Genomic DNA, 57,671 nt, shown 5'->3' on the forward strand with positions numbered 1-57,671 from the left:
ACATATGTAGGTAGTTAACATTTTTTTCATGGTCGGTCTTATTGTGTTTTTATTGTATTTTAAGTGTGTATAATCAACTCATTTATAGGTTTATAATACCTATTAGTGTGTATATTTATGGTGAAATATTGTGGATGATTGTTTCTTTTAGTTAAAATCAAAAAACTCTTAATATATCCTGAAATCCTTTGTTTATGCTGTTTCTGGGTCGAAAGTTCTATCCGTTTGTTAAAAAAATAATGTCCTGAAAACTTTTTTTTATATTTTTTTTGTAATTATATTTGCTGCACGGAACTAGATTGATTAATAAATCTGAAATTTAATTAAAAACTAATTTTCTATGAAGAAAAAGGCTATTAACCTAGCTCAGACGCCGATTGCGTTTAAGCGGGTTTTGTTTGCATTTCTCTTTTTCTCTGTTTGGGCAGCACCCAATGTTGGAGCTAATCCTTCATTATCAGGCGAAAAAGTAGTTGAAGCACAAGTGTTGCAAGATGGAAAACAGACTGTGATCAAAGGTACTGTTATCGATTCAAATGGCGAAGCGCTTATAGGCGTAAGTGTCAAAGTTATAGGTACTTCAATAGGAACAGCTACTGATTTTGATGGTCGATATACCATAAATGTACCACGTGTAGGTTCTGTACTGGAATTTACATATGTAGGATATACACCTAAGAGGGTAACGGTAGGATCTGAAGCTACTATTGATGTTCTGTTAGAGGATGATTCTCAAATGCTTTCCACAGTAGTTGTTACAGCGCCAATCGGTGTGCAACGCCCTCCTAAAGAAATCGGATATTCTGTTAGTTCTATTTCAGCAAAACAGCTAACGGAGGCGGGTACAACCAACTTTGGATCTGCATTATATGGAAAAGCAGCGGGTGTGAAAATCACAACAGCCCCTGGTGGGGCAACTAGTGCTGTAAATATCCAGATTCGTGGTATAAATTCATTGAATTATGACCAACAACCATTGTACGTAGTGGATGGTGTGATGATTCGTAATGATGGTCAGGCAGCGGGACAGGGAACCAATAATGGGGGATTTGATGGTGACCAACGTATTAGAGGAAACGGATTGTTAGATATTAACCCTCTGGATATAGAAACAATGACCATACTGAAAGGTGCATCGGCATCGGCTCTTTACGGATCGGACGCTGCTAGTGGTGTAGTGGTTATCACAACTAAAAGAGGATCGAAAGGTCAAGGGTTAGGTGTAGAAGTGAACTGGAACGGTATGGTGGAAAACGTAGCTTTCCTTCCTAAATATCAAACAACATATGGTCCTGGTTATGAGCCGTCTATAAATCTGGCTAATGGTGCTACTGTTGACGGTTGGATGTATGATGAAAATTCGAAACTTAATAATGGATATCGTCCTTATTTTAGAGCTTATGCACAATTTGGACCTAAATTTGAAGGACAGCAAGTTTCGTGGTGGGATGGTTCTGTAGGTACTTATAGTGGCAGTGATAACTTTAAGGATTTATTTCAAACAGGATATACATCTAATCTGAATATCGCTTTGGCGAAACAAACAGATAATTTAAATTATCGTTTGTCATATACAAGGTTAGATAATTCGGGAACTCAAAGAAACAGTGGAGTACAGAAAAATACATTTAATTTGAATTCTGTTATTAATCTGGATAAAAATGTGACGCTGGATGTTGTTGCTAACTATATTAATACAAATATCAAAAATAGACCTTATTCTACTTATAATATATTAGGAAGTAATGACGGGATGTTTAGCCGCGCTGAAAAAGTTTCGACACTTCTTAATAATTATAAGACGTCTGAAGGGTATAAATATGTGACATATGGAGCTTCTAAAGGAAATCCTGACGATGCATTCATTTACACCATACGTGCTACTAATACATTGGATTATTTATGGGAAAGATTAAGAAACAGTTATGATGAAACTGAAAATCGTTTAATAACTAGTGCAACCCTTAATTGGAATGTTTTAGATAAATTAAAATTTAGAGGTCGTATTGGTAATGACTTTACTGCTGCAAATATAGAAGGCAGGGGATATACTGAATACAATCAAATTTATAACTCTGATGGTAGTACCGGTCGATATGAGATTACTAAGAATCAGTATTCGATACTTTATGGTGATGCTATGCTTACTTACTCAGATAAAATTACTCCGGATTTTGGATTTACTCTTGCTGGAGGATTTCAGGGTCGTCAGGAAGAATATAAATCACAGTATTCAAGTACTCGAAATGGACTTAATGTAGAGAATTGGTTCTCATTATCCAACTCATATGGATCAGTTGGAACTAACTCCAATACAAGAGAACTGCTTAAGTATGCTTACATTGGTGTTCTGAATTTATCATATAAAGATATGCTATTTTTAGAATCTACTGCCCGTCAGGAATACTCATCTACCCTTCCTGTTGATAATAATCACTATTTCTACTGGTCTACTAACAGTAGTTGGGTATATAGTGATGCATTTAAATTACCTTCATGGATAACTTATGGAAAGGTTAGAGCATCATATGGTATTGTAGGTAACTCTCCTGTAATGTATGCAGCTAATGTGGCCTATACACAAACATCGTTACAAGCCTCTACAGGTTCTGTTCCTGCTTTTACAATGAAGTCTACTTATGGTAATCTGAATTTAACTGCTGAAATGAAACACGAATGGGAATTTGGTTTGGAAAAACGATTCTTTGATGATCGTGTGAGTTTGGATGTAAGCTATTATACCAACAAGGTGAAGGATCAAATAATGAATATAACTGTACCTTTATCAAGTGGTGCTACAGATCAGACTGTGAATGTTGGAGAAATAGGAAGTAAAGGTTTGGAAATTGCAACCAGTGTAACTCCGTTTATTGGAAAATTCCGATGGACTACTCGTCTTAATTGGGCTTTTAATTCTTCCAAGGTAAACTCTTTAGCACCGGGTATTAATGAACTTCAATTTGCTTCATTTGACCAGGGGAGTATTAAGATCTCTTCTGTTGCCGGTGAAACATTAGGTAATATTTATTCGTTTGTTCCTAAGAAAAACGATAAAGGAGAGTTTCTTATTAGTAATGAAGGATTTTATATAATAGATCAGACTAAGTATGAGAAAGTTGGTAATATTATGCCTAAAGTAGTAGGCGGATGGTCGAATACTTTCAATTATAATAATTTCTCATTAGATTTTACAATTGATTACCGATTTGGCGGACAGATAGTATCTCCTCCTACTAAATATGGTACTGCAGCAGGTTTGTATGAAAGTACAATGAAATACAGAGATCCAGAGAATGGTGGGGCATCTTGGAATTATTTGGCGACTAATGGTAAACAGTATTCCCTTACAGACGGTATGGTTATTAATGGAGTGAATGAAAATACCGGTTTGCCTAACAATGTGACTATTTCAGCTGCTGAATTTTATCGTACAACTTATCAATGGGGTGCTGATGGTTGGAATGATGGTATGGTATACGATAATGATTTTATCAAATTCCGTGAGTTAACATTGGGATATGCAGTTCCTGATCTATATGCAAAAAAAATAGGATTATCAGGTCTTCGCCTTTCAGTATTTGGCAGAAACCTATTCTATGTGTGGAGAAGTTTAGAGAATATAGATCCGGAAGCGTCGATTGGAAGTAGATGGTGGTCGCAGGGGATTGATAGTGGTGCTTCACCAGCTTCAAGGACCTTTGGATTTTCAGTAAATGCAAAATTTTAAAACAAGGAAACAATGAAAAAGATATTAATAATAATTACGGTCTTTGCGTCTGCATTATTACTGACGGTTAGCTGTAATCTGGAAGATAAATTTAATGATCCTGAACAAACTACCCAAGGTAGTATTCCAGCATTATTTACTTCCGCGATTAACAATTCCAGAATGCGTTCGGAATATTGGCATGTAAGAACAATATTGGCTGTTGGACAGGGTGTTTATACACAAACAGTAGCTTTCAATAAAAGTTCATCTGTATATCAGTCGAATGATGGTTATTATGGACAATACTGGCGGGATTATTACAGTGCCCAGTTTGGAGGTGCTATGGCTATGTATCGTCAGATGGAAAATGTGAACTCGACACAAAGTACCCCTGCTGAGCAAGTTGCTAATGAAATCTTTTTTCAAGCAATTAAAGTTATACTTTATGATGTTGGTTCACAATTTGTTGATATGTACGGGGATATCCCATTTTCAGAAGCAGGAAGTCTACATTTGACATCCGTGAGTACACCAGCTAAATTTGACAATCAGCAAGAGCTGTATATGAGCTTCATTGAGGAATTGGATAAGACGGCCACTTATTTTTCTACTGCACAAGGAACTACAATGTTTCAGAGACAAGATATTCTATTGGCAGGAGATGTGAAGAAATGGCAGAAATATGCAAATTCAATACGATTAAGACTTTTAATCCATATATCTTATGTTAATGAGGATTATGCTAAAAGTGAGATTCTGAAAATGCTCAATGATCCGGCTAAGTATCCTTTAGTGGATGGAGATAATGTTGCTAATTATAATCCTGCTACAACAGATATACTGAATACTCCTCTTAAGGATTATACGAATTCGTTAGTTATGGCTTTGAGTGATGGATTATCATATGTTGCTCCTGATTTTATGCTGAATAAATTGATGGTTCCGACTGAGGACATCAGATTGGATGTTATGTTCGATAAAAATGCTAAAAATAAGGTGCAAAATATAGGTTATTCAGGGGCGCCAATTACTTTAACAAACGAACAGCTAACTCAGTATAGTAATACTTTCTCATGTTGGGATTCTACAACAATTTGGCAAAATAGTAATATTCCGGGGATCAGAATTACAGCTTCTGAGGTCAACTTTATTAAAGCTGAAGCTCAACAACGTTGGGGTGATGCGGCTAAAGCTAAATCTGCTTATGAAACAGCTGTAAAACAATCTGTGTCATTCTATTATTATTTAAATAGTATAGCAAGTAGTACTTCTGGTGGCGGATTCAGACTAGAAGTTAAACCTTCCGATGCTCTTATAGATAAATTTGTCACAGAACGCATTGCGTATGCAGGAACTGCAGACAAGAAATTAGAATTGATAGGAACTCAAAAATGGTTACACTTTGGATTTTTACAAGGTATCGAATGTTGGACTGAATATAGACGAACTAAATATCCGGTATTATTACCTTTCCCCTCAGATGGTATGACTAATGGTTTTGAAACACCGCCTACCCGCATTGTTTATCCTTCGGATGAAACAAATTACAATCCTAATTATGCGGATGTACAAGCAAAAAATACTCGTACTACTAAGATATTCTGGGATGTGAAATAATATTCCGTAAGGTAAACTATTTAGAAAAAGGAGCTATTCTTTACGAATAGCTCCTTTTAGTTTATTATCTTAAGTACTTAGCCATTTCTACAATCTGAGATACTGTTTTCAATGGATTGGGATTGTCTAAAATAAATTGCACATAAAAACCTCTGATATAGCCATTAGGTAGTTCTGTATACCCTTGAGGAGCCGATTCTGTAAGAATTATCTTTTTTATCTCTGTCTGTTCCTGATTGATATATAGTCTATAGCCAAGTTCTGCAGTTGTGAGTTTACGGCACCAACGTACAGGCATCCAATGCCATGTTTTCTGTGAAATTCCTTCCGGGTAATCATGTATAGCAACTCTTCCATCCCATGTTTGAAACAAGGTAGCTTCAATAAAACCATAAAAATCACCGGTTAATGCATTAAAAGATTCAGTATCGGTACCCTCATGATTGTGTTTTAGCTCAAATACTTGAGGCCCATTGAAACGTGCTCCTCCGGGCATTAGATTGAATCCGTATTTATTGGTATTATTAGGTCCGAACCAATAAGTTAATCCGGGAATAGCAACAGGGTTATCTCCTGCCTGAACCGTTAGAGAATGCCTCACATCTTGTTCTGTACCATTTCCACACATTGCGAATAATTGACGGAAATCATTAGTTGATGCTGCACTCCATCCACTAGTTAGTACTTTCTCTTTTCCTTCGTAAATAACACACTTGCCTCTATCTTCCAGATATTCGAAACGATTCCTATCATAATAAGGACCACAATACTTCTCAATATCGGCAATACTCACATTTTTGAGTGATTGTGGATCAAGTCTGTATCTTGTAAGCACAAGTTCTATGTCGGCTTTGGTAAAAGGCTGACCGGCGTAATGATTTATATTGCTATTCATCCATAAGTATTCCCCAATCCTTACAGCCTTGTAGTCTACAGACTTATTGATAAAGTTATCGAAGAAAACAAGAGGGATAGTGGGTACTTTTTCGACTGTTGGCGGGGTTGGTTCCGTTGGTGTTACTGGTTCTAAATTGTCATCATCACTACAGGACATAAAAACGAATAGGATGAGTAAGAGCTTTCCAAATTTCATTATAATATTGTTATTAGTATTAGCTTTTGGTATGTATTTACAAAGATAAGGAATCTTTACAGAATCTAAAATGTTAGGTTAAATAATGACTATTTTAATGCTAAATAAAAATCTTATGTTGAAAAATGTAGCTTTATAGATGATAACCTATCTATATGGTTAAGTGTTAATAATTAGTATAATAAAATCGGATGAAATCTTGTAGTTCCATCCGATTCATATCAGTATTAAATCCTGAATCTTTATTTTTTTTCTTTGAGAAGATCTCTGATCTCAGCCAGTAAAACTTCTTCTTTGGAAGGAGCAGGAGGCGCTGCAGGAACTTCATCTTTCTTATTTTGAAGACTATTCATTCCTCTAATAACAAAAAATATGGCAGTCGATATAATTATAAAGTTGATTACCATCTGTATAAAGTTGCCATAATTGAGACTAACGGCAGGTATTACTGTTCCGGCTGCATCTACGGATGCTTCTTTAATGACCAGCTTTAAATCTGTAAAGTTAACACCGTTAAGAAGTACTCCGATTGGAGGCATAATAACATCATTCACAAGTGAGTTTACTATTTGCCCGAATGCTCCACCGACTATAACCCCTACGGCCATATCGACTACATTGCCCCTCATCATGAATGCTTTTAGCTCTTTTACAATTGCCATATCTATATATTTTATTAGTTATACTTTCTTCTTTATAAGTGTCGATTCTATAACGCTGGCCGGTAATTAATTGTTTAATACTATTTCGATTTTCTTTTCTCCGTTTTCTATATAGGTCTTGAAATACGCTTGGTCTTTGCCCATCTTTTTGATCAGATAATAATTATTCAAATAGTCAGGATGAAATTTTTGAATATTGTTACTGAAAAACAGAGATACTGTTTGTATACTTATACTTATAGGATCCAGAGGTACATTGGGTTTATAATTACCATTGCTCTTTAGATATTGTAGCATAATATCCCTGTCGGCACTAACCAGAAGATAGTCTTTATAAAATGCAAGATAGACAGATGAATCGTGATGAAAAATATCCCTGCCCATTTGCTCGGATGTCATGTAGATATGCTGATTTCCTAAGACTCTGTCTCTGGTACTGAATCTTCTTTGTATGTAATTTACTTCAAGTTTATTGAGATGATTATATATGTCGAAACGATCGTCTTTATGTTTGAGTGCGTAAATAGGGGATGCTTGATCTTCATTTAAAATAAATCCATATGACGGTGCGTCAAATAGGCAAATAAGCGAGCTTGAAATACTTGCTGCATTGGTGTCTACCTGATAAGATATTAAAGAATCGGGGAATATTGAATAGTCGATGGCTATACTATCGTTATCGGTAATTGCTTGATTAGGCCAGTTATTCGAAAAAGGAATACTGGTAAAGCCTTCAAGTTCGATGAGATTATGTTCAAGATCAATATTGAACGAGGTGAAGAACGTCTTATTATTGAAATAAAGGTTTGCCGGATAACTTGTCTTTATTTGTTTCGCTATTTCGGTCGCAGATTTATTACTGAATATATTATTAGACGAATCGGTATCAACAAAATGCTCTAGAAGTGTGTAGTTATATCCTCCGATAAAAAATCCCTGATAAAACATACACGAAAAAAAACGGTTATTATCAGCAGGATAGAAAAATAGTTTAGCATCCTTATATGTTCTGGTTTTAGGAGCAAAAGCAGGATATAAATTAATATTCAGTAAGGTTTTTATTCTTGATTCTTGTTCGCTGGTAATTTTGCTTATTATATAGATGTCTTCTTTCTGCTCGGCTATTAATATTGGATAGGTAAGAGAACTTTCGATTGTTTGAATTACATTTTCAAGTTCAGGAAAGAAGGGCGTGAATACTTTAGTGTTTTTCTCTTTATTGATTTGCAGTATGCCTGTAACCTCTGCCGGGATATGTGTATATAGATCTGTCTCAAATACTCCTTTATCGTGGCTGAGCTTCTGAAACATAATTATCCCTGTCGTTATAATTACAACAACCAACAAAGATAAAAGACCTATTTTTACACCGGATTTTATATGCATATGCAAAATAAAGTATCAGACTTATTTGTTACTTAAATTAAGTAGTCAATAATTATTTTATTGTACTTAATCAGCTAGTTACAAAGATATAGTAATATTTCTTTAAATTTAACACCTATAGATAACAAAAAGGTACTTAAAATAGTTTCGCGATTACATATCTTTGTTGGTCTAAGGTTACAAATCTATTACTATCATTGTAGCATATCTATAGTAAAGGGTATATTGTTGCCTCTGAATGATAATCTTTTATGTTATTTTGCCTTACGTGAGAGGCAAAAAGGTTTAAAGCTTATAAATGAACTAAATTAAGATGGGTATTTTGATACGGAAAGAGCTGCTTTCGATATTATGTTCGGGTATAGGATTGTTTTTTGCACTGATATTTTTAGTTGCAAGTGGAAGTATGCTGTGGTTTTTTGAGGGAAATTTCAATATAATGGATACAGGCTATGCTACTTTAGAGAAATTTTTTAGTCTTTCGTCTATTCTCTTTGTTCTGCTAATTCCTGCATTGACCATGCGCCTTATTGCTGAAGAGAAACGTAATCGAACGCTTGATATGCTTCGTTCCCGTCCCATTAGTATATCTGCTATTATTGGTAGTAAATGGCTTGCTTCCTTACTATTTGTAGTATTAGTTCTACTTCCGACTTTTATATATGTTTATACTCTGTATGTTTTGGGCAGTCCCGTCGGAAATCTAGACTTAGTAGTTATAATGATTTCTTATTTGTCGCTAATTGGTTTAGGAGGCGTTTTTATAGCTGTCGGGATATTTGCTTCATCACTTTCTCAGAATCAGATCATAGCATTTGTAGTAGCCTTATTTATCAATTTTGTGATTTATTTTGGCTTCGATCTATTAAGTGCTCTTTTTGATGCAGGAGCTACCAGAGTTTTTGTTGCGTCCTGCGGTTTGTCATATCATTTGTCAGAGGTGCAACGCGGCGTTATCAGCATGAATAATGTGTTGGCATTCTTCAATTATATATTTATCATCTATTTGACGACTCTGTGCGTATTGAGCCTGAAAAACAAAAAGACAAATAAAAGATTGATTGTATATGGGTTCGGTATTTTAGTTTTGAATGTTGTGATGCTGTTTTTACCAAATTCCCGGTTTGATTTTACAGCAGATAAAAGATATACAATCAGCGATTATTCGAAGGCATTAGTCGGTTCTCTTGCTGAGAGTGAATCTTCGCAGGTAAAAATCAATGTGTATTTAGAGGGTAATCTTAACTTTGGTTTTCAGCGTTTGAGAAATGCTACTAATCAGTTTCTCGGCGATTTGAATAGGTATGCAGGTTATAAAATGGAAATCTCATTTATAAACCCTGCTACATTGAATGTATCGAGAGAAGAATTGCCTGATTATATGGCGCATCGTGAAATGCCACCGATTATGCTCAATGAAGTTGATCGTGATGGAAAAGTCAGCAAGCAGTTGATTTATCCGTATGCAGAGGTGATTGTGGATGGCGATACATTGCAAGTCTCTTTGTTGAAGAATATAAAAGGCAATACGGCAGAAGAAAATTTGACAGCTTCAATTGTGAATCTCGAATTTCAGTTTGTCGATGCTTTACGTCTTTTAATGAGAAACGAACCTCAGGCTATTGCTTTTATAGAAGGGCATGGAGAATTACCGAGAGCTTATGTCTATGATGCCGAGGAAGCTTTAGCTAAATACTTTTTTGTAAACAGAGGCGAAATAGGTGTTGATCCCTCTATTCTTGATAACTTCAGAGTCGTAATTATTGCAGGGCCTACCAAAAGATATTCCGAAGCGGAGAAGTACATTCTCGATCAGTATTTAATGAAAGGCGGACGCATTCTCTGGTTGATAGATGGTGCATATGTGTCTTTAGAAGATTTGGCCAATAAAGGGCAATCGGCAAGTATGAGGAATGAAACGGGATTAGATGATTTGTTGTTTACTTACGGTGTGCGGATTGAATCTAATTTCGTTCAGGATGCTCAGTCTACTCAAATATTGGTTCAGAACGATTCAGAGGCACAACCTGTAACTATTCCCTGGTATTATTCGCCGTTGTTACTTCCTTCTTTAGATAATATAATTACAAAAGATATAACAGAGGTAAAGGCTGCCTTTGTGAGCAGTGTTGATGTATTGAATAAATCGAAGTCAGTTTCAAAGAATATTCTTCTTACCACATCACAACATAGTCGTATTGTTCCTGTTCCCGAGATGATAACCTTCGATGTGGAACATATTCAATCCGATGTGCATTATTTTAATGAATCTTTTCTGTCTGTTGGAGTCTCATTGAAAGGTACTTTTCAATCGGCTTTTAATAACAGGCTTGTTCCCGATAGTGTAAGCCTGCAAGGATATAAAACCCGTTTAGAGAGTGCTGATGCTAAAATGATAGTCGTAGGCTCATCAGACATCATAAGGAATGAAGTAATAGGGCAGGGCGATAATACAGAGGTTTTGCCGATGGGGTATGATCGTATTTCGGGACGTAGATATGGGAATAAAGATTTTATAGTAAATGCAGTCAATTGGCTTGCTAATGATGATGGCTGGATGGAGCTTCGTTCGAAGACTCAGGTACTAAATTTGTTGGATAAGAAACTTATTTATGAGCATAGAAACAAATATGCTGTATTAAACATTCTTTTTCCTGTGTGTTTTATTGGATTGCTTATTGGCGGTGTGATCCTGCGCCGTCGTTATAAATATATCCGTTAAATATGATAATAAAGAAGAGGCAGAATCTTGATGCTGCCTCTTCTAAAATATATAGATAAGTAACCTTATTTAAATACTAATACACGTTTATCCAGCGGCGAAAATTCTTTTTCTCCCGGTTCTGCTGTTGGTGTACCAAAAGGCATTTGAGAAACAAGCTTCCAATTAGGATCAAGCTTCCATGTTTTGGCAACCTCTGCATCTATCAATGGATTGTAGTGTTGTAGTGATGCTCCAAATCCTGCATCTTCCAACATGTTCCATATTGTAAATTGGTGCATAGCCGATGTGTGTTCTGACCACTTAGGGAAGTTTTCACTGTATGAAGGGAATGCTTTTTGTAAACCTTCCACTACAGCTTGGTCTTCGAAGTATAACACTGTACCATATCCGGCAGCAAAACAATTGTCTATTTTGTCTTCTGTGGCTTTAAAATTATTTTCCGGTACTATTTTTCTCAATGTTTCTTTTACGATGCTCCATAATTTACGATGGTTGTCACCTAGTAAGAGAACTACTCTTGTCGATTGAGAATTAAAAGATGATGGTACATGGAGTACCGCATATTCTACAATTTCTTGTATTTCTTTGTCTGAAATTGGAGATACATTACTTATTGAATAATAAGTTCTACGATGTTTAATTGTTTCTTTAAAATTACGAGCCATAATTCTTTATAATTTAGTTCATGTAAAATAACAGTTTGTCACTCTGGTTTGTTGTTGTGATAGTTTTTTTTAAGAAACTCCTAATAGGTATTTCTATATATTCACAGAATAATTATCTGTGAAAATGCGTATCTGTAAATGTAGCGAAAATATATGTAATGTTAAGTGAATGAAAGTACTTAATAATACATATATTTTTAAAGTAAATAAGAAAATGTAAACAGATTTATACCTGCCTGAAGCAACAAAAAGGTTTGAGATCTTAATGTTGAAAAACCGATTTTAAATAGGAACTAAAAAAATAAGAGCCCCTTCTAGAGGCTCTTATTTTATATGGTAAAGTGAAGTTTAATAAATTAGTTATTTTTTCACCCAAACCTTAGTAATATCACCTACTAATAATTGGTGATAGTTTTTGGCACTTTTATAAGCTTTGTTCAGAAATTCTTTATCCTCTGGCTCTATAACATCAGCAGGGTTAATAGTTGTTTGTTGAAGTACTTTACATTCTATTACCAAGAAAGCTTCTTTATAGGTTATATTGCCCGATGGGGTATCTACTTTGGTCAGCTTAAGCTCTTTCATCTTGTCTGAGTCTCTGCCTGTTTTACTACCCAAGAAAAGTACTTGATCTTTATACGTTTCGTCAAAAAACGAGAATGTATAGGTTCCGTTCTTTTTTATCAGTTCCAATGTATAGCGACTTGCATTAAGTGTACACCATGCAACTTGTTTTTCATACAATCTGCCCCATCCGCCCCAACTGGCTGTCATAGAATTATACAGGCTGTCTTTTCCGGCAGTAATCACAGAGTAATTCACCTCCAATAATTTGAATATATTCTGATCAATCTCTTTAGCATCTATTGATTTGAATAATTCATCGAAACTTTTACCCGATACATCTGCTGCAGGTGTAGTAGCTACTGTGGTGCTATCGTTGATTTGTTTATCTGTAGTTTGTTCCTTTGTTGCGTTGTTACATGATGATAACAGGGCAACGCTTACTAATAATAAAAAGATCTTTTTCATATGTTGTTTATTTGTATATAAGTTCATCGAAACCTTATTGAGCCTCCAGCTTCTTAATTTGTACTTCGGCTTCCTCGGTTAGTTTTTTTGCATTCTTTTTAGCTTCGGAGACTAATTTATCTGCTGCGGTTTGGGCTGCAAGTTTAGCAATAGCTCCTTTGGGCTCGGCTGCCGATACTAGTTGCTGGCCTCTTTTCTGAGATTCCTCTACAAGTTTGTCTCCCGCAGTTTTAGCTTCTTCACGAAGTTTTTGAATTTGTTTTGTTTTCTCTTCTCCCACTTTTGCTGTTACCTCTTCTTGTTTGTCATTGGCGCTTCCTCCTAGTAATTTGCCTACAGCATCACCGCCGAGCAAATTGCCTATGAGGCTTTTAGCATCTACACCGATTTTAGGATCTGAAAATGTCCCGCCGATTGTTATAGGGATATTACTCAGGTAGGCATTAGCCATCGATTTGGGTAAGGTGATCGAACCTTTATAGTTGATCGTTTGATCCAGTCCTGTTGTTCCTTCCAGATTGAGTTTTCCTCCATCGCCTATGCCTACAGTGAATGGTTTGGTATTTATTTTACCTTCATTTATCGTAAACGGAATACTTACATCTTTGGCTGAGAACGATTTGAGTGCATCTGTCTTTAAGCTCGAAGATAATTTATTCAGAGCTTCAACGCCTTCTACTTGCACATCATTGGCTTGTAGTACTCCACTGGCAGTAAGCCCGCTTAGCATTTTCAGTAGGTTGTCTCCCATAGATGCATTCATGTTCATATTCATCGAATAGTTTCCTAATACTTTATCAAATACGGGAGCAAATTTCTGAATAGTTTCTACTGATTTAAATGTTTCAGCAAAAGAAGCTTTGCTGATATTGGCATTAAGTGTAACCTTTGGATTTTTCGGATCGCCGGCTGTGCTGTACGAACCTGTAACTTTAGCTGTTCCTCCTAAAGCATTTGCTGTAACATCTTGCATGGTTATAGTCCCATCCTTTACAGCGATAGATCCTTTGAGATTGGTAATATTTACCTTCTCGTAAACCACTTGCTTCATATCTGCATTAAGAGCAAAATTGAGATTGGTAGGCACTACAAAGTTATCAGATGATTGACTTGCAGCCGATGGCGTTGTTTCTGAAGTACTTGTACTTTCTGTTGTGGCAGCAGTTGAACTTTCACCCATAAAATCGTTCAGGTTGAAATAGTTCGATTTCAAGTTTAGTTGACCTTTTAAGGTTTGGTTCTTCAAGGCATAAGCAATAAAGTTTTCCAGACGACCTGTTGCCGAAATATCATTCTTACCGATTTTCACATCTAATGACGATAAGTTTACATATTGTGGTGTGAATCCTAATTCTGCATTATTTATAACTACGTCTTGCATATCGCCTGACCTATAGGTCATATTGTTCAACTTTAGCGATCCACTGGCATCTACATTTTGGTATTGCTCTTTTTCTATTGCCGACATACGTGTTGCAATATTGAGATCAGCAGTCAATTTTCCGTTTAGTTCTATTCCTTTGTCTAAAGGATAGACTTCTTTAATCATTGCTAAATCAATTATACCTTTCAAATGAGCTTTAAGACTGGCATCACTCATCGGTGTCTGGATATTCAGACTTGCTGAAAATGGATTGCCTGCCATCGAAAAATTAAATTTACTAATGTCGATAACCGTATTATCAAATGAACCACCCTTATTGCTGATACGCATATCTACATTGATATTATCAACTGATTTAGGTAACGATGGATATTGAAACATGGCATTATTAATCAATAGCTTAAAGTCAAAGGCAGGATATTGTTCTCCTTGCATTAACCCTTTTACAAATCCGTCAAGAGAGGCTCTCCCCGATGTTTTAATGTCCTTGAAGTCTTCGGTGTACATTGCAGGGAGAATAGACAATATATCCTTAAATTGCGTATCAGGAGCCTTTAGTTTGAGGTCAAAATCCTTGCCGTCTTCACCTACCATAGCTACCGATCCGTCAATTGAAGCTTTTACATCATTTAATTGTATATCACTTTCAACGAATGTAAACTTAACCTTATCCATATCAGCATCAATAGTTGCATTGGCTGTTCCTTTAATTTTAGACAAGTAAGGTATGCCATCCATTATGAAGGATACTTCTCCGATGTTTGATTTTGTTTTCAGTGTAGTTTTTTCCGCACTAAAATCGCCGGATACTTCACCGCTCCAATTGGTCAGGATGACTTTCATGTTGGATTGCTGATCGTCGTAGGTTACCTGACAATTATCGAGAGATACTTTTTGCAACTTCAATTTGAAAGAGGAACCGCTTCCTGTTTCAGTATCGCTTGTTATTGGAACTACTTCTGCCGAATCTACTTTTACAATATCCCAGTTGGTACGCCCATCGGTGAGAACCTTGGCATAAACTGTAGCACCATTCATATTAATTTTCGAAACTTCATAATTGCCTTTCAATACCTGAATGATATTTAAAGTAACGTCTGCCGATTTGGCTTTTAATAAAGTGTCTCCGGCAAAATCGCCAACTCCACTTATCGACATATCTTCGAGAGACAGTGTTATATTGGGGAAATTAGAGAAAATACTGACTCCAAAATCATTAATATGAAGTTCTGCATTCAGGCTACTACTTGCTGCATTAATTACCGCATCTTTGATCTTATCTTTAATTAAAAATGGGATTGAAATTAGTATAGCCAAGAGGACTATAAAAACTCCACCTCCTATTATGAGACCTTTTTTTACACCTTTTTTCATTTGTCTTTGCTAGTTTAATGCTTTAAATTAAGTAATTCTGTTTAAATTTCCAGATATAATATAAAATATGGGTTTCCTTACTTTAATATTCGGTGCTAAAGTTAAATCTTTAGTCTGCCATAACAGTAAGGATAACTGTTAATGTATATAAATGCTTATAGAAATAACATTTTTAGTTTATTTAGAGATGGGTGGATTTTTGTTAAATTTGTTCACGTATTTTTAATAACAATGATTTAATTTATGAAAACAAAACTGCTCTTCTTTCTTTTCTTCTTTCTCGGAGGTATTTACGCTTTTGGCCAAAACTATCCTAATATAGTGAATCACAGCTTCAATGGAATTCCGGCTTATGGCGTTAAAATTAGAACTAATCTGCCTTTTCAAAATTCTTCTCAAATGCCTACAATAAAAATTGAAGGGTATAATTATGCAGCTAATACTTCAGCAGTTTCAACAATTAATCTAAATATTGCATGGTATATTTATAATAATGAATTTTATGTTCCTACGGCATCTAGCTTTGGTGGTACCGCACCAAATGTCTGGCTTAGTAACGAAAATGGTAAGGTTGTTATTTTTTTAGGTCAGAAGATTTATTATCAGAGATTTACGGTGAGTGCTTTTGCTCAAGGTATGGGCGAAAAGGCTGAGTATTTTCAAGGGTGGACAGTTACTGACGCCGCCTTAAGTGGTACTAGTCAAAAGCAAGTTCCTTATAAAAATGTATTTGCAGGTAAAGTCGGTATTGGAACTGAAACACCACAATCGGAACTAGATGTAAATGGAGGTATCAAAGCAGGGCAAATAAATCTGGATAATGAAATGGTAATAGGGAAACAAATGCCGGATAGAAAAAATACTAACAGATTATCATTAGTTCCAGTTAATCATACGGGTGGAACATGGTTGTTTTCTTCAAGAGATACTCCCACGAATGCTTTTTTAGATATCTCATATGGTGCTAATAAGCTTATTACATTGCAACATAATTTTAAAGTTGGAATTCTTACAGATAATCCGCAGTATCCTTTAGATGTTGCAGGAACTATTCGTGCTACAGAAGTTAGAGTGGAAATTACTCAAGGCTCTGATTTTGTTTTCGAAGAAGATTATAATTTAAAACCACTCTCTGAAGTAGAAGCTTTTGTAAAAGAAAACAAGCATTTACCCGAAATTCCATCTGAAAAGCAAATGCAAAAAGACGGGCTTAATATGAATGAGTTTCAAATAAAACTTTTACAAAAAATAGAGGAGTTGACTTTGTATACAATAAATCAAGAGAAGCGGTTGAATGAACAACAATCCCTGATAGAACTCCAAAATAAAAGAATAGAGCACTTGGAGAATAGGTAAATAACTGTCTATATAACAAAAAGAGAGATCAACTGATCTCTCTTTTTGTTATGCTCTGGTTTTCATTTCTTCGAGTTCCATTGTGATAAGTTCCCATGTACTCATCTCATTCTCTATGTCTTTTGTCATTTTCCCGTGTTTTTCAAATAGTGCAGGATCGCTTGATCCTTCGGGAGTGGCGAGAGTTTCTTCCAAAGAAGCTTTCTCCAGTTCCATCCGTTCTATTTTTTGCTCAATATCCGATATTTGCCTTTCAAGACGTTTGATGAGACGGTTCAGTTCCTTCCGTTCTTCATAAGAAAGCTTATTTTCTGATGGGGTAGGAGTTGTCGTTGTCGTAGTTGCCTCAACAGCTTTGGCGGCAGATGCTTCAACCTTAGCAGCCGAAACTGCTTCGAGTTCTTGTAGAGTATCCATTTTTTTCTTTTGAAGAAATTCGTAAATACCGTACAAATGTTCTTTTACCTGTTGGTTTCCGAATTCGTATACCTTGTCTACAAGCCCATCTAAAAATTCACGGTCGTGCGATACAACTATAACCGTACCGTCAAATTCCTTGATGGCATCTTTCAGGACATCTTTCGACCGCATATCCAAGTGATTGGTCGGCTCATCCAGAATCAGAAGATTAACAGGTTCTAATAATAGGCGGATCATTGCTAAACGGCTTCGTTCACCTCCCGAAAGTACTTTTACTTTTTTGTCGGATGCTTCTCCTCCAAACATGAACGCTCCCAGTATATCACGTATTCTGGTGCGTATATCGCCTGTTGCTACATAATCGATAGTTTCAAATACAGTACGGCTTTCGTCGAGTAATGAAGCCTGATTTTGTGCGAAATATCCTATTTTTACATTATGCCCTAATTCTAATTTTCCTTTGAAATCGGTCTCGCCCATGATACATTTTACCAAGGTCGATTTACCTTCTCCGTTCTTTCCTACAAAGGCTACTTTATCGCCTCGGTTGATGGTGAAAGTGGCATCTTTAAAAATCAGATGATCTCCATAGCTTTTTTCTAAGCCATCAGCAATAACGGGATATGAACCTGATCGTGGCGCAGGGGGGAATTTTAAGCGAAGACTCGAATTGTCTTCTTCGTCCACTTCCAAACGGTCGATCTTATCTAATTGCTTGATTCTCGATTGCACTTGTACTGCTTTGGTTGCTTTATATCGGAATCGCTCTATAAAGTCTTCTGTTTCCTGTATTTGTTTTTGTTGATTTTCGTAGGCTCTGATCTGTTGTTCGCGGCGCTCTTTTCTCAACTCTACATATTTGGTATAATGAACTTTATAATCGTGTATTTTCCCTAACGAAATTTCTATGGTACGTGTAGTTACTGCGTCCAGAAAAGCCCTGTCGTGAGAAACCAGAATAACTGCATTGGCATGTGTGGAAAGAAAATTCTCCAGCCACTGTATAGATTCTATATCGAGGTGGTTGGTTGGCTCATCGAGTAACAATACATCAGGACGACGAAGCAATAGCTTGGTTAATTCGATGCGCATACGCCAGCCTCCACTGAATTCGTTGGTAGGGCGTTCGAAATCCGTACGTTTAAAACCCAATCCAATCAGTGTTTTTTCTACTTCTGCAAGGAAATTGCCACCTCCCGACATTAAGAATTGTTCGTTAAGGTAAGAAGACCTGTCTATCAGATTATGATATTCTTTAGATTCATAATCAGTACGAGTGGCAAGTTGTTCATTAACTTCTTCTAATTCAATCTCTAATTGCTGAATATGATCGAAAGCCAAAGACGCTTCCTCCAGAACTGTATTTCCATCGTTCAGTTGCATATGCTGTGGCAAATAGCCAATGGTAAGTTCCTTAGGATATGAAACGTTTCCTTGTGTGGGTTGTTGTAATCCCGCAAATATTTTGAGCATAGTCGATTTACCGGCTCCATTTTTGCCGACAAGTGCTATTCTGTCTTTTTTGTTTACTACAAACGATATATTATCGAAAAGAGGACGGCCTCCAAATTCTACTGTTAGTCCTTCTATTGAAATCACTTTTTCTAAATTTTATTTGCAAAAGTACAAATTTTAAGGTCGCAGACCTATTTGTTGCTTTTTTTCTCAAAAATCATCTGTTTATTTGAGATTCTTTTTGCAATTTGTTCTATATGTGTATTGTCTGTGCCACAGCACCCTCCTACAATATTAAGGTTAATGAACTCATTTAATTTAATAATTTCGTTGGCAAGCTCAATACTATCGGAACATTTTAAGTCGGCGGAGTTATCTAATTCCTCAGGCGAAAGGGGAGATGTATTTGCCTGTATTCCACCGAAGCGTTCTTTTACGAGTGGGGTTTGATTAAATTCTTTTTCTAATGCCGAATATAAAATCTTAGGATGTACACAATTAGCCATATAACAAACGGGCTTTTGTTGTGTTGATTTATCTATTAGCATAATAGCATCGTGGATGGAAGTCCCGTCTATTAAACACCCGTTTTCTAGAATCATAAAACTTATAATATATGGTAAATGGGTTTCCTCTAAAGCTTTTGCCATTCCGATAGCTTCGGATAGTGCCGGCATAATGGCTGCAAACAAAAAATCGACTTTCGATTCATGGAATAAGTTGGCTTGCCACGAATGAAATTTCTTGGCTTTTTCAATAGATAGCATATCTTTAGCTTGATAGGCATCTCCTTTGCATCCCATAAGTCCTCCTGTAAACATGGTTGTTGAGCTACTTGCTTTAATCGATCTTAAGAAGGAAACATTTTCGGAGATGATATCTTCGCTGTATTTCGACTGATTAACACGTTCTTTATTAGCTCGTCGGGTAGGTGTGGTAGCAATAAAAGGGAGATTATGTTTTTCAGCAATAGCTATGTACTCATTCCATAGATACGTTAAAGCTTGACGACCTTCGTTGGTATAAATGAGGCTTGCCATCGCTACATCAGCATCAAAAGATAGATTATATTCGCGTTTCAATCGTTCTCCCAATGCACCTTCCATTAAAAGAGGAGATTTATTTGTATAGCATGTTAAGAAATCCATATGGCTGAAAAGTATTTATTATTATTTTTACATTTGCAGAAGTTCAATTTATATACTTATATTTCTTAATGAAAAAAGTTTTAGTAATTCTTTTTATAGCAAGCTTGCTTATAAGCTGCAAATCATCATCTAAAGCGTGTGGTTGTCCTTATGGAAGTATCCATACACCATCAGCCGAATATTTGGCTCAGAAATAATAGTTTTGAGGCTTTAATGTGCTGATGTTTTAGACCAAACATTTATAATAACTACTCCTGCTACAATAAGTGCCAATCCGATAATAGCCGGAAGGTCGGGTACTTGTTTAAAAGCGAAAATTCCTATTATGGTTATAAAAACAATACCTATCGCAGACCAAAGCGCATAGGCTATTCCTACGGGTAAAGTTCTAAGGGTTAAACTCAGAAAGTAAAATGCAGCAATGTAACATACTACGGTGACAACGCTGGGGATGAGCTTGGTAAATTGTTCGGACATTTTTAGTGAGGATGTTGCTACTATCTCAAATGCGATAGCCATTAATAGGAATATGTAATGCTTCATTGTTATTAACTTTAGAGTGCAAAAATACTCGAAAAAGACGGTTTTGAGAAAATAAAGATTCAATTTCAATGTTTTTTTCTTGCAACCGGTTTGATAGATTTCTTCTGTTTTCCGCAAAATTGATAGATAATAACCGTTTTGTGTTTTTAATTATTATTACCTTTGATTTTTGAAAGTTTTTAGGGTGATTTTATAACATATATTATATATACATTTTGTTCTATGAAAACGTACACAAATGTCAAAGATTTAGGGGATTTAAATGCTGCTATTCAGGAAGCATTAGAAGTTAAAAAAAACAGATTCGGATATAAACATCTGGGTGAAAATAAAACCCTTTTGATGGTTTTTTTCAACTCTAGCTTGCGTACACGTTTGAGTACACAAAAGGCTGGAATGAATCTTGGTATGAATACAATGGTACTGGATATAAATCAAGGAGCATGGAAGCTGGAAACCGAAAGAGGTGTTATAATGGATGGTGACAAGACCGAACATTTGTTGGAAGCAATTCCAGTGATGGGCTGTTATTGCGACATTATAGGAGTACGTGCTTTTGCTCAATTCGAGAACAAGCAGGACGATTATGAGGAAAAGATATTGAATCAGTTTATCAAATATTCGGGACGCCCTGTTTTCAGTATGGAAGCAGCCACAGGACATCCTTTGCAGGCTTTTGCCGATTTGATAACTATTGAAGAATATAAAAAGACTGCACGTCCTAAAGTTGTATTGACTTGGGCACCTCACCCAAAAGCATTACCACAGGCTGTACCCAATTCTTTTGCTGATTTTATGAATGAGGCTGATGTTGATTTTGTGATTACTCATCCCGAAGGATACGAATTAGACCCCAAGTTTGTGCGTGGTGCGAAAGTTGAGTATGATCAGGATAAAGCTTTGGCTGGCGCCGACTTTGTATATGCAAAGAACTGGGCTGCTTATACAGATCCTAACTATGGACAGATATTAAGTAAAGACAGGGCATGGACAGTATCCACCGAGAAAATGGCTTTAACTAATAACGCCTACTTTATGCATTGTTTGCCTGTACGTCGTAATATGATTGTTACTGATGATGTTATCGAAAGTCCACAATCAATAGTAGTTCAAGAAGCAGCCAATCGTGAAATCTCAGCGCAGACCGTTATTAAACGTATGTTAGAAAGTTTATAAAGACTGTTTTAAGAATAAATATTAAATATAATAAAGATGAATAGATTGTATTATTATTTACCGGTAGCTATTCTGGCCGCAGCAACTACGGTTGGTTGTAAACAGAAAGCTAACGCAGAAGAGGTGGTGCTTATGGTAGAAGGATTAAAGATTGAGAATTTGGATACTACAGCTAATCCCGGTAGTAATTTCTATCGTTTCGCAACAGGCGGATGGTCTGATGCCAATCCTATACCCGACGAATACTCTCGTTATGGTTCGTTTGATCAGTTGAGAGAAAATAATCAGAAGCAAATAAAAGATTTGATTATTGAACTGGGTAAAACTGAAAATAAGCAGGGATCTACCGCTCAAAAGATCGGAGATTTGTATAAGCTGGGTATGGATAGCGTGAAGTTGAATACCGATGGTGGAACTCCTGTTCTGGAGCAGTTAGCAACTATTAATGCAGCTTCTACGGTAGAAGATATTATTGTTCTTTCGGGCAAAATCAGACACTATACATCAGCTCCGTTCTTTGGCTTTTATGTGGGAGCCGATGATATGAATAGCTCGATGAACATAGCTCATATCTACCAAAGTGGTTTGGGATTGGGCGAACGTGAGTATTACTTGGCTACCGATCCAACATCGAAGTCTTTACGTGAAGGTTATATTAAACTGATGGAAACTCAGTTTAAACATGCAGGTTATACAGAGGCTGATGCTAAGGCGGCCGCCACAGCTGTCATGAAAATAGAAACAGCATTGGCTAAATCTCATTTCGAGAAGGAAAAAACACGTGTTCCCGAACTTAACTATCATAAAATGCAGGTTAGTAGCCTTAATGATTCGATAGCTAAATTTAAATGGGATGAATTTTTTACAGCTGTAGGTGCAAAAGATTTGAAGGAATTGAATGTTTCTCAAAAAGAGCCTATTATTGCGGCTGTAAAACTGATCCAATCTACACCTGTAAAAGATTCTAAAGCATATCTTTCGTGGTGTTTAATTAATGCTGCTTCTAAATATCTGGATGATGAGTTTGTAAATGCGAATTTTGAATTCTATGGTAAAGAAATGAGCGGAAGTAAAGTAATACAACCCCGTTGGAAAAGAACTGTAAATACAATAAACGAATCTCTTGGAGAAGAAGTAGGGCAATTGTATGTTGAAAAATATTTTCCTCCAAAGGCTAAAGAACGTATGCTCGATCTTGTGAAGAACCTTAAAGAATCGTTGAGCGAACGTATCAACAATTTGGAATGGATGAGTAAAGAAACTAAAGCTAAGGCTCAGGAAAAACTGGGAACGTTTATCGTGAAGATTGGTTACCCTGACAAATGGAGAGATGTTTCGGCTTTAGATATTAAAGATGATAACTACTGGGCAAATATAGTCCGTGCATCTAATTTCGAGTTCGATTTTATGTTAAGTAAGTTAGGTAAACCTGTTGACCGTTCAGAGTGGTTAATGTCGCCTCAAACAGTGAATGCTTATTATAATCCTACTACGAACGAAATTTGTTTCCCTGCAGGTATCTTACAACCTCCATTCTTTTATATGGATGCTGATGATGCTGTTAACTATGGTGCGATTGGTGTGGTTATTGGTCACGAAATGACTCATGGTTTTGATGATCAGGGTCGTAAATATGATAAGAACGGTAATATGACCGACTGGTGGACTCCCGAAGATGCCAAGAAATTTGAGGAGAGAGCCAAAGTCTTGGCAGATCATTTCAGTAATATTGTAGTGTTAGACGATTTACATGCTAATGGACAGTTTACTTTAGGTGAAAATATTGCCGATCAAGGAGGCATACAAGTTTCTTATTATGCCTTTATGAAAACCAAACAAGGGCAGTCAGGCGAAAAGATTGACGGATTTACTCCTCAACAACGTTTCTTCCTAGCCTATGCCAATCTATGGGCGGGTAATATCAGAGATGCTGAAATCAGACGCTTAACTAAAATAGACCCTCATGCTTTAGGTAAATGGCGTGTAGATGGTGCTTTGCCTCATGTGGAAGCTTGGTATAAAGCGTTTAATATTACAGATAAAGATTCTCTTTATTTGCCTCTTGAAAAGCGTTCTTCTATTTGGTAATAGTATAATTTATTCAATATATAAGTATCTCCCATGAGTTAATTTTCATGGGAGATTTTTTTTGCTCTTAATAACTCAAATAGACTCATTTCTGAAAAAATAACATTTTTTTTGCTAGAAATTCAATAAGTATTTTTAGATTTGTAGGCTATGTTTTTGGAAATATATAGCGTCAGTACACACTAATTGATTAATAATAACCATTTTATATATTTATGAAGAAATTGCTATTTTCAATGTTTTTAATCGGTATGTTGGGGCTTCAAGTATCTTATGCTCAGAATAAAAATTCTGCAGATCCTACAATTCAGTCCAAGATAGAAAAGTTAAAAGCACAGGAAGCTAAGGAGATTGAGAAATCAAAAACAAAAGCTTTAAAAAATTCGGAAAAGGCACATAGAGATGCAGATAAGCGAGCTCAGAAAGAAGCCGACAGAATAAGAAAAGAAGGTGAGAAAAGAGCTGCAAAATATCATGATGATTCAGAAAAAGAGATAGCTAGCCTAAGAAGAAAAACGGCAAGTAAAATAGCTGCTTTGTGACCATCGGATTAACTTCCTATTAGTGAAGTTTAAAACAATATATAAAAGGATTGACTATTTTAGTCAATCCTTTTTTTGTAGACTGAAGTTTCTAGTGATTGACTTTCAGTTCTCGAAAAAAAAAATTATATTTGTAATAATAGCTTTCCTTATTATATAGATAAAATATATTGTATTTCTTAAAAGAATACTATATAAAGGGCAGTCACCTATTTATTGTCGCATTTCGAATAAAGGCATCAGGCTTGATATCGTTTATGTAATATTAATAAATAACGAGATATCTTACAAAACCGTTTGACATAAGTATTATATGCCAAAATATATTAAAATAAAGAAAGGTCTGAATATTCCGATAGAAGGTAGTGCACCTGAAGTTTTTATGGGTCATATAAAGCCATCTATCCTCCGAATTATACCTGAAGATTTTCCCGGTCTTATTCCTAAAGTAGATGTTAAAGTTGGAGATCACGTGAAGGCAGGTACACCTTTAATGCACGATAAAAGGAATGATCAATTAGTATTTGTATCCCCTGTGAGTGGTATCGTGGTATCGATCACACGAGGCGAAAAACGAAAACTTCTGGATATCACTATAGAAGCAGATAAAGAGATTCAACAGGAAGTTTTGGATACTGCTCTGATAGAGGATAATACAGCAGATGGAATAAGAACGAAACTATTGAAAGCCGGACTTTGGCCTTTTATCAAGCAACGTCCCTATGATATAATTGCAGACCCCAATGTCTCTCCCCGTGATATATTTATTACCGGATTTTCTTCTGCCCCCTTGGCTCCTTCATATGATTTTATAATAGAAAACGAACTTCAGGCTTTCCAAAAAGGTATTGAAGCTTTGTCTGAACTGACTTCCGGAACAATGTATATGGGAATTAGTCCCGGTACTAAATCGGTAGCTTTACTTGATGCGAAGAATGTTGAGATTTGTGAATTTGAAGGACCTCATCCTGCCGGAAATACCGGAGTCCAAATCAATGCAATAAAACCTGTAAATAAAGGTGAAACAGTCTGGACTATTACCGCACCCGATGTGTTGATAATTGGTCGTTTTCTACTAAAGGGATATGTTGATTTTACTCGTCTTGTGGCATACACAGGTTCGGAAACTGTAAAGAAAGGATATTATTCTGTAGTAATTGGTTCCAAACTCGATCGGCTATTTGAAGCTAATGTTACAAGAGGTGATAACTTGCGTTATATATCGGGTAATGTGTTAACAGGTACGCAGATTGATAAGGAGGGATCGCTTCGTTTTTATGATTCACAAATTACAGTGATTCCCGAGGGGGATGATAAGCACGATTTTGTGGGTTGGGCTTCTGTCGGATTAAATAAAAAATACAGTGCAGGAGGTACTTACTTATCTAAGTTAGTGAGTTTATTGAAGCCTGATAAGAAATATCGTTTAGATGCCCGTTTGATGGGCGGTCGTCGTGCCATAATTATGTCTAATGAGTATGATAAAGTATTCCCGATGGATATTCTTCCGGAGCAACTGATAAAGGCTACAATAACATACAATGTAGATAAGATGGAACAACTTGGTATATATGAAGTTGCTCCCGAAGATTTTGCATTGTGCGAATTTGTTGATACTTCAAAACTCGAAATCCAGAAGGAGATTAGAGAAGGACTTCTCAAATTGAAGAAAGAAATGGAATGAAGTTTTTATGTTTCATATTAAGAGTCTATTTAAATTTTACCGAACTATTTTTATTATGGAATGCTGTCATTGTTCTTTGCTACTTTTTTAAGCTCTTTTGAGCCTCTTTTTCACTTATTCCTCTTGATTCAGCCCGCTGAATCTGCTAGTAATAAGTGAAAAATAGATCTCAAAATAAGTCTTGAAAAAAGAAAGCAATAAAATTTAAACAGACTCTAAGTAATTCGAACTATTTAATGCGATGATTTATCAGCACAACTATCTCCGGTTATTATGTTTGCCAAAGGAATAAAAAGGTCTGCGACCTTAGTTGAAAGTTTTATAAAAAATAGATATAACATTGAAGTCACTAAGAAATCAACTGGATAATAGAATAAAACCTCATTTCGAAAAAGGTGGTAAGTTCGAAAAATTGCATTCATTATATGATGCAGTAGATACATTTTTGTATGTACCGAATACTACCTCTAAAAGTGGAGTGCATATACATGATGCCTCTGATACGAAGCGAACCATGTCATTGGTTATTCTGGCTTTAATTCCTGCGTTATTGTTCGGAATGTATAATGTCGGTTACCAACATTATCAGGCAATAGGCGAAGTTCCTGTTTTCTGGAACTGTTTTCTGTTCGGTTTATTGGCAATTCTACCTAAAATAGTTGTGTCATATGTGGTAGGATTGGGTATTGAGATTATTATAGCACAGATTAAAGGACACGAAGTACAGGAGGGGTTTCTGGTGTCGGGTATGTTGATTCCTATGATCGTACCTGTTGATCTTCCTCTATGGATGCTTGCCGTTGCTACAGCTTTTGCCGTTGTATTTGCTAAAGAAGTTTTTGGAGGAACAGGTTATAATATATTTAATGTAGCCTTGGTAGCAAGGGCATTTTTGTTTTTTGCATACCCATCTAAAATGACAGGAGAACATGTATTCGTTCGTGCTGAAAATAGCTTTGGAGTGGGAGATGCAAATATGGTGGATGGTATTACACAAACGGTAGACGCTTTTTCGGGAGCTACTCCCTTATCACAAATAGAAACTGCCACAGGAAACAGTGTCACATTGGTTGACGTTACGGGGCATGTACTTACTTATTGGGATATGTTTTTGGGGCTTATTCCCGGATCGATAGGTGAAACATCCAAATTAGCCATTCTGATAGGCGCAATTATTATGATCTTATTTGGCGTTGCCAGCTGGAAAACAATGGTGTCAGTTTTTATTGGAGGAATGGCAACAGCTCTTCTTATTAATCAGTTTGCTGTAAATGCGGTGATGCAGATAACTCCTTTGGAACATATTCTGTTGGGAGGCTTTGCTTTTGGTGCTGTTTTTATGGCTACCGATCCTGTTACGTCTGCTCGCACCGAATCAGGAAAATGGGTCTATGGATTCCTTATCGGAGTGATAGCTGTTTTGATCCGTGTCTTTAATCCCGGTTATCCGGAAGGGATGATGTTGGCTATACTATTTATGAATGCTTTTGCTCCTCTGATCGATTATGTGGTAGTCGGGAAAAATATTAAACGCAGAATGAGGCGGGCAACTCAAAAAAATGATAAAAGTGTATGAATAGAGACAGTAATAAATATACGATACTATTTGCAAGCGTGATGGTTATTCTTGTAGCTGTTGTTCTTTCGATAGTTCACGTATCATTAAAAGGTATTCAGCAGAAGAATGCCGATGTTGATAAAATGTCGCAAATATTACGTTCTATTAATATAAATACAAAAGGAACCGAATCTGAACGAAAGTTCAAAGAACTGATTCCGGATATGTATATGATTGATTTGGATGGAAATATTATCCCGGATTCTCAGCAAGATGCATTTAATGCCGATTTGAAAGTTGAGATGGACAAGCCTCGAAATGAACGCAGGTATCCTGTATATGTGGCAAGCTTAGATGGTAAAATCTTATACATATTGGCTTTAAGAGGTTCAGGATTGTGGGGTGCTATGTGGGGATATATTGCCGTACATGAAGATGGTAATACAGTGTATGGTGCCGACTTCGATCATGAATCTGAGACTCCCGGATTGGGGGCTGAAGTTGCTCACGACTGGTTTAGTGACGAATTTGTAGGTAAAGAGCTTTATAAAGGCGGTGTATTTAAATCAATAGCAATTGTAAAACCCGGTAAAAGTGTTTCGGACAGAGATTATGTCGATGGTATATCAGGTGGAACAATTACCAGTCATGGTATAGATAATATGCTCTATAATACATTGGAAGGTTATAGTAAGTTTTTGGAAAATTTAAAGAAGAACTAGAATGAGTCAGCTATTATCAGATAAAACAAGGGCTATATTATTAGGCCCTTTAAATAAGAAAAATCCAATTCTGGTACAGGTATTAGGAGTTTGCTCTACATTGGCTGTGACTACCAAGCTGGAGGCTTCGATAATGATGGGTGTTTGTGTAACTATTGTGGTTGCTTTTGCTAATTTATTCTTGTCCCTATTACGTAACCTTATTCCCGATAAGATTCGCATAATAGTGCAAATGGTTATAGCAGCAGCTTTGGTGACATTAGTGAGTGAATTGCTTAAAGCGTATGCATTTGACGTAAATAAACAATTATCGGTATTTATAAGCCTTATTCTTACCAATTGTATTTTGATGGGGCGTTTAGAAGCTTTTGCTTTAGGTAACGGACCTGTTGCTTCATTTTTAGATGGTATTGGTAATGGTTTAGGGTATGCCGTAGTATTGTTTATAGTTGGATTTATCCGGGAATTATTAGGATCGGGAACGTTGCTGGGATTCGAGATTATACCTCAATCATTCTATAATATAGGCTATATGGATAATGGGTTTATGATATTACCTCCTATGGCTTTAATAGTTGTTGCTGTATTGATCTGGATACAACGATCTCGCAATAAAGATTTACAGGAAGGCTAAACTAGATACAGTCTGAATAGAAGGTTTGAAACCTTAAATATGATTATCAGAAAAAAAGAACTGAACGATTATGCAAGAGGCTATTAATATATTTATTCGATCTATTTTTATTGAGAATATGATATTCGCATACTTTTTAGGTATGTGTACATTTCTCGCTATCTCAAAGAATGTAAAAACAGCTATAGGACTTGGTATTGCAGTAATATTTCTACTGACAATAACTGTTCCCATTAATTATTTGTTGGAAAATTATTTACTGAAACCGGGTGCTTTGCAATGGTTGGGTGATAGTTTCAAAGATGTTGACTTGAGTATGTTGACATTACTGGTCTTTATTGCAGTATTGGCATCGGTTACACAAATATTAGCTCTGCTTATCGAGAAATATAGTCCGTCCTTATACGCAACTTTAGGAATATTTCTACCTCTGTTGGCTGTAAATTGTGCCATATTTGGAGGATCTCTATTTATGCAGCAGAAAGAATTTCCCAATATCGGTTATGCTACCGTATACGGTTTAGGATCGGGTGTCGGTTGGTTTTTGGCTATCGTAGGCTTAGCTGCTATACGGGAAAGGCTCGAATATTCGGATATTCCGAAACCTTTGAGGGGTTTAGGAATCACTTTCATTATAACAGCACTGATGGGAATAGCTTTTATGAGTTTCTCGGGTATCAAACTTTAAGTTCTTAGACTTTTACATAATTTACTTAACGATATGAAACTAATTAAATACAATGACGGGATAGTTTCTTTTAAATTGCCAGCCAATTGGAAAGAAGAATATTACGATGACGGAAATGCTGCTTTTTACAGAGAAGATTCCGATTCGGGAACATTAAGGTTGAGTGTTCTGTCTACTGAATTAAAAGAGGAGTATAACGAAAGTGTAAAACTGTCGTCCGACTCGGGTATGTACGTCGAGGAAGGTTTTCCATTGGAAGAAGATGTTAAACTGACAAATGAAGGGGGCGATGATATTCTGGTTTATTCTTGGGAGGTAATAGTCCCAGTAGATTCAAAAGGGCGAAGAATTATTTTGTTCTCATATACCATACCTGCTTTTAAAGAGGGAGATCCGGAAACTAGTCTGGAGTTAAATTTTATACGAAATACAATTCTTGAAGCTAGTTATTCAAAAGAAGGAAATTGAATAATAAATGAGGTATCAGACCTTAAAAGATAAAAGTGAAAATTTATGATGTTTTTGATGTCTTCAAGTATGTTGACAGTAATCTCTAGTGTAGTTGCATTTTTGATTCTGACTTTACTTTTTGTTATTGCCATTCTTTATTCTAAGGCGAAGTTACTTCCTTCGGGAAATGTCAGTGTATTGGTAAACGGAGAGAAAGAGTTTAAGAGTCCAATCGGTACATCAGTACTTAGTGCTTTGCAATCGCAGCAAATTTATTTGTCTTCGGCTTGCGGAGGTGGAGGTACATGTGGTGAATGCCGATGTAGAGTGATAGAGGGTGGAGGAGAAATACTCCCTACCGAGGTGGGCTTTTTTTCTCGGAAACAGCAAAAAGAGCATTGGCGATTAGGTTGCCAAACAAAGATAAAAGCTGATATGCAAGTTGAAATACCTGCTGAAGTTTTCGGAGTGAAAGAGTGGGAGTGTGAGGTAGTATCTAATAATAATGTAGCCTCTTTCATCAAAGAATTTGTAGTAAGATTGCCTGAAGGCGAACATCTTGATTTTAAACCGGGTTCATATATTCAAATTAATATACCTAAGTATAAGTTTAGTTTTACTGAATTTATTATTGAAGATCGCTTTAAATCTGAATGGGATAAATTTAAGATGTGGGATTTGGGAATAGTCAATACCGAAGAGACCATGCGGGCTTATTCGATGGCTAACTATCCGGCAGAAGGTGATATTGTAATGCTTAATATTCGTATAGCCACTCCGCCTTTCGATCGGTCTATAGGTGGCTGGAAACAAGGAATAAAACCGGGTATAGGATCTTCCTATATTTTCGGACTTAAACCGGGTGATAAAGTGAGTGTATCGGGGCCTTATGGCGATTTTCATATTCTGGATACTAAAAACGAGATGCTGTATATAGGTGGAGGTGCGGGTATGGCACCACTTCGTTCGCAGTTGCTACATTTATTTAATACACTCAAAACTACTGATAGGCAAATATCGTATTGGTATGGTGCCCGTTCAAAGAATGAGATTTTCTATGAAGAAGATTTCCGTCAAATAGAAAAAGAATACCCAAACTTTACTTTCAATATAGCTCTTTCCGAACCTTTACCTGAAGATAACTGGACAGGCTACATAGGATTTATACATCAGGTAATATACGATAACTATCTGAAAGACCATGATGCTCCGGAGGATATCGAATACTACATGTGTGGACCGGGACCAATGGCTAATTCGGTCAAGAAGATGTTAGACGATTTGGGTGTTCCTCCTGAGATGTTGTTGTTTGATGACTTCGGTTGAAAAATATATATATATTCTATTTTATCAAAAAGATCGCAGATGTCATTATGATATCTGTGATCTTTTTGTTTACAAACATGTTTAATAGCATGTTTACTAATATTTGTATCATAATGATATTTTTAGTCCGAAATATTGCTTAAATTTGAATTATGATAATGAAATAAACAATTAATCATTAAAAAAAATATCATTATGAAAGTAAATGTTTTTACTTCAGTTGTTGTTGCTCTGCTTTTGTTTGCAACTAATTCTAGCGTGGTAAAGGCAGATTCGGATGCAGTATTGTATCATAATGTTGAAAAAACAGAAAATGTAGTTTCAACTACTTATTTTAAAGGAGATGTCAAGAACAATAATCTTGTACCTTTCAAAAAGAAAGTAAACACATTAAATGAACAAGGGGCATTCGTGTCTAAGATTACTTATATATGGAATGAATCGAGTAAGAATTGGACTCCTTCCAATATGATGGTTTACACATACGATGGTACTAAGGTAATGAGTGTAGCTCGTTATGCTTGGAACGAAAGTGCTAAAGCATGGGGTAATCCTGAAAAGGCATCTTATAGCTATAATGAAGATGGAACTTCAGTACAATAAGCGATCTTTTCACAAATTCCAGATACATAAGTAGTAATGTTGAAAGAGTAAATGTCTTTACAGATATTTACTCTTTCTTTTTATTGATCTTAATATAATCATTCTGTATTAAAAAAGATTCCTGATCGAGGTGGAAACGAATAACATGGATGATGTCTTCTTCTTTATATTCTGATATTTCGCTTGTCAGATCATCAATAGAATAATCTTTTTCACAGATGAGTTTTTTTATCTTATCAGAAATATCATTGAATTTATAATTACTGATTCCTGTATCGGATTTTGCGAGACATACGTCACAGTGTCCGCAATCGGAGCTCTTTTTTTCTCCAAAATATGTTAGTAGCATCCTGCTACGGCATATATCGTTTCTTTCAGCATAATCGGTTATGGCTATAATTCGTTTTTCGAATCTCTTTCTCCTTACTTCGTAGACACTTTGGGGAATTACAAAATATTTTATGGAAATCCTGGGCTGTTTATAAATTATGAAAGGAGTTTTCTTGAAAGGTATATATTCTATTATCCGTTTTTTAGCCAGTATTTTTAGCATGTGGTATACTTCGGTTCTGCTCTTTTGAAGATGGAAGGCTATTGTTGCTTCATTTATAGTAACATAGTCTGCGAATATGCCGGTATACAGTCTTAATACTATGCTTATAAGATGCTCGTATTCTTTAGTGAATTCGTATTTATATAGTTCGTCTCTATAAATGGTGAAAATTATTCTCGACTGGTTGTCTGTATCATCAGTATATTCGATATATCCTGATAATTCGATAATCTTCAGCGCATTGTGTGTGGGTATAAGAGGGTACTTGTATGTAGAGCAGAATTTTTGTAAGCTGAAATCATAAGTCGAATTATGTCCGAAACCTTCAGCTATCTGAAAGAAATAGGCTAATGACTCATATACTGCAATGACGAAGTCACGTTCGGGGAATTCATCGCTAATACGTTTCTTTAATTTAGTACTGTCTGTTTTTGAATATAGGATAACTGCATAGGCCTTTTTTTCGTCTCTGCCTGCCCGCCCTGCTTCCTGATAATATTCTTCTATTGAATTAGGTAAGTCTGTATGAACCACTACTCGCACATCAGGCTTGTCAATCCCCATTCCGAAAGCATTTGTAGATACAATAATTCGACATTCGTTATCTTTCCATGCATTTTGCTTGCGTGTTTTATCATCGCTGCTTAATCCTGCATGATAAAAATCGGCTGAAAGCCCGTGCTGTATCAATTCGGTTGCAATTTCCTTTGTCTTTAATCGACTGCGCACATATACTATAGCGCTACCTTGAATCTTTGACAAGATCCTGACTAAAGATTCGGTTTTATTATCACTTTCCCGAACGATGTAGGAGAGATTTTTTCTTTCGAAACTTTTTCTGAAGACATTTTTTTCTTTAAATCCCAGAATGTTTTGAATATCATCTGTCACCTCAAGAGTAGCGGTTGCGGTAAGTGCCAGTACGGGGACATTGGGGAGCTCCTTCCTTATATCGGCGATATTCATGTAAGAAGGACGGAAGTCGTACCCCCATTGCGATATACAATGAGATTCGTCAATAGCCAGAAGGCACACATTCATACTTCGAAGCTTAGCCTGAAATAATTGTGTACCGAGGCGTTCGGGTGAAATGTAGAGAAATTTGTAATCTCCCAAGATGGCATTATCCAGAGTAATCAATATCTCATTGTGAGACATTCCTGAGTAAATAGACAATGCTCTTATGCCTTTTTCTTTCAGATTGTCAACCTGATCTTTCATCAGGGCAATAAGGGGGGTGATTACAAGGCAGATACCGTCCATAGCCAAAGCCGGAACCTGAAAAGTGATAGACTTTCCGCCTCCGGTAGGCATTAGACCTAGAGTGTCTTTCCCTGAAAAGACAGATTTGATAATATCTTCCTGTAAAGGTCTGAATTCTGAATATCTCCAGTATTCATGAAGTATTTTATGAAAAATATTCAATTCTGTTTTCAGAATATTTTAGAGGTTCGACATTGAACGCACTAATAACTTTGCTTTATTGTTTTCCTTTTCTAAAGCCTTAATGATTTTTTTGTCATTAAACTCTGAAAAGTGATAAGGGTAAAGGTATACAGGCGATACTTTTTGAGCAGCATCTATAAACATATCGTCGGTCATTGTATAAGGCGTATTTTTAGGAAGGAAAGCGATGTACGCACCTTTCAGTTGTTCCATCTCCGGAATGTTTTCTGTATCTCCTGCTATATATACTTTTTCGCTTCCTAAAGTTAATACATAACCATTGCCTCTTCCTTTTGGATGATAATATTCGCCATTATCTTTTTTATTTTCAATATTATATGCGGGAACGGCTTGGATATCAATTTTTTCGAAAATTGTTTTATCTCCATTGTTAAGAACTTCACCATAACCGATTGAGTCTGCACATACTTTTGATACTATAAAACGGGTTTTAGCTTGTCTTATCTGCTCAATAGCTCCTAAATCCAAATGGTCGGAATGTTCGTGAGTCAATAGAATTAAATCAGCTTTAGGTAACTTCGAATAATCTGCAACTTTTGAATATGGATCTACGTGTATTATTTTTCCATTAATTTCAAGCATGAGAGATGCATGTCCCACTAAAGTAACATTCAGTTCTCCCAATTTGGTGATGTAACTATCGGATGTCAACGGTTGTGATGGGGATTCTTTCATATCACTATTATCGCTGGAAGCGCTATTGTTAATAACCTCTACTTTTCTATCACTATTGCAAGCAGTTCCGATAGATAGTAGAGCTGCTGCCGTAAAAAACACAATTAAACCTCTCATATATTGACTATCATTTTTGTAAATAAGTAATATTAAATATGTATTACTTTAGATTATAATTAAAACTATCTCTTGTTTTTATTCCTAAATCAATTTTAAGGTCTTAGACCTTAAAATTGTCCTTTATCAATATCCTTTATGTATAATTGAGTGTTAGTTTTTCCGTTATGAATGTTTTCTTCCAATGTATAGCAAATGTCATAGAGACCTTTTTTGATCATACTAAAACTATTGCTTTGCCTGAAAGCGATGCCATGCATGGGAGTGTTGAGTGACGAATCTACCATGTCTAATTTGATATGGAGAGAATCTTTACCTACTAATTTGCTGTTTCCATAATCAGCAACGTCTTTTGAGACAAAGATCGGATTAAGATTTTCCGGGCCGAACGGTGCAAATTTATCCAAATCGGAAACAAATTTATTATTGATATCGATAAAATTTAATTCAGCATTAATATCAATCTGAGGACGCATCATTTCAGGAGCAATAAGTTCTACAGACATTGCTTCGAAACGGCGTCTGAATTCAGATAAATTTTCTTCCTTCAACGAAAGCCCTGCTGCATAGGTATGCCCTCCAAAGTTTTCGAGTATATCTTTACATGCCTCAATGGCTTTATATACATCAAAGCCCATAACTGATCTGGCAGAGCCTGTAACTAAGTTGTTCGATTTAGTCAGAACAACTGCCGGGCGGTAATATTTCTCGGTAAGCCTCGATGCTACGATTCCTATTACACCTTTGTGCCAATCTTTATTGAATATAACTATGCTGTTAATCTTAGTTATATCAAGTTCCGATTCTATAAAGTTGATCGCTTCTTCTGTAATACGCTTATCCAGTTCGCGGCGATTTGCATTATAATGGTCTATATTTTCACTCTTTAGTTTTGCATCGAGTGCTGTATTCGATAAAAGCAGATCAACCGCTTCCTTTCCGTTCATCATGCGCCCCGAGGCATTAATACGAGGACCTATTTTAAATACAATATCACTTACGGTGATCGATTTGTCATTTAGTCCGCAAATATCGATGATGCCTTGTAATCCCATACTGGGACTGGAGTTGAGTTGCTTTAATCCGTAATAAGTCAGGATTCGGTTTTCACCTGTAAGGGGTACAATATCAGATGCTACGCTTACAGCAACTAAATCGAGAAGGTCGAGTAACTCCGAAAAGTCAATTTTGTTATTCTGAGCTAAAGCTTGTGCCAACTTAAAACCGACTCCACAGCCTGATAAATGTTCGTAAGGGTAGATCGAGTCTACTCGTTTTGCATCTACAACAGCTACAGCATCGGGCAATGTTTCATCAGGCATGTGATGGTCACAGATGATGAAATCAATCCCTTTACTTTTTGCATATTTTACTTTTTCGATGGCTTTTATACCACAATCAAGAGCAATAATCAGTTTTACATCTGTTTCGGCTGCATAATCTATTCCCTGCTCCGATATTCCGTATCCTTCATCATATCTGTCGGGGATATAATAATCGAGATTGGTTGTAAACTTTCTTAAGAACTTGTAGACTAATGCCACTGCTGTGGTTCCGTCTACATCATAATCACCGTATACCAAAATGCGTTCTTTCTGTCCTAAAGCATTCTCGATTCTATCGATAGCTTTATCCATATCGGGCAAGAGAAAAGGATCGTGAAGATCTTTTAAACTTGGATGGAAGAATTTTTGAGCTTGCTCAACGGAGTTGATCCCGCGTTGAATAAGTAGTTGACACAGAGCCGGATGCATACCCAACTGAGTTGATAGCTCATCTCTTATTTCTGTCTCTTTTGGTGTAAGTGGTTTGTAATTCCATTTGTAAATCATTATATATTGTTTTTTTCTTTTCTCTGTCGGGGTAGAAGCTTTGTTATGCCTCTAATGCTCTTTGTATCAGTGATTATTTATATATAATATTATAGCTGACACATTTAGGTATATCTCGTAAAGATACTATTTATATATAACACTGAATAGTGATTTTGTGTTTTTGTTGTTGAAAAAAAAATGAGAATTCCAAGATTTATTGATTAATAATTCTTTATAAGGCTGCAAACCTTATTGTAATTTTGCGGGCTGAAAAAACAGAGATAGCTCTAATTATAGTCTAAGGTAATAACCTACGTAAGGTTACCTGTACGGATCAGAAATCAGCTACAATTTTAAAATTTAGTTGGCGTCCCGTTAAGTAATTGGGTACTGCAAATTGCTGGTTAAATACATTGGTAATCCAGTAGTATGAATTTGTATTGCTTATTGCAAAGAGGTTAAATATATCAGCACCAAACCAAATGTTTTTGAATGATCCTAAAAATGTGTTGTTGTTTCTTATTTTAAAATCCTCCCCTAAGGCTTGCCATGCAAAGCCGATATCGACTCTGCGATAGGCCGGAGTTCGGAAGAATCCTTTTTCGAAAAATTCGGCATTAGGCGATGCTTGTGGTAGTCCTTGAGATAAGTGACCTCTGAGGTTCATTGTCAGGCGTTCTATTCCGGGGAAATAGTCTTGAAAAAACAAGGATATATTATAACCCTGATCGGTAGGCAGTGGTGCTTTTATACCGTTTACGGTTTGTTGGGTTTTCATTAAAGAGAAGCTTATCCAACTATCCGAGCCTTTTACAAACTCGCCGAATAGTTTCATGTCCCATCCCATTGCATATCCTGTTCCCGAGTTTTCTCCCGAATATCTGATCTTGACGTTATCAACGGTATATGGAACCAAGTCGGATAATTTCTTATAATACACTTCGCTTGTAAATTTAAAAGGGCGATCCATTGTTTTGAATTTATAATCGCCTCCTACTATGAAGTGTATTGATTTCTGAGATTTTATGTCTTTATTGAGAACAACCACTGAGTTTTGCCCTGTGGTTACTATCTTCTGATATTCGCGATAGAAAGGTGCCTGATAATAAATACCTGTCGCAAAACGTAAAGTAATATCTCTCTTGGTGTCGGGTATCAGTGCTATGGATGCACGGGGACTAATAATAGTTTCGTCATTAAACGTCCAATGGCTGGCTCTTATACCTGCATTGATATATATAATATTATCTCCCGAAGTGAATTGATAGGTATCCTGTAAAAATCCGGCATATCGGTTGCTGTTTATTATATTATCCGATCTCAGATTGGAATATACACTTACTTTGTCTCCAAGGTTGGGTAGGGAGTGACCTGCCGAATCGCGAACACTCCATTCTTTTATCTGATCGTCTATTTTTTCTTGTTGAATAGTTATTCCCCAACGTAGAGCGTGTTTTCCAAATTTAAATGAGCCAAGATGGCGGATATTCGATACATCTATATTCAGATTGTTGCGTGCATGTTCCAAATACGAACCGACACCTAATAGGTTACCGTTTTCACCTTCCATTCCGTTGGACGAAAGACCAAGATCAGTTAGTCTATATTCTCCGCTTATATCATAACGTTCGTATTCTCTTGAAGCGAAAGCCGATCCCATAAATTCTATTTCGAGATTATCGGTTAGCTTACCTTTCATACTCAATGCCCCGAAGTAAGTCAGGAATTTATCATTCTCCTGACCATCAAAATAAACAGTGAAGTTTTTTGCATTGGCAGCCGAGCCAAATCGTGTCTGACGGCTTTGAGGTATAAATTTATAGACGTTGCTGGATACATTGCCTAAAAAGCTGACTTCCCATTTCGGAGATAATCCGAGAGTCATATAAGTTTGTGCATCTACAAATGTGGGATCGTATTCTGCGCTTGTATCTAAAGTGCCGAGTAAGGCCCGTGTTGTTTTGTATCTGAATCCGGTTATCTGGGTAAAGCGTCCGCTGGAACTTCCGACATAAGCATTTGCACCCAATAAACTCCCTGCAACAGAAGCTTCGAAGGTTTGTGGTCTTTTGTATGTAATATCAAGGGCAGAAGCCATCCTGTCACCATAGGCAGCTTCGAAACCTCCTGTTGAGAATTTTACTTCTTTAGCCATGTTCGGATTTATGAAACTAAGTCCTTCCTGTTGCCCCGAACGGATCAGGAGCGGTCTGTAGATTTCTATTCCGTTTACATATACAATATTTTCATCATAATTACCCCCGCGAACCGAGTACTGAGAACTCATCTCATTTGTATTGCTTACGCCCGGTCCTAAAGCGAGTATAGACTCGATACTTCCTCCTGTGGGATCGGCCAATAGATTAGTCTTTCCTATTTCTATTTTTCCCATAGTAGTTGTTTGGCCTTTTTCTCCAAGGATAGTTACCTCTTCTAATACGGTTTCCCGCATCATCATATTGAGAGTCATGTTTCCGATGACTTTAGCAATCTGTTTTTTCGATGTTTGATAGCCTACCCTCGAAAATACAATGATAATGGAGTCTCCCATCGGTACGGATATCTGGTACTTCCCCTGATTGTTAGTGAAAACACCCAATGAAGAGCCTTGCAGCGATACACTGACAAAATCTACAGGGCTATTGTCGAAATTGGTAACAGTACCACTTATCTTAGCCTGCTGAGCTGATAGATTGAAAGTGAATAGAAGAAAAGCTAAGATTGTGTATATCGGATGTTTAATCATATTCTGCTTGGAATGAATTTCTGGAAATCTCTGTGAAAATAGATTCAATAATGCTCAAAGTTAATTTATATTTTAGAATTTATACAAGGACGAAGGAGCAGATTACCTGTTGTGGATGAAAAAGTTTATTTTATTAATACTTTCTTATCAAAATTATCTATTGGCAATATGCTTGTGTATCTTGTTTTTAAGTGTAATCGGATAATGCCTTCTTAACATTCTGTTGACAATTTTATGGATAAAAAAGAATGGAATGTGATAATAAGCTATAACTTTGTATCCATTCAACTGACCGGAAAACGAAATGTGGAATTATCAAAAGTAAATTGACAACTATCTATAATAAGATATGGCAAAAGTAAAAGGAACAGTAGTGGTCGACGTCGAACGATGTAAAGGCTGCGATCTCTGTGTTGTATCCTGTCCTTGTGACGTGCTTGAATTGCAGGCTCGCGAGGTAAACGAAAAAGGATATCATTACGTATTTATGAAAAATGAGGATGCATGCATCGGATGTGCCAATTGTGGCTATGTTTGTCCTGATGGATGTTTAACCGTATATAGACAAAAAGGCTAATTTCTTAGGAATATTAGTCTTTTGTAGTATATTAACTTACTCCAATTAAAAGTTATGTCAGAAGAAATATATTTGATGAAGGGCAACGAGGCAATCGCCCATGCTGCAATTCGCATAGGAGTTGATGGCTACTTCGGCTATCCTATTACTCCCCAATCGGAAATTATAGAAACATTGATGGCCGAAGCTCCCTGGACAACAACCGGTATGGTTGTAATGCAGGCTGAGAGCGAAACCGCCTCTATCAATATGGTATATGGAGGTGCAGGCTGCGGTAAAATGGTGATGACATCATCGTCAAGTACAGGTATGAGCCTTATGCAGGAAGGTGTTTCTTTCCTTGCAGGAGGTAATTTGCCTTGCCTGCTTATTAATGTAATGCGTGGTGGTCCCGGTCTGGGAACTATTCAACCATCTCAATCTGATTATTTTCAGACTGTAAAGGGTGGGGGACATGGCGATTATAAAATGATAACTCTTGCTCCGGCATCGGTTCAGGAAATGGCCGATTTTGTAGATCTGGGGTTTGAACTTGCGTTTAAATATTCGACACCTGCTACCATACTTGCAGATGGTGTAATCGGACAAATGATGGAAAAAGTAAAACTTCCAGAATTTAGAAGAAGACGTACAGAGAAAGAAATACGCGAACAATGTCCTTGGGCAACGTTGGGCAAACCTGCCGATCGTAAACCCAATGTTATTACGACCCTTCAGTTGGATTCTGCCGTGATGGAAAAATGTAATTTAGATTTGCAGGCAAAATATAAAGAAATTGAAGCCAATGAAATAAGATATCAGGAGATAGATTGTGAGGATATAGATTATCTTATAGTAGCCTTTGGGTCGGCTGCCCGTATCAGTCAAAAAGCGATTGAACTGGCTAGAGCAGAAGGTATAAAGGTGGGAGTATTAAGACCGATAACACTGTGGCCTTTCCCAACGAAGATTATTAAGGAATATGCTTCGAAGGTAAAAGGGATATTGACTGTAGAAATGAATGCCGGACAAATGGTTGAAGATGTACGTTTATCTGTAAACGGGCAAGTTCCGGTTGAACACTTCGGACGTTTGGGGGGAATTATTCCTACACCTAATGAAGTAGTTGTTGCTTTAAAAGAAAAAATGGGTTGTTAGTTTTAAATCGCAACCCCTTATTAATGTACTTAAGGATATAAATAGAATGAGCACCAGTATAATAGATCCAAAGAATTTGGTATATGCCAAACCCGTATTGATGAACGAAACCCAGATGCATTATTGCCCGGGTTGTTCGCATGGTGTTGTCCATAAATTGGTTGCAGAAGTAATCGATGAAATGGGCTTGAAAGAAATAACTATAGGTATAGCTCCTGTGGGCTGTGCTGTATTTGCATATGATTATTTAGATATCGACTGGCAGGAGGCTGCACATGGTAGGGCTCCGGCTTTGGCTACTGCGGTAAAACGCTTAAATCCTGATAAGATGGTATTTACATATCAAGGCGATGGAGACTTAGCTGCCATTGGTACTGCCGAAACTATTCATGCTGCCAACCGTGGCGAAAATATTGCTATTATTTTTATAAATAATGGTATATATGGTATGACCGGCGGACAAATGGCTCCGACTACTTTGATGAATATGAAAACTTCGACTACGCCCAATGGTCGTGATACCCATGAAAATGGATATCCATTGAAGATTACCGATTTATTGGCTCAATTGCCGGGTGTTTGTCTGGCTACACGACACAGTGTACATACAGCTGGTGCCGTGAAAAAAGCGAAAAGAATGATTGCTAAAGCTTTCCAGAATTCGTTGGACGGCAAAGGTACTTCTATTGTAGAAATAGTTTCTACTTGCAGTGCCGGTTGGAAAATGAGTCCTGCAGGAGCAAATGACTGGATGGTAGAAAATATGTTTCCTGTATATCCTATGGGTGACATAAAAAATATCTGATCTGAGACCTTGAATAAGTAACTGAAAGTATTTAATGACCTGTTTTATAAATATAACTAGCTTTGGCTTTTATACTTACCAAAGCAATAAAAAGGTCTGAGACCTTAAGAAGAAAATAAATAATGGTAAACGAAATTATTATAGCCGGATTCGGTGGACAAGGCGTATTATCGATGGGTAAGATTTTAGCTTACTCAGGTTTAATGGAAGGAAAAGAGGTTTCGTGGTTTCCGTCATATGGTCCCGAACAACGTGGAGGAACAGCAAATGTAACTGTCATATTGAGTGACAATACTATCAGTTCGCCTATTGTTAGTGAATATGATATTGCAATAATATTGAACCAGCCATCACTCGATAAATTCGAATCTCAGGTTAAGCCGGGAGGTATTTTGCTTTATGATCCCGAAGGTATTCCACGTGCGCCCAAAAGAACCGATATCTCGGTCTATAAAATAGAAGCTATGGCTACGGCCTCCGAGCTTAAAAATCAGAAAGCATTCAATATGTTTGTTTTGGGTGGATTGCTTAAAGTGTGTCCTATAGTTACATTAGAGCATGTAATGATGGGCTTAAAAAAATCTCTTCCCGAAAGGCACCACAGCATGCTACCCATGAACGAACAAGCTATTTTGAAGGGAATGGAAATTGTAGAAGAAATGAATAAATCTGCTTCATAATATCAAAATCAATAAAGCGGCTCATTTGAAATAAAAAAATACCCGGGTTGTATGTTGCAAACATATTACTTGGGTATTTAATTTGAAAAATATTGTTAATTTTGTCGATAACAAAAATAGTAATTCTACCTTATCAAAACTGGATATATGGAAATAAAGCATTTTAATACGATTATTATAGGAGGTGGTCCGGCAGGCATTACGTGTGGCTATATATTGACAAAAAATAGCAAGGAATGCCTCATCATTGATAGAGCAGAATTTCCACGTGAAAAATTGTGCGGGGGAGGACTTACGCCTAAAGCCCATAAGATAGTTAAATCTATTTTTGGAGAAATAACGTACGATTATCATGCGGTTAATAATTTTGAGGTATATTCGGATAATAAGTATTTGTGTACTTACCGCTTATATACCGAAACAAGAACAGTAAGCAGAAAAGAATTTGATTATGTATTATACAAAGAATATATTAATATTGGAGGTAAAATACAGCAGGGAAAACCAACCGTAATAGAGGAGAAAGAGGGTAAGGTATACATTACTCTTGCCGATGGGCAGCTTTTTTCGTGCGACTATCTTGTTGGTGCAGACGGAGCCAATAGTTTTGTACGTAACTATTTACACCCTAATCGATCGAAAGGAATTATATGTTTAGAAACAGCTACTGATGATAAATCTATCGAAAACATACAAGTTTTTTTTCCAAAAGAGTTTGTAGGAGGATTTGCCTATATTTTCCCAAATAAAGATGGGTGTGTAGTCGGATGCGGATATGAAAATCTGGATGTAAATGTATTTCGAAAATATTTGAAAGATAATAATATAGTAAGCAATCAGCGAATTAGGGGAGCGTATATTCCGATGTTCGATAAAATAGATTACCCTTTCAAAGATAATATAATACTGATAGGAGATGCCGGAGGCTATGCCGATTCTATATCGGGAGAAGGTCTATATTATGCCTTCAAAACAGGCGAAAATGCGGCTATATCTATAATCAATAACAGTTCTTTTGAGATTCAGAATAGAGACGTGATCAAAAAAATACTCAAGACAACGAAATGCTCAAATCTGTTTTATAACAAATTAGTAAACAGCTTATTCTTATTTCTCTTTAAGAAAGGGTTTCAACATCGTAGAATCGAAAAATTGTTGAATCGCTATCTCGGTTTTTAACTTTACGGAGAAGAAGCTTTTATTCGGGCAAAAAAACATTAAATAGGTCGGGGACTTTAAAACGATAAAAAATAAGTATCTTTGCACCAAATAAGATAGATCTTAATAATTTATGGGAAATTTAGTAGCGATTGTTGGACGTCCAAATGTAGGAAAATCAACACTTTTCAATCGTCTGATACAAACTCGTCAGGCTATTGTTGATGAGACTTCGGGGACAACTCGCGACAGACAATACGGTAAAACAGAGTGGGGAGGACTAGAGTTCTCTGTGGTTGATACCGGTGGATGGGTTGTAAACTCGGATGATATTTTTGAGGAAGAAATCAATAAGCAAGTGAAAATTGCGATACAAGAAGCAGATGTAATTCTGTTTGTAGTAGATGTAATGAATGGTGTTACTGATCTGGATTTGGGCGTGGCTCATATCTTGCGTAGAGCAAAAGGTAAACCTGTTATTTTAGTAACAAATAAGGCTGACAATTTTAATGTTCACCCGCTTTCTGCTGAGTTTTACTCATTAGGATTGGGTGATCCAATAAATATTTCGGCAATAAACGGCGCCGGAACTGGTGATCTGCTTGATTTAGTTATCAGTAAGTTTACGAAGAAAGACGATCAGGTATTCGATACTTATGAGGATACTATACCTCGTATTGCAGTAGTAGGTCGCCCTAATGCCGGAAAATCATCGTTCGTAAATGCTTTGATTGACGAAGAGCGTAATATTGTAACCGATATTGCCGGTACAACACGTGATTCGGTATATACTCGTTTCGATAAGTTCAATATGGACTTTTATCTGGTTGATACAGCAGGTATTCGCAAGAAAGGAAAAGTTACGGAAGACTTGGAGTATTATTCGGTAATCCGTTCTATTAAAGCAATCGAAAATTCGGATGTTTGCGTTTTGATGCTTGATGCTACACAAGGTATCGAAAGTCAGGACTTGAATATATTCTCTATTATTCAAAAGAATAGGAAGGGATTAGTTGTATGTGTGAATAAATGGGATTTAGTAGAAAATAAAGAGCAGATTGTTGTTAAGACATTCGAAAATACAATTCGTGAAAGATTAGCTCCTTTTACTGATTTTCCTATTGTATTTGCTTCCGCATCAACAAAACAGCGTATTCTTAAGGTTTTAGAAATGGCTAAAGAGGTTTATACTCATAAAAAAGTTAGAATACCTACTCATAAGCTGAATGAGGTGATGTTGCCTATCATAGAGCGTACACCGCCTCCCTCAAATAAAGGGAAATATGTTAAGATTAAATACATTACCCAATTACCCAATACGCAGGTTCCTACGTTTGTGTTCTTCTGTAATTTACCTCAGTGGATTAAAGACCCATATAAACGCTTCTTGGAGAATCGTATTCGAGAGCATTGGAATTTGTCAGGTACACAAATCAATATTATTATTAGAGAGAAATAAGGGTTATACTCTCTCTCTTTCTGATATTTAATAGAATATAAAAGGAAAACCGATCTGTAAGATCGGTTTTCCTTTTATATATGATATGCTACTGATGATTTCCTCTTATTTTTCAAGAGTGTTATATGCTTCCAATGCTTTTTCCAGAACTGTTAAGGCATTACCTAAATCTTCTTTATTTAGAACATAAGCCATTCTGACTTCATTTTTACCTAATCCGGGTGTTGTATAAAAGCCCGAAGCAGGAGCCATAAAAATAGTTTGACCTTCGTATTCGAAATCGGATAGGCACCATTCACAGAACTTATCGGCATCATCTACAGGTAGTTTTACCACTGTATAGAAAGCCCCCATAGGTATCGGAGAATAAACTCCGGGAATCATGTTTAATCTGTCAATTAAGAATTTGCGGCGTTCGACATATTCCTCGTACGTATCACGTAAATAATCGGGATCTGCATCCAAAGAAGCTTCTGCAACTATTTGTCCGATAAGTGGTGGACTTAAACGTGCTTGGCAGAATTTCATTACTGCCTTTAGAAGTTCCTTGTTTTTGCTTATAAGGGCACCTATACGTATGCCGCACTCGCTATATCGTTTCGACACAGAGTCGATAAGCACTACATTCTCTTCAATACCTACCAAGTGACAAGCCGAAACATAGGGAGACCCTGTATATATGAATTCGCGATAAACCTCGTCCGAAAACAAATATAAATCATATTTTTGGATAAGTTTCTTTATCTGGTTCATCTCAGCTCTCGAATATAAGTAGCCGGTTGGATTATTAGGATTGCATATCATAATCCCTTTAGTTCGCTCATTGATAAGTTCCTCAAATTTTTCAATTGGAGGTAGAGCGAAACCTTCTTCAATAGTTGAAGATACAGGTCTTATTATGGCGCCTGCAGAGACCGCAAAAGCCATGTAATTGGCATAGGCGGGTTCAGGTACAATAATCTCATCACCGGGATTTAAACAGGCTAGGAAGGCGAAGAGAACGGCTTCTGATCCTCCGGTAGTTATAATAATCTCGTCAGCCGATACATTTATATTGTATTTGGCATAGTAGCCCACTAATTTCTCGCGATAAGAGCGGTAACCATCACTAGGACTATATTCGAGAATGGTTCTGTCAATATTCTTTAGTGCGTCTAAACCTGCTTGAGGTGTAGGTAAATCGGGTTGACCGATATTAAGATGATAAACTTTCAGCCCTCTTGCTTTAGCTGAGTCTGATAAGGGTGCCAACTTCCTGATAGGGGAGCTGGGCATTTGTATTCCACGTTCCGAAATTTTAGGCATATTGTCTTAAAATGATTCGATGAAGATAGTAAATATTTGTTATATTATAATTCATTAGATTTAGAAAATGGTATTTAATTATAGATTTTGATCCTACTATATTTATTGGTCAAAAATGTAATTATGTTTGAGGTAATATATGCTGCTACAATAGTAACAGCTATGGCTAAAATATTTAGAATTAATCCATTCATTTTCGTATGATATGTAAGTAAAAACAAAATCTTTTCATGGTATAGATAAATAGTGAGGCTATATGTTCCCCAGAATGTAAGTATGGAGGAAAAGATATATGTTGGAAGTATATCGAAAACTTTGGTTAGTAATAAACACAAAGGAAGTGTTGTTAGTATTAGTGGATACCAAATAAATCCATATGCCGTATATTTGAAATAATCTCCCACATTATGTAATTGGCAAATAATGAATATTATTCCTACTAATAAAGATAGGTAAAGATAATAGACGGTGAGAGGGGATATTCTCTTCTTATTAATAATTAGATATCCCACGCATAATCCCATCAAAAAAGATGGAATTCTTGCTGTAAATATTTGTAGATAGCTGAAATCTGTGTTAGTTATTAATATCGAAATAATAATTGATATTAAACTTATTATGATTGAAGCTGTTATGATTCTCTTTTGAAAATATTTTAAAAAAACAGGAGTTAGGATATATAAAAAAACGATTGCAGATATAAACCAAGGAGACGTAAGAGTATCCCCCTTTCCTACCCAAAATCCTAGTGTAGTTATACTATAAAATAGATATGAGATCTCGTATTTATATAGATATATAGCAATTGAAGTAAAGATTATTGCTATTAATATGTGAGTTGGAAATATTCGTAATAATCTCTTTTTATAAAAAGAGATAGTCGAGGGGTTTTGTTGCCATGAAAAAAAAAGACCAATTCCGGAAACCATGAAAAAAATTTCAACACCCGCATACCCCAACCATTTAATTTCCGAAATAATAGGTATGTAGAAGACAAGTGACATATGATAAAAAGTAATCCATAATATAGCAAAGCCCATAAGCTGGGTTCTATATTTACTTAACACGGAGAGGTCGTACATCTATATTTTATTTAAAATTTACTTCTAAGCTCATGTCTTTTTATTAGTGCAGCTAATAATTATAATTACACACTTTGAATTATATTGAGTTGTGTCTTTATTTGGCTTTATAATAGTCGTAGGCAGCTTTAGATATTTGAGCTATTATTGTTGCATTTGTCTTATCATCTTCTATTGAATTTACGATAAAGACTGCGATTGAAAATTGTTTACCATTGGGTAGTTCTATAAAACCTAAATCATTATCGGCAGCTTTAAGACCCTGTGCGTTGCGAAATGAAGTCCCTGTTTTGTGCCCTACTACAGTATTTGGAGGAAGCAAAGCTTTTATTTTATCCTGCCCCGTAGATGTATCAATAAGTGATTCCCATAAGAAGTTTTTATATTTCGGTGGGAACCAGTCGTCCTGTTGCCTAAATTTTTCGAGAAGCTCAACCGCAGAATAAGGAGTAGTCCAGTTGGCATATTGTTTACTATGATCATCATGCATTTCCTTTTCTGTTGCAGTAATCGCGATTTGCATAATGCCCAGGCTCTTTATATATTTTTCGACATAATCGGTACCTCCTAAAAAGCTAAATAATATATCGCAGGCATTATTATCACTTTGAGATACGCTATATTGTAGCAATTCTTTAATTGGCATGTAAAAGTTACCTTCGGGTCTTGCATCCCTTAGCGGACTATGGGTGTCAGGTTGTAATGCTGATTTACTTATATATATTTGTTGATCTAAAGGTAAATTTCGTCTGTTCAGATTATCTAATACCGCTAGGGCTTGATGAAATTTGTATACACTCATTGTAGGGTAACGATACTGATTATTTACAGTCAATGTATCTTTACCATTAAAGATGATAGCGACTCCAACAGTTGCATTCTTATTTTCGATAATTGATCCAATATTTTTTCTAAGCTCATAGCCTTGAGCACAGACCGAAAGTGTAGCCCAAAGGAAACATCCCAAAATGAGGAAACGATTCATTTTCATTAAAATTGATTTTAGTGTGAGAATAGCTACTATCGCTAAGAGTTAGGTCTGCAACCTTATTATTTACAAATATAATAAATATACTGGTATTTCTATTTGTTTTCTAGCTTGTGTGTCCAGCATTAAAACAGAAAAGGTGCAACTTTCGTTACACCTTCTCGTATATAGAATTGTATAAATTCTTATTTGCCTTCGCCTGAAAGTTTATCTCTCAAAGCAGCAAGTTCTTCGATATCACCTAAAGTAGTTTTTTCAGCAGCAGTAGATGTCATTTGAGGAGCATCGTCTTTTTTAGCTGATTTTCTAGGAGCTCTTTTTTCAGAAGCTTCTCTATTTTCACCACCACCTTTTTCGTCTTCATAAACTTTGCTATGAGAAACGATGATTCTCTTAGAATCTTTATTGAATTCGATAACTTTGAACTCTAGTTTGTCTTCAACCTGAGCTTGTGTTCCGTCTTCTTTCACTAAGTGTTTTGGAGTTGCAAAACCTTCAACACCGTAAGGAAGAGAGATAACAGCACCTTTGTCAACAAGTTCAACAACTGTACCTTCGTGTACTGATCCTACTGTAAAGATAGTTTCGAATACATCCCAAGGATTTTCTTCCAATTGTTTGTGACCTAGGCTCAAACGACGGTTGTCTTTGTCTATTTCAAGTACTTGAACTTGGATATCAGCACCGATTTGAGTTATTTCGCTTGGGTGTTTGATTTTCTTAGTCCAAGAAAGATCTGAAATGTGGATTAGACCATCAACGCCTTCTTCTATTTCAGCAAATACTCCGAAGTTAGTGAAGTTACGTACTTTAGCAGTATGTTGGCTTCCAACCGGATATTTTTCTTCGATATTTTCCCATGGATCTGGTTTCAATTGTTTGATACCCAGAGACATTTTGCGTTCGTCACGATCAAGAGTAAGAACAACGGCTTCTACTTCGTCACCCACTTTCATAAAGTCTTGAGCGCTGCGTAGGTGTTGTGTCCAGCTCATTTCTGATACGTGGATAAGACCTTCTACTCCTGTAGTGATTTCGATGAATGCACCATAGTCAGCCATAACAACAACTCTACCTTTCACTTTGTCACCAACTTTCAAGTCAGCGCTAAGAGCATCCCATGGATGAGGAGTAAGTTGTTTTAGACCAAGAGCGATACGTTTTTTGTCATCATCGAAGTCAAGGATAACCACGTTGATTTTTTCATCCAATTTAACCACTTCTTCCGGATGTTGTACACGTCCCCAAGAAAGGTCAGTAATGTGGATAAGACCATCTACACCGCCAAGGTCGATAAATACACCATAAGAAGTGATGTTTTTAACAGTACCTTCTAGCACTTGTCCTTTTTCCAGTTTCGAGATGATGTCTTTCTTTTGTTGTTCAAGTTCAGCCTCGATAAGAGCTTTGTGAGATACAACAACGTTTTTGAATTCGTGGTTGATTTTAACCACTTTGAATTCCATAGTTTTATCTACGAATACATCATAGTCACGGATTGGCTTAACATCGATTTGAGATCCCGGAAGGAACGCCTCGATACCAAATACGTCTACAATCATACCGCCCTTAGTACGGCATTTGATGTATCCTTTGATAATTTCGTCTTTTTCAAGAGCTTCGTTAACACGTTCCCAAGAGCGAGAAGCGCGTGCTTTTTTGTGAGAAAGGATAAGCTGTCCTTTTTTGTCTTCTTGGCTTTCGATGTATACTTCTACTTCGTCACCCACTTTTAAATCGGGGTTGTAACGAAATTCGTTCATCGAAACAATACCGTCAGATTTGTAACCAATATTCACAACCACTTCGCGTTTGTTCATAGAGCTTACTTTACCCATAACCACTTCTTTATCATTGATTCTGCTCAACGACTGGTCATAAGTTTTTTCTAAATCTTCTTTGCTTCTTTCTGAGAAAGTTTCACCGATCTCATAAGCATTCCAATCGAAATCTTCAATTGGACTTACATTTTTTAAGTTATCAGACATTTGTTACTGTTCGATCCTTTAGGATCATTTTATTAATAAATTAGACATTATGTTGTTTAAAAAACGGTGCAAAGGTATTGTTTTTCAAAGAATAAATCAAATGTATTGCTTATTATTTTTTGAGAAATGTTGAGCTTAAGTGATTTAAGTCAGATCATATATTTATTTATGCTGATCTGTGATTGAAATAGTTACACAATAGGGTGACAATAGTTACAAAAAGTATTCAATAAAGTGACAAAGGCGACTTCTGAGTGTTACTTTTTCGAAATAGTTAACGATCTATTAATCAGTGTTTAATGATTCAAAAGGTTACAAAAGTAACAAAAGTGACACTTTTTGATTGCTTTATTTTCTCTTGTTTGCTGTTTCTTAATTCGGTCTTAATTCGGGCAGACACATGCCAGTCTCTACTGCATCTGTTGATTGCCCACTGCCTTACTGATAGATAAAACGAATTGAATAACAGAATCTTATTGTACAACAATTTCGATAATTGAATCTATATCGTCAAACTGAACATTTAATAAATCGAAAGTAACATTTCCTGTTTTTTTATCCACCGTCCAATTTAATTTAGAATCTATATTAACCCATCGTGCTGATTTAATTTTTTGAGGGATATTTATTGTAAACTTATTGCCGTCTTGTTCAAATAAGTGGATATAATGTGTTTTTCCTTTTTGGGTAGTTGCTCCCCACGATTGAGGTTTTATGACTCCTCCCTGCGTTCCGTAGATAGTTTGACCAAACTTTTTAGTCCAGATACCTACCTCCTGTAAGCACTTTACCGATTCGGGTTGTATCTCTCCATTAGGCATGGGACCTACATTCAATAATAGGTTGGCTCCATATCCGGCAGCTTTTACTAAGTAATGTATTATTGCGGTGGTCGATTTGAAGTTTGTATCTGTAATACTATATCCCCACGTGTTATTCATTGTCTCGCACGTTTCCATAGGGATATGTTTGGATGCTGTTTGCCCTTCGCTGAATCCTGTTTTGTTTTCTCCCGGTAAATCTTTTTCGAATGCCTGATAGTCTTCCCCCTTTAAAGGCTCTTTGTGATGATTATTCGATATCATACAATTGGGTTGAAGTGTGTGGATCAGGTTGTAAATTTCAGGATAATGCCAATCTACTTTGGATGTTGCATGTGTATGGCTGCCATTGGGGTGCTGATCCCAGTCTCCATCAAACCAGATACCTGCGATATCTCCATAATTTGTCAATAGTTCGGTTAACTGAGCTTTCATGAAGTTGATATACGAATTCCAGTCACCTCTTTCTGTGCGACCACAGCCTTGTCCTGTACCTCCTGTCCAATATTGATAATCGGTTCTTGACCAATCGATAAGTGAATAGTATAATACTAATTTAATTCCTTCTTTATGACATTCGTCAGCTAATTCTTTAACAATATCTCTGCCAAAATGAGGGGTATTCATTATATTCCAGTCCGATTGCTTTGTATTCCAATTGCTGAATCCGTCGTGATGGCGTGAAGTGAATGTTATGTATTTCATTCCTGCATCTTTAGCGATTTTTACCCAAGTTTTAGCATCAAAATCTTGTGGATTAAAGAATTTTTGAAGCTTTTTATATTCTTGTACTTTTATGGGGCGGTTTTGCATTACCCATTCGCCATCTCCTAATACACTATACGGACCAAAATGGACAAATAAACCAAATCGGGCTTCGTCTAGCCATGCATGGTTGGGGTTGGGAGTCTGGCTTTGCATTTTAGTAAAAGATAAAGTCATAATGAATACAAGTAAGATTGCTTTTTTCATAGTATTTTTTTTAAATATTGATTCTTCAATAATTTTTAGCCTTAATATAATGTACAGCAAGGTTCTTCAACTTTTAGTTTACGTCCTTCAATTTGTATCGTTATATGTTTGATGCCTGTATGATCGGCTAAAGCTTCGAGTGCCTGCTCCAATATAAGATCTCTGTCTGAATCGTTTTTTACTCTAAGATGTACAGTTAGTGATGGGAATTCCTGAGTAATCATCCATATATGTAAATCGTGCACGTCTTCTACATCGGGTATTGCAGATAAAATATCAACTACTTCATGCGTGTGGATATTCGAAGGTTTACTTTCCATCAAAATATTAACAGAATCTTTTAAAATATGCCATCCACTGTAAAGAACAATAATTGAGACAATCATACTGGCGATAGGGTCGGCTATATTCCATCCGAAAAGTAGAATTAATAATGCTGCAATAATCGCACCTACTGAACCTAGTAAATCACCCAAGACATGTAGAAATGCACTTCTTACGTTTAGGTTTTCTTTAGTTTCGCCTCTCGATAATATCCATGCGACAACAATATTGATAAGTAGACCGATAATTGCTATAATCATCATGCCCTTTCCAATTACTTGGGGTGGGGAGGAGAGGCGTACTATGGCTTCATATAATATGTAAGCGGATAAAGCGACAAGAGCAATTCCATTAAGTAAGGCGGCTAGTATTTCGAAGCGTTTGTAACCATATGTTTTCTCTATCGTTGCTGCTTTCTGCCCGAATATGATCGCTGCCAGACTAAGCCCTAAGGCTACAGAATCGCTAAGCATATGACCTGCATCCGATAACAGTGCCAAACTATTGGTGAGGATGCCTCCGATGAATTCGACAAACATAAATCCTGCAATAAGCAGGAAACTAAAGGTAAGAGCTCTCTTGTTTGTGGTGTGACTGTGCGAATGAGAATGTCCACCATGAGCATGATTATGTGACATATCTGATATAGATTTAGTAAAGTAAATATTTACTGCTTTCATTATTCAGCCTAGCATGAGTAAAGCCGAACTTTACAGTATTACTAAGACCTATAATTGAATGATATACAAAGAAAGCAAGGATTGTTTTGATATCAAACAATCCTTGCTTTAATTTTTTGAGTTTAAGGTTAAAGACTGATGTCTTTATCTTAACTGTTTATTTCTTAGTCGTTCATTGAAATCAAGAACTCCTCATTGTTGATTGTTTTCTTCAATCTCTTATCAAGGAACTGCATTGCTTCCACCGAATTCATATCCGATAAGAAGTTGCGAAGTACCCACATACGGTTAAGTGTATCGGGATCAAGTAACAGATCGTCACGACGTGTACTTGATGAGATAATGTCAACAGCAGGAAATACGCGTTTGTTAGATAATTTACGATCCAATTGAAGTTCCATGTTACCTGTACCTTTAAATTCTTCGAAGATAACATCATCCATCTTAGAACCGGTTTCAGTAAGAGCCGTAGCAATTATGGTTAGAGAGCCACCGTTTTCGATGTTACGGGCTGCTCCGAAGAAACGTTTCGGTTTATGTAATGCATTTGCGTCAACCCCACCTGTAAGTACTTTACCTGATGCCGGTTGAACTGTATTGTAAGCACGGGCCAAACGGGTGATAGAGTCTAATAAAATGACTACATCATGACCGCATTCAACCATACGTTTTGCCTTGTTCAGTACAATTTCCGCAATTTTTACGTGGCGGTCTGCCGGCTCATCGAAAGTAGATGCAATAACTTCAGCATTTACACTTCTTTCCATGTCGGTAACCTCCTCAGGACGTTCATCTATCAATAATACAATCATGTATACTTCAGGATGGTTGGTCGCTATGGCGTTTGCTATATCTTTAAGTAATGATGTTTTACCTGTTTTAGGCTGAGCAACAATAAGACCACGTTGTCCTTTACCTATTGGAGAGAATAAATCTACAACACGGCATGAGAAATTATCATTTCTGCCGGATGTTAATCTGAACTTTTCATCAGGGAAAAGAGGCTTAAGGTGATCGAATGGAACACGGTCTCTAACTTCGTCGGGACTGCGTCCGTTTATTTTATCCACTTTTACAAGAGGGAAAAATTTCTCACCTTCTTTTGGAGGGCGGATAGGGCCTTCTACAATATCTCCTGTTTTCAGACCGAATAGACGTATCTGGGATTGAGATATATAGATGTCATCGGGAGAAGACATATAGTTGTAATCAGAAGAACGTAAAAATCCGTAACCTTCCTGCATTATTTCTAATACACCTGTCGCAGATAAAATTCCTTCAAATTCGAAAGATTTTTCCTGTGCCTGATTATTGCTTGGTTTCTGATTTTGAATGTTGCTGCTATTTCCACTGTTACTTGCAACCGTTGAAGGTGCCGGAGCGGGCGTAGGGGCAGGAATTGTTACCGGAGCCATTTTAGGCGATTCTACAACAACGGGTGCTACATCCGTATCTACCTCAAGAGGTGATAGGGGAGCCATTGCCGGAACTTCTTCTTTGGATTCGGTACGTGGTTTGCTGGACTTAAATACTAATTGCGTTGGCCTTTGCGGGATTGTTTTAGTATTTGTAGGTTCGTTTGTATTATTACTGGAGGTTTCTGCACTTTTACGGTGAACTACTCTTTCTTTAGGTTTGGCTACTGTAGCTTCTTCTGTAGGAGTATTTACCGGAGGTTGCTGATTGGTCGGAGTTTTCTCTGTTTCCTTTTCTTCTTTAACCTCTTCTATTTTAGCTTCAACAGCGGCAGCTTTTGGGGCAGGAGCGGCTTTATTCGGTTTTGTTTTTGCCGGAGCTTCTGCATTTTTCTTTTCTGATTGTTTGCTTTCAGCTTTGTAGCTCTCCGAATTTTTGTTTTTTGCCTCAAGAATAGCTTGTTCGTCTAAAATTTTGTAGATTAATTCGTCCTTCTTATATGCATCAGGACGTTTTATACCTAGTTCTTTAGCTAAGGTTCTTAATTCAGTTGTGAGCTTTTCGTTTAGCTCAAGAATGTTGTATATACGCATGTATATTCTATGTTGTTTTGTTATTTAATATTCTGATTAGACAGCATGAGAGATAGTTGCTGATTCAATTTGATGTTGATGCAAAATAATAAGGATACAATCGAGTTTTTTTACTATGATTCAAATAAGAAATCTGTAGTTTTTTCTTATCGTTCTACAAAATTATATATATTTTTTAGAAAAACAATTTTTTGTCTGATTAAATATTTTTTTCTCGGTTTATTTTTAGTTTTTATTATTATTGTGTAGATTTACGAAAAAATAGTAATCTAATTATGAGAACACTTAACTTCCTAATCATTTTATTTTTTGGATATTACACTGTATTGAATGCGCAAGATAATTATCCGATTATTGATGAATACATTGCTGGTTATCAATTCGATAAAGCATTAGTTGCTATTGATAATGAAGAACAAACCAAAGAGCTTCAACAGAAGAAGGCTATTTGCTATAAGGGATTAGACAATTATTCGAAGGCGATTGAGGTATTATTCTCTCTGGCACAGGAATATCCCGACGATTTAAAAATAAAATCGGAAATGGCTTTATGCTATCAGGCACTTTCGAATTGGAATGCGAGCTTAAAATGCTATGATGAATTAATAAAGCTCGATTCAATCAACGTATATTATAAGATCAAGAGAGCGGATATGCTATTTCGTCTCGATAATTATAAAGCTGCATTGGCAGACTATAAGACATTATCAGATGGATATAAATTGAATAATATGATTAAGCGTTCTGCTCAATGTTTCGAGAATATGAATCTTCCCGATAGTGCAATGGTTTATTACAGTAAGGCGTTGGAGGCAGATACTATGGATGTTTTTTCAATAGCCAGTTTGATAAATATAAATATTAAATTAAAAAACTTTGGAGCAGCAATAAAACTTTCCGATAGCTTTGTGAAAAAGGATAGTACCAATAAGCAAATCAATTTACTGAATGGCTTAAGTTATTATGGCGCTGATTTTTATGAAGATGCTGTGCCTCGATTCGAAAGGTGTTATTTGAATGGAGACAGTTCTCTGGTTGTCAATCGGAGTTTGGGCATCTCTTATTATTCATTGGGAGAAAACGAAAAAGCTTTGCCCTATTTAATAAAAGCCTATGCACAAGATTCTACTAATGTAAGAGTATTATATTGTCTGGCTGTAATGTCGAATGAGATCAGAGAATATACCAATGCGGTTAATTATTTCGGTATTCTTCTTGATCGTACAATTCCTGCGGATATGTACCTCTATCTTTACTTCAGAGGCTTAGCCAAGGCACATGAGGGATTAGAAGAATATAAGGGAGCAGTTGAAAACTATGCGGAAGCTACAAAATATGGGACTAAAAACCAGAATATGTACCTCTATTTCTCTTTAGCAACCACATATGATTATGAATTACGGCAAGCGGATAAAGCTTTAGAATATTACCTTAAATATCAAGCTTCTTTAGGAGGTTATCTGGAGGAATTGAGAAAACAAGAGGATCAAGACGATGCACATAAGCTTGAAATGCTCAGTGTGGAGTCGAGCATTAAAACTCTTAATTCGCAAATCGGACGCTTGGAAAAAGAACTTGCTAAAGCTACTTCTGATGTAAAGTAATCTTAAGAACTTCTATCGTTTTGCCGGTTATTTTGAATCGGTCATCAATACGTTCACCTACAATCCATGCAATATCATCGGCAGAACATAGAAGCCATGTATTGTTTTTGTCTACTAAACTGAATTTACGATCGGTAAAATAATCGCTTACTTTTTTGTGACCTTTCATCCCAAAGGGAATAAATTTATCGCCGTGTTTCCATCTGCGGATAATAAGAGGATATATCAACCGACCTTTATCTAAGTAGATAATATTGGGGTCTTGTTCTATTTTAAACGATGAAGTTTTGCGGAACGATTCAAGTGTCATCTCGAAGGGCTCAACAATCTCTGTTTCGTGTTCAAAAAGAGTATAAATACTATCGGGTTGATTGTTAATGGGTTCAAGTAGAAATGCTTCCCTGTCTTTTATGAGTTGATAATCGGTAGCATAAAAGATTTTACCGGATTGACCGTTTATTGAGTCAAAAATATTGTCGACAGTAGAGGTGTTGAATCCATAGGAAAACAGAATTTCGAAAAGAATGGTCTTCGGTTCTTTCTGCTTCAATAAGGCATTTATATCAATCTTATTGTCTGAAAATACTTTGCGTTTTGCCTTCTCAACATACGCATTATATATACTTTCGGTACGAGATAAGTTTTCAGATGTTCTTTGTATAGCCTGTAC

At 36.4% G+C, this 57,671-nt stretch carries 44 protein-coding genes (1 of these 44 cut by a window edge); 23 read left to right on the top strand and 21 right to left on the bottom strand.

Annotated elements, in window-relative coordinates:
* Positions 1 to 340: 340 nt before the first annotated feature.
* Both CLV62_RS08380 and CLV62_RS08385 read left to right on the top strand, forming a co-directional pair.
* Entirely contained in the window at positions 341 to 3,727 is a 3,387-nt protein-coding gene (locus tag CLV62_RS08380) for a SusC/RagA family TonB-linked outer membrane protein (protein WP_110310332.1), read from the top strand.
* 12 nt (positions 3,728 to 3,739) lie between these two features.
* A complete protein-coding gene (locus CLV62_RS08385) occupies positions 3,740 to 5,326 on the top strand; it encodes a SusD/RagB family nutrient-binding outer membrane lipoprotein (protein ID WP_110310333.1) in 1,587 nt (528 codons plus the stop codon).
* 64 nt (positions 5,327 to 5,390) lie between these two features.
* On the opposite strand, the gene CLV62_RS08390 is transcribed toward CLV62_RS08385, so the two are convergent.
* The 3 genes from CLV62_RS08390 to CLV62_RS08400 form a co-directional block, all read right to left on the bottom strand.
* Positions 5,391 to 6,419 (bottom strand): hypothetical protein, encoded by a 1,029-nt coding sequence (locus tag CLV62_RS08390; RefSeq protein WP_110310334.1) that lies wholly within the window; start codon positions 6,417 to 6,419, stop codon positions 5,391 to 5,393.
* A 242-nt stretch (positions 6,420 to 6,661) separates the two neighbouring features.
* The gene (mscL, locus tag CLV62_RS08395) at positions 6,662 to 7,081 is read right to left on the bottom strand and encodes a large-conductance mechanosensitive channel protein MscL (protein ID WP_110310335.1); all 420 of its coding nucleotides are present in this window, start codon (positions 7,079 to 7,081) and stop codon (positions 6,662 to 6,664) included.
* A gap of 66 nt (positions 7,082 to 7,147) precedes the next feature.
* The gene (locus tag CLV62_RS08400) at positions 7,148 to 8,467 is read right to left on the bottom strand and encodes a hypothetical protein (RefSeq protein WP_110310336.1); all 1,320 of its coding nucleotides are present in this window, start codon (positions 8,465 to 8,467) and stop codon (positions 7,148 to 7,150) included.
* A gap of 313 nt (positions 8,468 to 8,780) precedes the next feature.
* Here CLV62_RS08400 and gldG point away from each other — a divergent pair, with 313 nt between their 5' ends.
* Complete coding sequence (gldG, locus tag CLV62_RS08405; protein WP_110310337.1) at positions 8,781 to 11,189, top strand: gliding motility-associated ABC transporter substrate-binding protein GldG; 2,409 nt, start codon at positions 8,781 to 8,783, stop codon at positions 11,187 to 11,189.
* A gap of 65 nt (positions 11,190 to 11,254) precedes the next feature.
* Here the strand turns inward: gldG and CLV62_RS08410 are convergent, their stop codons facing one another.
* The 3 genes from CLV62_RS08410 to CLV62_RS08420 form a co-directional block, all read right to left on the bottom strand.
* On the bottom strand, positions 11,255 to 11,857 hold the full coding sequence (locus CLV62_RS08410; protein WP_110310338.1) for a nitroreductase family protein: 603 nt from the start codon (positions 11,855 to 11,857) through the stop codon (positions 11,255 to 11,257).
* 360 nt (positions 11,858 to 12,217) lie between these two features.
* Positions 12,218 to 12,889: a flavin reductase family protein gene (locus tag CLV62_RS08415; protein WP_110310339.1), complete on the bottom strand. Its 672-nt coding sequence runs from the start codon at positions 12,887 to 12,889 to the stop codon at positions 12,218 to 12,220.
* Positions 12,890 to 12,923: 34 nt separating this feature from the next.
* The gene (locus tag CLV62_RS08420; RefSeq protein WP_110310340.1) at positions 12,924 to 15,647 is read right to left on the bottom strand and encodes an AsmA family protein; all 2,724 of its coding nucleotides are present in this window, start codon (positions 15,645 to 15,647) and stop codon (positions 12,924 to 12,926) included.
* A gap of 243 nt (positions 15,648 to 15,890) precedes the next feature.
* Here CLV62_RS08420 and CLV62_RS08425 point away from each other — a divergent pair, with 243 nt between their 5' ends.
* Positions 15,891 to 17,003, top strand: a complete 1,113-nt coding sequence (locus CLV62_RS08425; RefSeq protein ID WP_110310341.1) for a hypothetical protein — start codon at positions 15,891 to 15,893, stop codon at positions 17,001 to 17,003.
* Positions 17,004 to 17,051: 48 nt separating this feature from the next.
* On the opposite strand, the gene CLV62_RS08430 is transcribed toward CLV62_RS08425, so the two are convergent.
* Together CLV62_RS08430 and CLV62_RS08435 are read right to left on the bottom strand one after the other, a co-directional pair.
* The gene (locus tag CLV62_RS08430) at positions 17,052 to 19,022 is read right to left on the bottom strand and encodes an ABC-F family ATP-binding cassette domain-containing protein (RefSeq protein WP_110310342.1); all 1,971 of its coding nucleotides are present in this window, start codon (positions 19,020 to 19,022) and stop codon (positions 17,052 to 17,054) included.
* A gap of 47 nt (positions 19,023 to 19,069) precedes the next feature.
* On the bottom strand, positions 19,070 to 20,026 hold the full coding sequence (locus tag CLV62_RS08435; protein ID WP_110310343.1) for a homocysteine S-methyltransferase family protein: 957 nt from the start codon (positions 20,024 to 20,026) through the stop codon (positions 19,070 to 19,072).
* Positions 20,027 to 20,094: 68 nt separating this feature from the next.
* Between CLV62_RS08435 and CLV62_RS22160 the strand changes: the two genes are divergently transcribed.
* On the top strand, positions 20,095 to 20,223 hold the full coding sequence (locus tag CLV62_RS22160) for a hypothetical protein (RefSeq protein ID WP_262509956.1): 129 nt from the start codon (positions 20,095 to 20,097) through the stop codon (positions 20,221 to 20,223).
* 13 nt (positions 20,224 to 20,236) lie between these two features.
* Here the strand turns inward: CLV62_RS22160 and CLV62_RS08440 are convergent, their stop codons facing one another.
* Positions 20,237 to 20,569 carry a DMT family transporter gene (locus CLV62_RS08440; RefSeq protein WP_110310344.1) on the bottom strand — a complete coding sequence of 111 codons (333 nt, stop codon included), beginning with the start codon at positions 20,567 to 20,569 and terminating at the stop codon, positions 20,237 to 20,239.
* Between the two features lie 222 nt (positions 20,570 to 20,791).
* Here CLV62_RS08440 and CLV62_RS08445 point away from each other — a divergent pair, with 222 nt between their 5' ends.
* The 11 genes from CLV62_RS08445 to CLV62_RS08495 all read left to right on the top strand — a co-directional run bounded on the left by CLV62_RS08445 (position 20,792) and on the right by CLV62_RS08495 (position 32,040).
* Positions 20,792 to 21,745: an N-acetylornithine carbamoyltransferase gene (locus CLV62_RS08445; RefSeq protein WP_110310345.1), complete on the top strand. Its 954-nt coding sequence runs from the start codon at positions 20,792 to 20,794 to the stop codon at positions 21,743 to 21,745.
* Positions 21,746 to 21,781: 36 nt separating this feature from the next.
* Entirely contained in the window at positions 21,782 to 23,833 is a 2,052-nt protein-coding gene (locus tag CLV62_RS08450) for a M13 family metallopeptidase (protein WP_110310346.1), read from the top strand.
* A gap of 215 nt (positions 23,834 to 24,048) precedes the next feature.
* The gene (locus CLV62_RS08455) at positions 24,049 to 24,375 is read left to right on the top strand and encodes a hypothetical protein (protein WP_146212721.1); all 327 of its coding nucleotides are present in this window, start codon (positions 24,049 to 24,051) and stop codon (positions 24,373 to 24,375) included.
* A gap of 313 nt (positions 24,376 to 24,688) precedes the next feature.
* Positions 24,689 to 26,059: a Na(+)-translocating NADH-quinone reductase subunit A gene (locus CLV62_RS08460; protein WP_110310348.1), complete on the top strand. Its 1,371-nt coding sequence runs from the start codon at positions 24,689 to 24,691 to the stop codon at positions 26,057 to 26,059.
* A gap of 340 nt (positions 26,060 to 26,399) precedes the next feature.
* Positions 26,400 to 27,635 carry an NADH:ubiquinone reductase (Na(+)-transporting) subunit B gene (locus CLV62_RS08465; RefSeq protein WP_110310349.1) on the top strand — a complete coding sequence of 412 codons (1,236 nt, stop codon included), beginning with the start codon at positions 26,400 to 26,402 and terminating at the stop codon, positions 27,633 to 27,635.
* Positions 27,632 to 28,339, top strand: coding sequence for an NADH:ubiquinone reductase (Na(+)-transporting) subunit C (nqrC, locus tag CLV62_RS08470; protein WP_110310350.1), 708 nt, complete (start codon positions 27,632 to 27,634; stop codon positions 28,337 to 28,339). Before CLV62_RS08465 ends, nqrC begins: the two co-directional genes overlap by 4 nt.
* Before the next feature lies 1 nt (position 28,340).
* On the top strand, positions 28,341 to 28,973 hold the full coding sequence (locus tag CLV62_RS08475; protein WP_110310351.1) for an NADH:ubiquinone reductase (Na(+)-transporting) subunit D: 633 nt from the start codon (positions 28,341 to 28,343) through the stop codon (positions 28,971 to 28,973).
* Positions 28,974 to 29,043: 70 nt separating this feature from the next.
* Positions 29,044 to 29,661 (top strand): NADH:ubiquinone reductase (Na(+)-transporting) subunit E, encoded by a 618-nt coding sequence (nqrE, locus tag CLV62_RS08480; protein WP_110310352.1) that lies wholly within the window; start codon positions 29,044 to 29,046, stop codon positions 29,659 to 29,661.
* Between the two features lie 33 nt (positions 29,662 to 29,694).
* Positions 29,695 to 30,129 (top strand): hypothetical protein, encoded by a 435-nt coding sequence (locus CLV62_RS08485; RefSeq protein WP_110310353.1) that lies wholly within the window; start codon positions 29,695 to 29,697, stop codon positions 30,127 to 30,129.
* Positions 30,130 to 30,177: 48 nt separating this feature from the next.
* Positions 30,178 to 31,437: an NADH:ubiquinone reductase (Na(+)-transporting) subunit F gene (nqrF, locus tag CLV62_RS08490; RefSeq protein ID WP_394337197.1), complete on the top strand. Its 1,260-nt coding sequence runs from the start codon at positions 30,178 to 30,180 to the stop codon at positions 31,435 to 31,437.
* A gap of 195 nt (positions 31,438 to 31,632) precedes the next feature.
* Positions 31,633 to 32,040, top strand: coding sequence for a DUF3836 domain-containing protein (locus CLV62_RS08495; RefSeq protein ID WP_110310355.1), 408 nt, complete (start codon positions 31,633 to 31,635; stop codon positions 32,038 to 32,040).
* Between the two features lie 67 nt (positions 32,041 to 32,107).
* Here the strand turns inward: CLV62_RS08495 and CLV62_RS08500 are convergent, their stop codons facing one another.
* The 4 genes from CLV62_RS08500 to CLV62_RS08515 all read right to left on the bottom strand — a co-directional run bounded on the left by CLV62_RS08500 (position 32,108) and on the right by CLV62_RS08515 (position 39,412).
* A complete protein-coding gene (locus tag CLV62_RS08500; protein WP_110310356.1) occupies positions 32,108 to 34,018 on the bottom strand; it encodes a RecQ family ATP-dependent DNA helicase in 1,911 nt (636 codons plus the stop codon).
* Between the two features lie 18 nt (positions 34,019 to 34,036).
* The gene (locus CLV62_RS08505) at positions 34,037 to 34,852 is read right to left on the bottom strand and encodes an MBL fold metallo-hydrolase (RefSeq protein WP_110310357.1); all 816 of its coding nucleotides are present in this window, start codon (positions 34,850 to 34,852) and stop codon (positions 34,037 to 34,039) included.
* A gap of 110 nt (positions 34,853 to 34,962) precedes the next feature.
* Positions 34,963 to 36,684, bottom strand: coding sequence for a single-stranded-DNA-specific exonuclease RecJ (gene recJ, locus CLV62_RS08510; RefSeq protein WP_110310358.1), 1,722 nt, complete (start codon positions 36,682 to 36,684; stop codon positions 34,963 to 34,965).
* Between the two features lie 316 nt (positions 36,685 to 37,000).
* Complete coding sequence (locus tag CLV62_RS08515; protein WP_110310359.1) at positions 37,001 to 39,412, bottom strand: TonB-dependent receptor; 2,412 nt, start codon at positions 39,410 to 39,412, stop codon at positions 37,001 to 37,003.
* Between the two features lie 349 nt (positions 39,413 to 39,761).
* On the opposite strand from CLV62_RS08515, the gene CLV62_RS08520 reads away from it, so the two are divergent.
* The 6 genes from CLV62_RS08520 (at position 39,762) to der (ending at position 45,228) form a co-directional block, all read left to right on the top strand.
* Complete coding sequence (locus CLV62_RS08520) at positions 39,762 to 39,989, top strand: 4Fe-4S dicluster domain-containing protein (protein ID WP_050709788.1); 228 nt, start codon at positions 39,762 to 39,764, stop codon at positions 39,987 to 39,989.
* A gap of 54 nt (positions 39,990 to 40,043) precedes the next feature.
* The gene (gene vorB / locus CLV62_RS08525) at positions 40,044 to 41,126 is read left to right on the top strand and encodes a 3-methyl-2-oxobutanoate dehydrogenase subunit VorB (protein ID WP_110310360.1); all 1,083 of its coding nucleotides are present in this window, start codon (positions 40,044 to 40,046) and stop codon (positions 41,124 to 41,126) included.
* 46 nt (positions 41,127 to 41,172) lie between these two features.
* Positions 41,173 to 41,931, top strand: coding sequence for a thiamine pyrophosphate-dependent enzyme (locus CLV62_RS08530; RefSeq protein WP_050709786.1), 759 nt, complete (start codon positions 41,173 to 41,175; stop codon positions 41,929 to 41,931).
* A 122-nt stretch (positions 41,932 to 42,053) separates the two neighbouring features.
* Entirely contained in the window at positions 42,054 to 42,611 is a 558-nt protein-coding gene (locus CLV62_RS08535) for a 2-oxoacid:acceptor oxidoreductase family protein (protein WP_110310361.1), read from the top strand.
* Between the two features lie 147 nt (positions 42,612 to 42,758).
* Positions 42,759 to 43,790, top strand: coding sequence for an NAD(P)/FAD-dependent oxidoreductase (locus CLV62_RS08540; RefSeq protein ID WP_110310362.1), 1,032 nt, complete (start codon positions 42,759 to 42,761; stop codon positions 43,788 to 43,790).
* A gap of 112 nt (positions 43,791 to 43,902) precedes the next feature.
* Entirely contained in the window at positions 43,903 to 45,228 is a 1,326-nt protein-coding gene (gene der / locus CLV62_RS08545) for a ribosome biogenesis GTPase Der (protein ID WP_110310363.1), read from the top strand.
* 105 nt (positions 45,229 to 45,333) lie between these two features.
* On the opposite strand, the gene CLV62_RS08550 is transcribed toward der, so the two are convergent.
* From CLV62_RS08550 to rho, 7 genes are all read right to left on the bottom strand, one after another.
* Positions 45,334 to 46,533 carry a pyridoxal phosphate-dependent aminotransferase gene (locus CLV62_RS08550; protein WP_110310364.1) on the bottom strand — a complete coding sequence of 400 codons (1,200 nt, stop codon included), beginning with the start codon at positions 46,531 to 46,533 and terminating at the stop codon, positions 45,334 to 45,336.
* Positions 46,534 to 46,607: 74 nt separating this feature from the next.
* Positions 46,608 to 47,615, bottom strand: coding sequence for an acyltransferase family protein (locus CLV62_RS22360; RefSeq protein WP_110310365.1), 1,008 nt, complete (start codon positions 47,613 to 47,615; stop codon positions 46,608 to 46,610).
* 97 nt (positions 47,616 to 47,712) lie between these two features.
* A complete protein-coding gene (gene bla / locus CLV62_RS08560; RefSeq protein ID WP_110310366.1) occupies positions 47,713 to 48,606 on the bottom strand; it encodes a class A beta-lactamase, subclass A2 in 894 nt (297 codons plus the stop codon).
* 182 nt (positions 48,607 to 48,788) lie between these two features.
* Positions 48,789 to 50,591, bottom strand: a complete 1,803-nt coding sequence (gene rpsA / locus CLV62_RS08565) for a 30S ribosomal protein S1 (RefSeq protein ID WP_110310367.1) — start codon at positions 50,589 to 50,591, stop codon at positions 48,789 to 48,791.
* Positions 50,592 to 51,064: 473 nt separating this feature from the next.
* Positions 51,065 to 52,384 (bottom strand): alpha-L-fucosidase, encoded by a 1,320-nt coding sequence (locus CLV62_RS08570; RefSeq protein ID WP_110310394.1) that lies wholly within the window; start codon positions 52,382 to 52,384, stop codon positions 51,065 to 51,067.
* A gap of 41 nt (positions 52,385 to 52,425) precedes the next feature.
* Positions 52,426 to 53,346 (bottom strand): cation diffusion facilitator family transporter, encoded by a 921-nt coding sequence (locus CLV62_RS08575; protein WP_110310395.1) that lies wholly within the window; start codon positions 53,344 to 53,346, stop codon positions 52,426 to 52,428.
* A gap of 206 nt (positions 53,347 to 53,552) precedes the next feature.
* The gene (gene rho / locus CLV62_RS08580) at positions 53,553 to 55,397 is read right to left on the bottom strand and encodes a transcription termination factor Rho (RefSeq protein WP_110310368.1); all 1,845 of its coding nucleotides are present in this window, start codon (positions 55,395 to 55,397) and stop codon (positions 53,553 to 53,555) included.
* A 275-nt stretch (positions 55,398 to 55,672) separates the two neighbouring features.
* Here rho and CLV62_RS08585 point away from each other — a divergent pair, with 275 nt between their 5' ends.
* A complete protein-coding gene (locus CLV62_RS08585) occupies positions 55,673 to 57,001 on the top strand; it encodes a tetratricopeptide repeat protein (RefSeq protein WP_110310369.1) in 1,329 nt (442 codons plus the stop codon).
* On the opposite strand, the gene tilS is transcribed toward CLV62_RS08585, so the two are convergent.
* Positions 56,982 to 57,671, bottom strand: partial view of a tRNA lysidine(34) synthetase TilS gene (gene tilS / locus CLV62_RS08590; RefSeq protein WP_110310370.1) — the 3' portion only. 633 nt of this gene lie beyond the right edge of the window; only the last 690 of its 1,323 coding nucleotides appear in the window; the start codon falls outside the window, past its right edge; the stop codon is at positions 56,982 to 56,984. The genes CLV62_RS08585 and tilS overlap by 20 nt on opposite strands.

It is taken from the genome of Indolivaga alginatilytica (genome assembly GCF_003201355.1).
GTDB lineage: Bacteria > Bacteroidota > Bacteroidia > Bacteroidales > Dysgonomonadaceae > Dysgonomonas_A > Dysgonomonas_A alginatilytica.

Bases quoted from the DNA above. Each gene is read 5' to 3' on its own strand.
- CLV62_RS08380 (WP_110310332.1), top strand. From the start codon at position 341: ATGAAGAAAAAGGCTATTAACCTAGCTCAGACGCCGATTGCGTTTAAG.
- CLV62_RS08385 (WP_110310333.1), top strand. From the start codon at position 3,740: ATGAAAAAGATATTAATAATAATTACGGTCTTTGCGTCTGCATTATTA.
- CLV62_RS08390 (WP_110310334.1), bottom strand. From the start codon at position 6,419: ATGAAATTTGGAAAGCTCTTACTCATCCTATTCGTTTTTATGTCCTGT.
- mscL (WP_110310335.1), bottom strand. From the start codon at position 7,081: ATGGCAATTGTAAAAGAGCTAAAAGCATTCATGATGAGGGGCAATGTA.
- CLV62_RS08400 (WP_110310336.1), bottom strand. From the start codon at position 8,467: ATGCATATAAAATCCGGTGTAAAAATAGGTCTTTTATCTTTGTTGGTT.
- gldG (WP_110310337.1), top strand. From the start codon at position 8,781: ATGGGTATTTTGATACGGAAAGAGCTGCTTTCGATATTATGTTCGGGT.
- CLV62_RS08410 (WP_110310338.1), bottom strand. From the start codon at position 11,857: ATGGCTCGTAATTTTAAAGAAACAATTAAACATCGTAGAACTTATTAT.
- CLV62_RS08415 (WP_110310339.1), bottom strand. From the start codon at position 12,889: ATGAAAAAGATCTTTTTATTATTAGTAAGCGTTGCCCTGTTATCATCA.
- CLV62_RS08420 (WP_110310340.1), bottom strand. From the start codon at position 15,647: ATGAAAAAAGGTGTAAAAAAAGGTCTCATAATAGGAGGTGGAGTTTTT.
- CLV62_RS08425 (WP_110310341.1), top strand. From the start codon at position 15,891: ATGAAAACAAAACTGCTCTTCTTTCTTTTCTTCTTTCTCGGAGGTATT.
- CLV62_RS08435 (WP_110310343.1), bottom strand. From the start codon at position 20,026: ATGGATTTCTTAACATGCTATACAAATAAATCTCCTCTTTTAATGGAA.
- CLV62_RS22160 (WP_262509956.1), top strand. From the start codon at position 20,095: ATGAAAAAAGTTTTAGTAATTCTTTTTATAGCAAGCTTGCTTATAAGC.
- CLV62_RS08440 (WP_110310344.1), bottom strand. From the start codon at position 20,569: ATGAAGCATTACATATTCCTATTAATGGCTATCGCATTTGAGATAGTA.
- CLV62_RS08445 (WP_110310345.1), top strand. From the start codon at position 20,792: ATGAAAACGTACACAAATGTCAAAGATTTAGGGGATTTAAATGCTGCT.
- CLV62_RS08450 (WP_110310346.1), top strand. From the start codon at position 21,782: ATGAATAGATTGTATTATTATTTACCGGTAGCTATTCTGGCCGCAGCA.
- CLV62_RS08455 (WP_146212721.1), top strand. From the start codon at position 24,049: ATGAAGAAATTGCTATTTTCAATGTTTTTAATCGGTATGTTGGGGCTT.
- CLV62_RS08460 (WP_110310348.1), top strand. From the start codon at position 24,689: ATGCCAAAATATATTAAAATAAAGAAAGGTCTGAATATTCCGATAGAA.
- nqrC (WP_110310350.1), top strand. From the start codon at position 27,632: ATGAATAGAGACAGTAATAAATATACGATACTATTTGCAAGCGTGATG.
- CLV62_RS08475 (WP_110310351.1), top strand. From the start codon at position 28,341: ATGAGTCAGCTATTATCAGATAAAACAAGGGCTATATTATTAGGCCCT.
- nqrE (WP_110310352.1), top strand. From the start codon at position 29,044: ATGCAAGAGGCTATTAATATATTTATTCGATCTATTTTTATTGAGAAT.
- CLV62_RS08485 (WP_110310353.1), top strand. From the start codon at position 29,695: ATGAAACTAATTAAATACAATGACGGGATAGTTTCTTTTAAATTGCCA.
- nqrF (WP_394337197.1), top strand. From the start codon at position 30,178: ATGTTTTTGATGTCTTCAAGTATGTTGACAGTAATCTCTAGTGTAGTT.
- CLV62_RS08495 (WP_110310355.1), top strand. From the start codon at position 31,633: ATGAAAGTAAATGTTTTTACTTCAGTTGTTGTTGCTCTGCTTTTGTTT.
- CLV62_RS08505 (WP_110310357.1), bottom strand. From the start codon at position 34,852: ATGAGAGGTTTAATTGTGTTTTTTACGGCAGCAGCTCTACTATCTATC.
- recJ (WP_110310358.1), bottom strand. From the start codon at position 36,684: ATGATTTACAAATGGAATTACAAACCACTTACACCAAAAGAGACAGAA.
- CLV62_RS08515 (WP_110310359.1), bottom strand. From the start codon at position 39,412: ATGATTAAACATCCGATATACACAATCTTAGCTTTTCTTCTATTCACT.
- CLV62_RS08520 (WP_050709788.1), top strand. From the start codon at position 39,762: ATGGCAAAAGTAAAAGGAACAGTAGTGGTCGACGTCGAACGATGTAAA.
- vorB (WP_110310360.1), top strand. From the start codon at position 40,044: ATGTCAGAAGAAATATATTTGATGAAGGGCAACGAGGCAATCGCCCAT.
- CLV62_RS08530 (WP_050709786.1), top strand. From the start codon at position 41,173: ATGAGCACCAGTATAATAGATCCAAAGAATTTGGTATATGCCAAACCC.
- CLV62_RS08535 (WP_110310361.1), top strand. From the start codon at position 42,054: ATGGTAAACGAAATTATTATAGCCGGATTCGGTGGACAAGGCGTATTA.
- CLV62_RS08540 (WP_110310362.1), top strand. From the start codon at position 42,759: ATGGAAATAAAGCATTTTAATACGATTATTATAGGAGGTGGTCCGGCA.
- der (WP_110310363.1), top strand. From the start codon at position 43,903: ATGGGAAATTTAGTAGCGATTGTTGGACGTCCAAATGTAGGAAAATCA.
- CLV62_RS08550 (WP_110310364.1), bottom strand. From the start codon at position 46,533: ATGCCTAAAATTTCGGAACGTGGAATACAAATGCCCAGCTCCCCTATC.
- CLV62_RS22360 (WP_110310365.1), bottom strand. From the start codon at position 47,615: ATGTACGACCTCTCCGTGTTAAGTAAATATAGAACCCAGCTTATGGGC.
- bla (WP_110310366.1), bottom strand. From the start codon at position 48,606: ATGAAAATGAATCGTTTCCTCATTTTGGGATGTTTCCTTTGGGCTACA.
- rpsA (WP_110310367.1), bottom strand. From the start codon at position 50,591: ATGTCTGATAACTTAAAAAATGTAAGTCCAATTGAAGATTTCGATTGG.
- CLV62_RS08570 (WP_110310394.1), bottom strand. From the start codon at position 52,384: ATGAAAAAAGCAATCTTACTTGTATTCATTATGACTTTATCTTTTACT.
- CLV62_RS08575 (WP_110310395.1), bottom strand. From the start codon at position 53,346: ATGTCACATAATCATGCTCATGGTGGACATTCTCATTCGCACAGTCAC.
- rho (WP_110310368.1), bottom strand. From the start codon at position 55,397: ATGCGTATATACAACATTCTTGAGCTAAACGAAAAGCTCACAACTGAA.
- CLV62_RS08585 (WP_110310369.1), top strand. From the start codon at position 55,673: ATGAGAACACTTAACTTCCTAATCATTTTATTTTTTGGATATTACACT.